This window comes from Bifidobacterium aquikefiri, assembly GCF_002259795.1.
Classification (GTDB): domain Bacteria; phylum Actinomycetota; class Actinomycetes; order Actinomycetales; family Bifidobacteriaceae; genus Bombiscardovia; species Bombiscardovia aquikefiri.
In genome coordinates, this window is sequence record NZ_MWXA01000003.1 from 230686 (window position 1) to 288356 (window position 57671).

The following is a 57671-nucleotide window of genomic DNA, read 5'->3' on the forward strand; positions in this document are numbered from 1 at the left end:
ACAATGCCAAATGGAGCATCCAAGTCCGGATTGCCTTCAAGGAATTGATCCCATTGCAACGCCTGAGCCCCGATTGAAGAGAACCATTCGGGATGGGCCTCCTGCCGGCATGTGTGGAATATGATCTTTGCCCGAGGATTGGCGCTGTTCACCGCTGCAATGACCATGGAATCGTATGGCTTCGCGAACGCTTCGTATTGCTTCGCATCAAAGTAATCTTCACTTGCCATGCCGGTTGATGCCAGGAAAATGCCGTCCAGGCCTGAGCCGCCATCCGCAATCGGTGTCACGAGTGAGGCGGCATATGCAGCAAGCGTTTCCGCTATGTTGCCTATGGCTTTCTTTGCCGCTTCCGGGTGTTCAAAAATCAGTTCGTCACGGCTGGTCGTTGGCTGTGTCCCGGTGCTATTGGCGCCGGGGTACAAGGGCAGCAGTGCCATCTGCATGAGTACGGACAAAGGGTTGAAGATTGTCTGTACAATTGCTCGGTCTGGAAATGCCTCGCGAATTAATCTGGCGGCAGTGAGATGATCTGCAAATTCCGGGGTGGATTTGACATCAAGAACTGACACCTTTTTCAAATCATCAGGGTTGGCAATTGCAGCTTTGATCGGTTTCGGCTCAGGAATTTCAGGATAGTCGAAGTGATCATATATGGATCCCCATGCTTCGGCATAATAGACGGCCCGCGAATTGATCTTGATCCAGTCCCAGTTCCATTTACGATTGAAATCAATGGTCGCCTTGGCGAACTCCTCGGCACCGTATTCGTGACCGATGAAGTGTTGCCAGGCACTGGTGAGAAATGCAGGAACATCTGTTTCTCCCTCGAGCATGGCATGGAACTGTTCTCTTCTCGTAGTGGTCATAATGAAGTAACTCCTTTGTACATGTGCAGCTTTGGATAAGAATGACTGACAGCTGAATGGCAGTGCCATTCAAGAAACCGTGATTGCGTTGATGAATGTCTGCAGTTCCTTGTTCTCCCGGTGGTTTCGGGCATCGTTGAAGGAACCGTATGTGGTTATTTCACCCGCGCTGAAGAACAGGACCTTATCGGCGGCTCTCGCTGCGAAGGACATGTCATGTGTAACGAGAATGATGGCCATGTTTTGCCGTTCCTTGAGTTTGGTAAGCACGGCGAGCACGTCTGCCGCCACCGGAGGGTCGAGTGCGGACGTTATTTCGTCGCACAGCAAGACCTGTGGATTCATCATGAGGGCGCGTGCGATGGCCACTCGTTGCCTTTGCCCTCCCGATAGCGTCGAGGGCATGCTGTCAATGTATTGCTCCATGCCAACCGCTTCGAGTGAACGTTGTGCCTGTGCCCGGATATCTGATTCGGAGAGCTTCAATACCTTGCGTGGTGCCAGTGCGAGATTCTTGTAGACGCTGAGATGTGGCCAGAGTGTATAGCTCTGGAAGATCATTCCAATCTTGCGCCTTTGTTCATCCCACTGGTCCGTTGATTCATCGCCATCGCAGACCAATTCATTGTCGATGGTGATAGTTCCATCATCGAGTTCGGTCAGACCGGCGATTGTACGCAGCAAGGTGCTTTTTCCCGATCCGCTTCGGCCGACAATAACGACAATCTGGCCGCGATAGAAATCGCATGATACGGATTTGAGGATGATGCGACTGCCATATGCCTTGTTGAGTCCCTGTACGGAAACGATGGGTCTTTTACCGTTGCGAACCAGTGTTTCCTGCTGAATCGCATCGTGTTGGTTCAGGGGATGATCGGTCTGGGGAGACTGTGAAGTGGGAGATGATGCTTTGTTTTCATTCATGGGATGGCTTTCGTTGGTACTTTGTGAGTTCAGACATTGTCTCGTTGCATGAGCATGTGACGTTCAAGGGCGTTGACTACCAGCGTTACAGGGAAAGCGATTATAAAATAGAAGAGCGCGGTTACCGTGAATATTTCGAATGGCCGGTAATATTGCTGTGAAGCTGTATTGGCCTGAAACATAAGGTCGGCAACCCCGATTGTCGACACAAGCACGGTGTCCTTGAATGCGCCCACCAGTAACGAAAGTATGGAGGGGAGCTGCTGGCGAAAAGCCTGTGGAAAGATGATATGAATGACCTGATCGAATCGTGAAAGTTGCAAGACATTTGCAGCCTCGATCTGTTCTTCGGGAATTGACTGGAACCCCGACCGGTACGCCTCGGCCATGTATGCAATGAGGTTCAGCCCAATCGTGAGCACAGCCGCGAGGAATCCTGGTAGCTTAATCCCGAAAACCATCGGGAGTGCATAAAAGACCCAGAACAGCTGCAGAAGCAGCGGGGTGCAACGAAATATCTCAATATATGCCTGTGCAAGGTAGCGAATGATGTAAATGCCAGACATGCGTGCCAGCGCTACGGGAATTCCCAGAGAAAGTCCAATACAAACAACGAGCAGGGTGAGAACGATAGAGGTTCTCATACCGCTGAGTAGCAGCGGCATGGCCTTGGAGACGATGCCCCAGTCTGGAATGTAATTCATGATCATTGCTCTCAATCTTGAGACGGATATTGTTAGGTGTGCCCCTGTTACGAGAGTTGATATTTTGCAGGAACCGATGCCTCTACATAACCATTGGTTATTGTGGTGTCGATCTTGACCTTTTCGAAGCTGGCCTGGATCTGACCGGAATTGACTGCATCAGTGATTGCGGCATTCAGCGTTGCAAGTGATGATGAGTCGATGCTGTGTGACACGCCGAAGCCTGAAATTGCGACTGCTATTGGATTCTGAGGAACCAGGATGGCCAGGGAGTCGTTGTTCTGAGCCGCCTGCACGGCAGTATCTGCGGGAAGCAGCACAGCGCAGGCACGGCCAGAGTTGACTGCCTGAATTGCATCTGGGAAACTATCCACGCTCAGCACATTCTTGTCCTTCAACTTCAATGAGGATTCCTGTGCGCTCCCTTGAGGAACGGCTATCGGCTTGGCATTGGTAAGCAGAGCGTCCTCTGTCTTGGCAGTGGTGTTCTTCGGCACCATCAACACGTTGTTCGTTCCGGTCATTGGCGCGGTGAATCCCACCGCGAGAGAACGAGCCAGTGTGATGTCAAGACCAGCTGCAAGATCATAATCACCGGATTGCAGACCGGCAACAATGTTACCCCAGGAGGTGGTGACATATTGGACCTTGACACCTAGTGCCTTGGCAATTGTTTCAGAAGGAATCGTCCAAGGTCCCTCCCATTGCCCCTTGGAATTCTTGCTCAGTGTGGGTGCGGCCTCTGCCATGCCTACCTTGAGCACCCCAGCCTTCTTGACTCGTGCAATCCATGAACCTTGACTGGAATCTGAAGAGCTCGCCTGTGACGCGCCACCACCGGCAAGTTTCGCAGCGGAAAATCCACAGACCAGAGAAATAACGATCACAATGATTATTTCGGTAACCATGCGATTGGTTGCCTTGACTTTACGGTTGCTCGCCATATTGTCCCCTTTTTGTTGTGCGTGTCTGCCACTATAGGGACTGATTCACGAGCACAGGTGCCCGTAAAGCCATAACTTTCTTTGGGTGCGTATAAATCTGCTTCTATCAGGTAACACGTTGAATGATCGTTACATGAGTGAAATCTTTAAGAAAGCAGGTGTTTAACTTGAAGCATATTTTCCAGCTGCAGATGTCTGATGAGGCTCAGCACGATATCCATGTGGCTTTCCGAGCAATTGGCAGCCACATGTTTCGCAATGTACATGCTACTTGCCAATGAAGCGTGGAATGAATCGCTGCATCATGTAGGCACCAACGAGTCCTATTGAACCCATCAACACTGCGGCGGACCAGAGGCCGGACAATGCAGTCATGCCCGAAATGGCAAGTGGACCAACGGCAGAGCCTGAATCCGTAGACATTCTCCATCCGCTGAGGAAACCAGGCATATTCTCCGGTGCATAACGTGATGCCAGATCGGCCCCGAGCGTCATGATAATGCCGCTACCTAGGCCATTGGCTACAGATATCAGGATTGCGATGCAGATATATGTCCATTCAACCGTGGCGAAAGGCATGAGGAGATGCCCAAGGCTTATACCAAGCAACACCGGCACAGCAGCCCAACGGCGTCCGAATCGATCCATGATCTGGCCGGAAGTATAGAAGAGTGAAAGGTCTACGGCACCGGCAACGCCCATGATCAGCGCTATGTGCGGCGCGGAAATATTGAGTTGTACACCCCAGAGCGGCAGAATCACCTGGCGTGATGCGCGCATCATCTGCAGTATGCCGGCCGCTGTACCTATGCGGCATAGGATGCTGAAATATCTGATCACCGGGAAACGCATCAGTGTGACCATCATCGGTGAAGTGCCATATTTGCCCATACCAGGATTGACCGTATGCCCATGCTCAATGATCCCCTGAGATGTCACATGTGAAATGGCGATATGGCCTGCACCCGCAGAATCTGTGTTCTTGGCATGCGCAACACCTCTGCCTCGCTCAGCACGAGCTCTATTGGCAGACAGGAGCTTTTCGGGATCTGGCGTGACCTGCAGCACGACCAGAACACTCAGACAGGCCACAACGTGAATCCAATATACGCTACGTGATCCGGTCAGTGCAATGACTGGTGAAGCGATGAATGGTCCGACGAAATAGCCGATGCGAGTCGTGCCGCCCAGCAGCGACATTGCTCGTGCCCGGTACCAAGGTGGAGTCCATGCGGTAAGAAATGCATGTCGCGCAAGATTGAATGTTGCGGATGCAATGCCAATAACCAGAACACCCGCTGCCAGTACGACCAGATTCGGAGCACGCCAGCAGAAAATTGCCGAGATAATGGCGAGTATTGCAGCGATGCGCATGGCAACGGTCTCGCCCCAAGTATTGACGATGAAGCCGCTGGGCACATCGCCGAGCACCACTCCGATCATCAGGAGCCCAGATATGATTCCGGCCGTTGCAAGGTTGGCTCCCAACGCCTTGGCGGTAAGGGGGACGATGGGGATGAGCGATCCCTCTCCGGTTGCAAATACAATGGCAGGCATATATACGGGCACGAAAAGATGGTGAAGGAAATCCGTCTGCTCCGCATGTGTCTTCTCGTTGGTAGCCTGTGCCATACCGCTCATTGACCTCCTATGTGATCGTTGCCGAAGATTCATGACGCATGCCGTGTAAGTGTCTCCCTGCTGACCCATCGCGCAATGAACCGACATTTCCCGCTGCCTCGCAGTATAGCCGTTGTGCTGTGGCTTTCAACGCGAATGTGATGAAAGCGGACGTGATTCGACATTTGTAAAATGACTTTATATAAGTTACTCTCGAAGTTGCAATGTGACGAGCGATTGAACAATGCAGTTGGTCCCATAGGTGTCGTTCGTCTTGACATTCATACTCAGCGAAGAAGCGGAGCATTCGGTAGAAAGGAATTCCCATGAAGGCATTGGTACTTACAGCGATTCGACGTTTTGAGATTCAGAATCTTTCCACACCCAGCATTGGAGCGAACGATGTGCTGGTGAACACGGCATATGCCGGGGTGTGCGGCACCGATCATGACCTGTATGCAGGTCGTCCGGGATCGGCTCCGGCGAATCCACCGATCGTGCTCGGGCATGAGAACTCAGGAATCGTCGCTGAAGTGGGCAATGCCGTGACCAATGTGAGCAAGGGAGATCGTGTTGCCGTTGATCCGAACATCTATTGCGGGGAATGCACATACTGTCTGACGCAGCGACCGGAGCTGTGTGACCACCTCAGTGCTGTGGGTGTGACGAGAAACGGCGGACTCGCAGAGCAGTTCAGTGCTCCTGCCTCCGTCGTGTATCGACTTCCCGACACGGTGACATTGCAGTCTGCCGCAGCCATCGAACCTTTATCCTGTGCCGTACACGGCGTTGATCTGCTCCGACTGCGGCCCTACCAGAAGGCGCTCGTAATTGGAGACGGATTTATGGGTCAGCTCTTTGCCCAGCTATTGCAGGCCTATGGGGTTCATCGGGTGGATCTGGCGGGCATCTTTGACGACAAGCTCAAGCGCAACCATGAACTGTTCGGTGTCGATCGCACATACAACACGCAGCGAGAAAGCATCCCGGTCGATTCCTATGACGTTGTCGTTGAAGCGGTGGGACTTCCGCAGACGCAGGCAACGGCCGTGAAGGTGGCGGCCAAGGGCGGTCAGGTTCTAATGTTTGGTGTTGGCCCCCAGGAGTCGTCCTTCGAGATGAACACCTATGACATCTACAAGAAGCAGCTGACCATCCAGGGCTCCTTCATTAATCCCTTGACCTTTGCCGATGCCATCGCTTTGATATCTGCCGGAAAGGTCAATGTCGACGGACTCATCAGCCACGTTCTTGACCTCACCCAGGTCCAGGACTTCCTGGACGGCAAGATCAAGGATGTCTCGAAGGCCATTGTCAAGGTCGGCGACACGTTGAAGTAGAGGGCTGGGGTTCACGAAAATCCGGCGGATAGGCGCAATGAGCGAATTCTGCCGGATTTTTGTGCAGATCAGCCATGAGCTTCGCCGCACAGCGCTTTCACATATGGCGATATGAGTCTCAATGCTGCGCCGACGATGCCCTGATTGGGAATGCACAGGCTGCGTTTCAGTGTAAATGAGTCTGCAAACGGGCTATGTGCGAGCACGTTGTGCTTGAGAATCTGCATATCGTCCTCATTGAGGAAGCGAGAAGCCTCACCGCCCAGAATGACATCGCTGGCAATAACCATGCGCATGTTTGTTATGGTCGATGCAATATGGTCGAGCCAGCGGTTAAATTCTCTGAGCCTGGAGACGGAGTCTGTGCGGTCGCGATGATGCTGCGCCTGATGAATGGTTACGAATGCATGTTCCATCGACTCGCCGCGATGCATCAATGTTTCCGGTGAGCAATACGGATCGACGCAGCCTCGATGACCGCAATAGCACAGACGACCGTGGGGAACGAGAGTCATGTGCTCGACGGTGCCGCTGGTGAGTCCCCGGCCGCGATAAAGCGCTCCTCCCATGATGACTGCGCCGCCTATTCTGCGTTCGAGATAGAGAAGAGTGGCATCGTTGATCGTTCGGTCAAACCACAGCTCGGCCATTGCAGAAGCATCCGAATCGTGAATCATTGTGCTCGGGTATCCAATGTCACCTGCGAGTTGTTCGATGGTGACGCCGGTGTCTCCCATGATGTTGCCGAAGGTGATGCGCTGCCCGTCAGCAGAGACCAGCCCCTGTATGGCGAAGGCAACGCCAAGAATCTGGTGTTCATTGGATTGAATCCCATGCGCAAAGTTGGAAATCACTGCATCAATCTCCTGATAGTACGAAGGATCACTCGCATTGAGCGCGATTCCTTGTGTGCTGCTTGCGATGGTTGAGCCGTGCAGATCCACTGCGCAGCATGTGACCTGGTGTCTGCGTATGGATGCTCCTATGGCGATGCGCACCCTGGATGCGAAGGCATAGCGTTGCGCTCGCCTGCCGCCTGTGGAATCATTCAGGCCCGTCATTGCAATGATTCCCGAGTTTTCCAATTCATGAAGATGCTGGGTGATGGTAGGCAGGCTCAATCCAAGCGTTGCCTCAAGTTCTTGCTTCGTCGCAGACCCATGCTCATAGAAGTACCTGGTAACTTGCTGCTGATTGGCTCTTTTCAGCCGCGACATGGAGCTTGAACTCATTGAAGATTCTCCTTGTGTCCAACACGATGGCAGCCCTTGTGCCAAGTTATCATAGATTGCCGTAATTGGGGCTGACGCAGATGATTAGAAAACATTGCATTTAATTGCGAAATTATTTCGAATATCTTTCTTACAATGAATGACGTTTCTGTCGTATTGGAGGACAATTCATGGCATGTTTTCCATTAATATCGCTCGATTTCCTTGCAAAAGAAAGGAAACACGCAAATTACAGAAAATGACTGGAAAAGTTGCGAAAGAATTTCTGGAGTCATATACTTGAGCCGAGCCTAACGAAGGTAGGGAGCCTGAATAGGCAAGCAACTATGGCGTTGCGAATTCGAAGGTCAAGGAGGAGACTTCGCATGAAGAGAAAAAGTGCGGTTATGAAGCTTGGTGCCCTGGCGTGCGTTGCAGTGTTTGCACTGTCCGCATGTGGCGGCAGCAGCAGTTCCGCAACTGGCAAAGACGGTAAACCAACCATCAACGTTCAGGTCATTTTGGATGCACGAGCAGAAAAAATGCAGAAGATGGGTTGGACGAAGCAACTGGCCACCGCCTGCGATTGCAATATCAACTGGATCAACACTGGTAGTGCAGCTTGGTCCAACCAGAAGCAGGCAACGCTCGCATCCGGTGATGTCGCCGATGTAACCCTCGGTGGCTATGGCTCCGGTGATATGAGCACCTATGGAAGCCTGTTCATGAACTTGAAGCCGGAACTCAAGAGCATGCCGAACGTATCAAAGATGTTCAAGGCCGATCCATATTCAGAGGTCGTTTCGACAACCTATGATGGCAAGATCTACGGGACCCCAGTCGTCGCACGCCCTGTGACGGCAAGAACCAGCAATCATATGTTCATCAACAAGACTTGGCTTGACAAGCTTGGACTCAAGGTTCCGACCACATGGGATGAACTCGAAAAGGTACTGATTGCCTTCAAGAACGATGATCCGAACGGCAATGGCAAGGCCGATGAGATCCCCATGGACTTCTATACTCCAGGAACCGATAACTTCTGGCTCTTCCAGCCGAATGTTCTGCTTTCGAGCATGGGGATCGTCGTCCCGAACGGACCGCTTGGTATGTATGTCGACAACGGCAAGGTCAAGAACTATCTAACCGATTCGCGTTACAAGACATTGGTGCAATACATGCACAAGCTCTGGAGTGATGGAGTGATTTCGCCAGAGGCCTTCACGCATGACTGGTCAAAGTTCACCAGCACAGCCAAGGGCAATGGCAAGACAGCGACAGTCGGATTCGAATGGATGTGGACTCCTGCAGGCACATTCGGCGCCGACAACTATGACCAATATGTCACGATTCCTTCACTTGAGCAGAGCGCAAATCAGAAGACCTCCCCAGTGTGGTCGTATAACGGCGATGACCTTGCCTACAAGATCGATCAGGAAGTGGTGTCCTCGAAGCTTACCGATGCCAAGAAGACCGCAGCACTCAAGTTCGTCGATGCCTTCTATTCTGCTGATATGTCCGTTCAGGCACGCTATGGTGCCTTCGGAACCGCTGTCAAGAAGCTCGGAACCAACCATTACAAGATTCTCAACGCCCCCAAGGGTCATGAGGAGGCTGATTGGATGTTCTATCAGGCACTTGGCGATGCTGCTCCAGGTTGGATCAACACCGACATGAAGCTCGATCTTCCTACGCTGGACGCCCAAGTCAAGCCCGTCGATGCCGTGTACGACAAAGACTACAAGAATGTCAACTTCAACAAGGACATTCTCTACCAGAACATGCCTGCCACCAAGGAGCAGAGCGACACGATGGACACGAACACGACGAATTACGCACAGTACGCAATGAGTCAGTTCTCCCAGTGGGTCACGAAGGGTGGCGTTGATTCAGGATGGGATGCCTACGTTGCAAAGCTCAAGCAGAACAAGCTTGAAGAGAACGTTCAGATTGAGCAGAAGGTATATAACTCCTACGTCAAGCGCATGAAGAAGCTGGGTGTGAATCTCAACAATTTCAACGAGTGATCAGGCTTCGAGCAATAAGCAAGCAGTGATGTGAACTTGGGAGCGGAGTGGGTTCAGATCCGCTCCCAAGTTCATGCCACGTCCCATTCGCATATGTCTCAAGACAATGCGCATCTATCAAGAATGAAGTGAAACTATGACTACAAGGCAACGTCATCACGTGCCTGACGCTATACATACCAACGGTGCGCCCATGAACCCCTGGTGGGCGAATGCGGTTGTCTACCAGATTTATCCAAGATCGTTCCAGGATGGCAACGGTGATGGCTATGGGGATCTGAAGGGTATCATCTCTCGGCTTGGCTATCTGGCGGATCTTGGCATCGATGCGATATGGCTCAGTCCCGTGTACCGTTCCCCACAGGACGACAATGGCTATGACATATCTGACTACCGCGACATCGACCCGATGTTTGGCAATCTCGAAGACATGGACCGTCTCATCGAAGGCGCACACGAGCTTGGCATCAAAATCGTGATGGATCTTGTGGTCAACCACACTTCTGACGAACACGCCTGGTTCCAGGCTTCACGAGACAAGAATTCACCGTATGCCGACTGGTATTGGTGGAGGCCAGCTCGTGAAGGATTCATACCAGGGACACCCGGAGCAGAACCGAATCGGTGGGGTGGAAGCTTCGGTGGGTCTGCATGGCAATATGACGAGAAGCGTGGAGAATACTACCTTCACACCTTCTCAAGGAAGCAGCCCGATCTGAACTGGGAGAACCCGAAGGTTCGTTATGCAGTCTACGACATGATGAATTGGTGGCTTGACCGTGGCATCGATGGCTTCCGCATGGACGTGATCACGCTGATTTCGAAGCAAATCGATCAGGAAGGTCGACTGCCTGGAGAAAGTCACGGCACCATTGCCGACCTGCCTGTTGGTGAGGAAGGCTATTCAAGCCCTTGGCCGTTCAGCATGGATGGTCCTCGCCTTGACGAATATCTCAAGGAGATGCGAGCTCACGTCTTCGAGGGAAGAACCGGATATCTTACCGTTGGCGAAGGTCAGGGCATCTCTTCAAAACGCAACGAGTTCATTACCGATCCTGCCAATAAGGAACTGGATATGATATTCCTCTTCGACCATGTTGGCGTCGATCAGCAAGGTTCGAAGTGGGGTATGACGAAGCTTGAACTGCCACGGCTCAAGCGGGCGATGATCGAACAGCAGGATGCCGTGCGTACCAAGGGCTGGGCCAGTCTGTATTTCAACAACCACGATCAGCCGCGTGCCCTTTCACGGTGGGGCGATACCTCCACTCCTGAGCTGCGTGTGAAGTCGGCGAAGGCTCTCGGACTGATGCTGCACATGCATCGTGGAACCCCGTATGTATATCAGGGTGAGGAGATCGGCATGACCAACGCCGGATTCACCAAGCTCGAACAGTACCAGGATCTTGAATCGATCAATGCATTCCATCAGAGGGTCGAGGACGCCAAGGTCCAGGATGCCGGTTCAATGATTGACTCCTTGGCACAGGCGAGTCGCGACAATTCGCGGACGCCGATGCAATGGGACGACAGCACATACGCAGGTTTTACCGATGCCAGTGCCAAGAGCCGACCATGGATCTCAGTCAATCCCAATGCAGCGGAAATCAATGTGCAGGCCGAGAAGAACGATCCGAATTCGGTCTATTCGTTCTATCGCAGGCTTATCGAGTTGCGGCACGATGATGACGCGGTATCGTCCGGAGAATTCATTCCCATCGATATCGATGACGACAACGTGTGTGCCTTCAAGCGAACCCTTGGTTCAAGAAGTTTGCTGTGCGTGGTCAATGTCTCTTCGCAGACCGTTGATGTTCCGACACAGACAGCGCATCTGCTTGGCGACGATTTCAAGCACGAGAGTGTAGTCATTTCCAATATTGATTTTGACGAGTTACGGAAAACCGTGCACGAGGGGCAGCTAGCACCATGGTCTGCTTTTGTGTACCAAATCTAGGATAGGAGAGGTTCCATGGATGCAAACGTGAGCAACATACAGCACGTTGCCAAAAAGAAGACCCAGGCCAAAACCTCGGCGCGGCACGGCACATTGCTCTATAGGAAAGTGGTTGAGCACCTCCACCAATATTGGCAATTGTGGGCATTTACACTGCCCTCCATCGCCTTCGTGGTGCTTTTCGCATACGTTCCCATGTATGGCGTTCAGCTCGCATTCCGTCAGTTTGACTTCACCAAAGGGCTGACGGGTGGCACATGGGTTGGATGGCAATACTTCGAGCAGTTCTTCCGTGACCCGATGTTCGTTGAAATCCTGAGCAATACCTTCAGGATCAGCATGTGGACCTTGGTGATGGGCTTCATCGCCCCCATCGTTCTTGCATTGCTCATCAATCAGATTGGCAGTCCGAAAGTCAAGAGCTTTGTGCAGACCATCACCTATATGCCTCACTTCATTTCGACGGTTGTCATGGTCTCCATCATTCAGATCTTCCTGGCTCCATCGACCGGTCTGCTTGGCCGCTTCCTGGGACGTACCAGCATCATGGGCGATCCGAACGCCTTTGCTCCAATCTATTGGATCTCAGAAGTCTGGCAGCATGCAGGATGGAATTGCATCATCTATCTCGCGGCCTTGTCATCGGTCGATCTTGCCCTGTACGAGGCGGCGCGCATCGATGGCGCAGGACGTCTGCAACTGATCAGATATGTTGATATTCCCACCATAATGCCAACCGTGGGTGTGCTGCTGATCTTGAACATGGGTTCCGTGCTCGGCGTGGGATTCGAAAAGGTCTGGCTGATGCAGAACACTCTGAATATCAATGCTTCCGAAGTCATTTCAACGTATACATACCGCATCGGTCTGTTGAACAATCAGTTCTCGTATTCGACTGCAATAGGTCTCTTCAACTCTCTGGTGAACTTCCTGTTCCTGATCATGGCTAACTTCATAGCCAAGCGGACCAGCGATACGAGCATCTTCTAGGAAAGAAGCGAACATGACATCGTCCATGCAAAATAACGAGCCCATAACTCAGGCAACCACGGTTGCCAATCCAAGCAACAAGAAGGAAATCATAGCCTGGAACCGTCATAGGCATCAGGACAAGACGGCTTCCGACTGGGTTGTCGATGCAATCATCGCTCTGGTCGTCGTCGTGGTGCTTGTCGCAATCATCTATCCGCTGTGGTTTATCATCATCGCTTCGTTTTCATCCCCAACGGCAGTTTCTATCGGTGAAGTGAACTTCTGGCCAAAGGACGTGAGCTTTACCGGATATGCAAAGATCCTTGCCGATACTCGTATCTGGGTGGGTTATAGGAACACGCTGATCTACAGCATCATCGGTACCGCGGTGAACCTTCTGGTGACCATTCCATCCGCCTATGCCCTTTCCCGTAGAGAATTCAAACCTCGCCGCATCATCATGTTCCTCTTCACCTTCACGATGTTCTTCAGTGGCGGCTTGATCCCTAGCTATTTGCTGATGAAGCAGCTTGGCCTGATCAACAGCATGTGGGTGTTTGTGCTTCCAGGTGCGTTCAGCGTCTACAACATGATCATTGCCCGCTCGTTCTTCGAGACCTCGATTCCTGAGGAGCTTCGAGACTCGGCACGAGTCGATGGCGTGTCGTATTTTGGGTTCTTCTTCAAGATAGTGCTGCCATTGTCGGGTGCGATTCTTGCGGTCATCGGCCTGTACTTCTTCGTTGGGCACTGGAATGACTACTTCACGGGTCTTATCTATATCCGAGATGAAGGCAAGTATCCGCTGCAGAATGTGTTGCAGATGATTCTGCTCACCAACCAGACTACCCAGGGTTCTGGCAATGTCGGCATGTCTGCAACCCAGGCTCAGAACTTTGCAGATCAGATCAAGTTCGGCATCATCATCGTGTCGAGTCTTCCTCTGCTGGTGCTCTACCCATTCCTACAGAAGTACTTCAACAAGGGTGTCATGATCGGAGCCGTCAAGGGCTGATTGGTGCAATGGAGACGGTGCGGATCCCGATGAAGCGTGCATGCTCTGGAAAGAGCAAAGGCAGAAAGACATCATCGGGACCCACGTCGTCTCCATTTTTTGTTCCGTATTGATGAATATCATCTGTTGCCTGAACGAGAGTCGCCTTCCATTCAATTGCAAACATGCTCATACAGACATGTCTGTGTTGAATCATGCGATGGTGACTGTCGAAGAGAGTGACGGTCGCGGCAGGGTATTGAGGTGGATCACATTGACTTTTTGTGGGCATGCGACTGTACCATGGTCAGGCTGATCGATGAGATATATGGCAACCTGACAAGTGGACAGATGGCAACGACAGGAAAGAGCTGAAGATGAGAAGAATTTCGCTCGGCTATGAATATTTGGCACGTATCGTCATGATGATTGTGGTTGTGAACATTGCGATCATCGTTCATACGCTGTTCGGGCTTGTCGCTGCAGGATTCTTTCCATCGATTTCCGCTGCATATTCGACCTATCGCCGGTGGATACTGTCGGTTGATGACCGTTCGTGGTCCATCACCAAGACGTGGAAGGTGTTCTTTCATGAGTGGAAATCCGATTTCGTAGGTGCGAATGTTTTTGGCTGGATTCAGTTTGTGGTCTGGGCGGTACTGCTTTGGGAATACTGGTTTGTGCAACAGAATAACCTTGGCCAGATGGGGTTCGCCGTTTCTGGTATTCTGCTCGTGCTGAATATCATCTATATTCTCTTTGTACTTGAGAGCTGGGCGATTCGCTCCCACTTCAACGAGCGGGCTGGCTGGATCATTCGTACCACATTCACCATGATCCTCGTGCGTCCCATCTGCACATTCTTTGTGCTTGTGGTAGTGCTGCTGGTTGGAGTCGCCTATTACAAATGGCCTGGCCTGATGGTTGCCTGTGGCATTTCAATTCCAATTTTTACCACCATGATGTGCATCTATTCCTGGGGCAAACTTCCCAGCATGGATATCCATCAGATTGAGCCGCTGGAGGATGATTTGAAAAAACGGCATCAGACGGACGTCAATGATCAGCAATGATGCAACAATGATTTCGACTACGATTGACGATGAGCAATGATGGTTGATGATGGAGATGTGAATGAGTGCAGATGATGATTCGCGCAATGTAGATGATGAAATGAAGTCGCGGTCTGTTCCGAGCTCCAACGCAAACGGCAATCGACCCAGTACCGCGGATGCTGACCAGGGAGATGCCGGTCATCGCGCAAGGAGTCTGACGGCTTCTTTATCTCCCGAACAGTTGAATGCCGTTGCTGCGCTGGCGAAAAACAATCAATACGAGCATCAGTCGTCTTGGAAAACCCTGAGGGAACTGCCTCTCAAGGAGCGCATGACTTTCTTCGTCGAGCATTTTCTTCTTGCAACCATCGCGATTGTCGTGGCTCTCGCGCTGATCATCACATTCGTTGTGAGTTATGTAACCAAACCTGCCGATCCAGACTTGACGGTGCAGGGATTCGACATGTCGAACTATGCGTCGCAACTGACGACGCTCAGCAATGAATTCGCTTCCTCTGAAGGTTTGAGTGATCAGCATTCGGTTGACATTACAGGCGATATGGATATTTTGACCAATGCCACGTCTGATGACTCTGCAAAATTGCTGGCCATGGTCAGTGCGGGTCAGATCAATGTTGTTTTCGGTAACAAGGCAAATTTCACCTCACTGAATAAGCGCGGCCTGATCACATCCGTCAGGTCTGTGCTCGGTGAATCCGCCATGAAGCAGTATGCCGATGCATGGGTCAATGCGAAGGGCGCACCAACAACGGATCCTGCCAAGGTGGCTGGTCTCGACCTTTCCCATGCCACGAAGTGGAAATCCGCTGGACTTCCCAGCAAGACGTACATTGGTTTCAGCAATGTGCAGAAAAGCAAGAAATACGCCAGGCATTTCATCACTTTCCTTGACTTTGGATAGTTAAGCTTTCAAGGATCACACCGCAGTCGTCGCTGCACGGCGGAGAGTGCAGAAATGACAATGATGACATGCAGCAGACGGAAGTGGTGCTAGGGTATATACTAATTGTTAACAGTTAGCAAATGTCAAAGGTGACTATTCATGACGGTGAAATACTCTGGTCCAGAACTCAAGCCCTTCATTACGGGGATGGCAGACTACGAAATCGGCCCCTTGCATGGAATCATCGCTCACAAAGTTCCCAAAAGATGGAGAACACAAATTCCGGATTCTTCGTTCTGCTGGAACGAGATGTGCTCATCAGGAATACATGTGGATATGATCATACGAGGCCCGGTCAGGTTGGAAGTGGCTGTATATGAACAATTCGGTTGGGATCATGAGTTCGCCATACAACGATCGGATGGGGCTGAAGTTGTCTGCCATACCGTTCCAGTCGTGGATGCGGGAATCTACAAGGATGTGGATGATGCCGGGGGCTGTGCACTGACGAAGGCAACAGCGACTGTTATTGATATATCGCCGATTCGAGAATCAACCCTGACGCACGTCAGTGTAGTTCTTCCTCATCGCGCAATTTCTGAGATAATCGCTGTGACAGCCGATGAAGCAGTGCTGCCAGAAGCGGTCTCCTCTCAAGATATCAATTGGACACATTATGGAAGTTCAATCTCTCAAGGGGTTTCGGTCCACAATCCTGCGAAGCGCTGGACAGAAGTGGTTTCACATCAGTTGGGATTATGTCTCTATGACCTCTCTATTGCAGGAAACGCACAATTGGATGCGCCGGTCGCGCGATCAATCGCTACCAAGGAAGCAGACTTCATCACCTGCTCCATCGGCATCAATCTCGTAAACGCCGATTCGATGCGCGAGAGAAGTTTCGTTCCTGCCCTCCATGGATTTCTCGATGTGATTCGTGATCGTCAGCCAACCACTCCGATCATGCTGATTTCGGCATGTGCATGTCCAATTCATGAGACTGTTCCAGGACCTACATATCTCAATGAGCAGGGGAAATGCGTCGCTGCGCGGCGAGACGTGGAATGTGATGACGGTGCGTTGACTTTGCAAAGAACCCGCGAGCTGATGTCACGGGTTGTTCATGCTCGTCAAGATCCCCATCTTTCCCTGTTGGACGGCCGCTCGTTACTGGGTGATGCCGATACGCAATACCTGGAAGACAATCTACATCCGAATGAGGCAGGAACGAAACTCATTGCGGATAGGGCTGCCTTGGTCTTTCGCAAGTTTCTTAAGCTGTGATCGAGGGTGAAGATCACATCGAAGCTGACTCACCGCTCTATGAATCACACTGTGCTCCATACGAATTGAAGTTTCTCTACGCAGACGAAGGTCAGTATCATGACATACAAAGCTTGCACACTTGGACAGGTCTCTTTGGGCAGTGGTGTCTATGAAGATCGACATCGCAACAACGTCGACTATATCCTCTCGTTACACAATGAGAATCTGCTCCAGAATCATTATATTGAATGTGGAATCAACAGGTATCCGAACCTATTCGGCACTTGGGAGGGTAAAGAAAACTCTCACGGTGAACATCTTCATTGGGGATGGGAAACCCCTGGAAGCGCCGTTCGGGGTCAGTTCCTCGGACACTGGCTTGCAGCAGCGTCGAGAGAGGTGGCTGCAACAGGCAATGCCACCTTGCGCATCAAGGCCCTGAACATCGTTGACGAACTTGCGCTGTGTCAGAAAGAGCACGGTGGAGAGTGGGTGTTTTCGATACCTGAGCTCTACATGGATCATTTGGCGCAAGGTCACCCCAATGGGGTGCCCCAGTATGTGCTTCATAAGACCTTGATGGGGCTTCTCTGCGCCTATAGATATCTTGCCTCAGACAAGGCGCTCGACATTGCTCGACACGCATCGCAGTGGATCATGCGTTGGGCCAGGCAATTCGATGCCGATCGGTGGAATGCCATTCTCGATGTAGAGACTGGTGGCATGCTTGAAGTTTGGGCTGATCTCTATGAGATCACGCACGACGTGAAGTACCGGGAGATGCTCGATCTCTATTGGCATCAGCACCTCTTCGATCCGCTTCTTGCAGGTGAGGATGTTCTCACCAATCGCCATGCGAATACGACCATTCCAGAGGCAATCGGCGCGGCACGTGCCTATGAGGTTACAGGAGCGCAGTGTTGGAAAGATGTTGTCGAAGCATATTGGAAGTGCGCCGTGGAGCGGCGAGGTTTTTTTGCCACGGGCGGATGCAATGCAGGGGAAATCTGGTGCCCTCCCTTTGAATATGCTGCAAGAAGAGGGGATAAGAATCAGGAGCTCTGCACTGTATTCAACATGATGAGGCTTGCTGATGTGCTGTTTCGGTGGACTGGCAGGAGAGAATTTCTGGATTATTATGAGCTCAATTCGATAAATGGGCTCCTTGCTCAGACACATGCACGCACAGGAATGCCATCGTATTACCTTCCGCTCGAAGGTGGTGCAAGAAAGCTATGGGGTTCGCGCCTGCATGATTTTTGGTGCTGCCATGGCACTGCCGTTGAGGCAGGGGCAATGCACGGTGAGGGAATCTATTACTACGATGAAAGCGCTGAGCTGCCCGCCGTCGTGGTTGCAAGATTCGTGAACTCGAAGCTGACCCTTCCCATCGCGAACGGTGAACTTCACATTGCCATGCAAGAAGGGTCAAGCATGCAGGGCGATGCGTTGCACAATGCATCTTCAGCAGGAGCATTGCATAGGCCTCAATCTCTGACGGCATACCTGAAAGTCGAAAACGCGGGCCAAGCCTCGATTATCCTTCGATTGCGGATGCCGTCATGGTGCAGCGGCTCTCCCACAATCAGCGTGGATGGAGTCAGACGCCCGGCTCATGCGGTCAATGGGTTTACCGAACTGGTGATAGCCCCTGGTCGCTGTGAAGTGACTCTCGTGGTGCCAAAGGAACTCAGAGCAGTAGCCATACCGGATGCACCAGAAACAGTTGCATTCCTTGATGGGCCCGTTGTCTTGGCTGGGATCGCCGACAGGGAGACAACGTTATACGGTGATCTCAAGCGCCCCACCTCGATGCTTGCATCCAACAACGAACGACAATGGGGGACATGGATGCATGGATACCGCAGTATTCACCAGCCTCAATCGATGGTGTTCAAACCGCTGTACGAGGTCGACGACGAAGCCTACTGCGTCTACTTTCCAACACAGCCCTGCGCGACATAGCAAGTCAACGTTCAAGTTCAGATATCGATATCAGAGAAAAGGGGAATCAACGATGCATGGAACGGACTCATGGAACTATGATAGCTACGGACCCAACCCCACCATTGATCCGGATGATTTCCGCATCACACGGATCGTCCCTCACCACGATGGTTTCAGCATATCGTGGAGTCCAGCTCTGGGCGAGCGGAAATATATCGTGCGGTGGAACGACATTGAGCACGGCGATGAAGGATCGCTGCTGATTGACTCGACTGCTGCGATCATCACTGGATTGCGTGAGGGGTTCAACTACAGGGTGGTGGTGTCTACGATCGATGGGTCCTTGCAAACCCGGCCTCGTGTGCTTCGGACATCGGACGTTCCAGGAACCGTGATCAATTATCTTCATCCCAAGGATGACAGTTTCAATTTTTCAGGCAGGTTTCTGGCAAGCCCTTCAATCGTTCGCCTGAGTAATGGCAGGCTGCTCGCATCCATGGATGTTTTTTCGTGGCATGGAGGACAAAACCTTACCATGATCTTCAGCTCGGATGATGCAGGGGAGACGTGGGAATACCTTACCGAGCTGTTTCCTTGCTTCTGGGGCGCAATGTTCGTGCATCGCGATGCCTTGTACATGCTTGCAATGACTACGGAATATGGTGATTTGATCATTGGAAGGGCATCAGATGAGGGGCGCAGCTGGTCACAACCCGTGACCTTGTTCAGATCATCCGCGAATGGCGATGTGGGAGGACTTCACAAAGCGCCGCTTCCCATCGTCGAAACCCATGGGTGCCTGGTGACGGCAATAGACTATGGGTCGTGGGAAACGGGAGGTTTTCAGCAGGCCATAGTGTCGGTGCCCTCTGATGCTGATCTGTTGGATCCCGACCAGTGGAATCTGTCGAAGTCCTGCAATCCGAAGGATGCATTGCTTCGCAATGCATCGATTGTCGGTAGCGGGCTTGAAGGCAACGTCGTCGTCGGCAATGACGGCATCATTCATGATATGTTGCGTCTACAACTTGGATCTGAGAGCCAGCATCCATCACGTGCCCTCATGCTTACAGTGGATCCATCGCTGACAAGCCTATCGTTTGAAGGGACTGTGCCATTCAATGGGGGCAATAACTCCAAGTTCTTTGTTCTCTTTGATGCTCAATCCGCTCTATATTGGGCTGTGGGCAATGAAATTGCAGGTGGCGATGCCGATGCCAGAAACATATTGTCACTCAGCTGTTCGAAGGATCTTGCCATGTTCGAGAACGTCCACCGAATAGTCGATCTCAGTCATGGAGATCCTCGCTACGTTGCCGCTCAATATCCCAGTTGCATCATCGATGGCAACGATTTGCTGGTAGTGAGCAGAACAGCCTGGAACGAGGCTGATTCATACCACAATAGTAATTACATCACCTTCCATCGTGTGCAGGATTTTCGACAATATGCGCGATGAATTCTGCCTGGCAAGGCGTTAGGTTCTGGGAAATGAGCGTGCAAGAACCGAGCGGAGTGGCTCCATGATGTGGATTTGCATATGGAGCCTCGCGGGTCGCAAGCATCATGAATTCGGAAATTCCCGTGTGATCCATGAGATGAACAGCTGCATCCATGACTGAACGCATTGCTCCACTGCGCCATGACCATGCCAGGCGGTCTCTGCTGTACCAAGACTCAGACCATGATCGCCACTGGGATATATATGTGCTTCGATAGGCACGCCATGTTCCAGACATGCTTGGACGAAAAGCAACGAATTCTGAACGGGAACGAGTTGATCCGTGATGGTGTGCCATATAAAGGTGCGCGGAGTTTTCTCGTCAACCTGAGATTCGAGACTGAGCCTGTTGAGAAGACTGCCGGTATTGTATGTCTTTCCAAGCAAGGCCTTGAAACTATCCTGATGCCCATATTTTCCTGAGGTGATTACTGGATAGCCAAGCATCATCCCATTCGGTCGAACGAGATCAGGGTCGAATCCATGCTCTTTCAGTTGCTCTGCCGCTGCACCGGTGCCCAGGGTTGCGCTGAGATGGCCTCCTGCTGAGAAACCTGCAACAATCACTTGATTTGGGTTGGTATGCCACTTGGATGCGTTGTTGCGTATGAGGGTTATTGCCGACGCCAGCTCGAGTATGGCATTGGGATACACGGATGGTGATACCGAATAGCGCAATACGAACGCGTTGCATCCGTTGCCTAACATCTTCAGTGCTATCGGTTCTGCCTCTCTGTCGGAAGTAAAGACGTATCCACCACCAGGGACAATGATGACCGCTGGCCTGGTTACTGCGCTATTCATTTCTGGGCTCGTGTCGATGACATACCCATCCAGATATGCCGAGGACCCATCCAGACTCTTCAGATCGTGACGAAATGTAAGCAAGGCCTACCCTTCCCTTCATGTTGTTCCCCAGGTGATGTCACACGAAACGGCGTCAATGCCTCTTATCGTGTGAACGACAATGTGTCCACGCTCTCAGATGAAACTATACAGCGAATCTTCTCCATAGATGACTCATCCACTCCGTCTATAGGCATGCGACATTGCCCTGCAGCGATTCCTAGCAGTCTGAGTGCATACTTGATGTTGCCGATACTCGGCCCCAGCACCCTCACCATGTTCCGAATATGCTGTTGGATAGCCGCAATTCGAGGTTTGTCGCTAAGCATGACGGCATCTCGTAATTCGGACCACGCCATTGGATACACTCCCGAGACTCCTGAAATCACTCCTGCGCCTCCATGTGAAATCGTGTTTGGAAAATCTGCGTCATTGCCGGACCAGATATCAATATGCGGTGCTATGTGATGATATTGTGCAACGCGATCTGAAGCCATGCCAGAAAGCTTGAGACCATCAATCCCTATGTCTGCGAATCGTGAAATTGTCTTGGCGGTTATATCGTTTCCTGTTACGTCTGGATATATATATGCATACAGCCGTCCAGGCGTTCTCTTGCGCAGAAGCTCGTAGTAATGCAAAGTCGATGCTTCTGATATATGAAGATAGTACGGCGTTATGGCGGTGAATCGAGTGGCGCCGACATCCGCCGCCATGTTGAGCAACATGCTGGTCTGCCGCAGAGATGCGGCACCGATGTGGGCGATTACTCGCGAGGTGTCAAAAACATTGAGTGCAGACTGAATGAGGCGGGTTCGTTCATACGGACTGAGCGAAGGGAATTCCGCAGTTGTTCCATTGACAAGAACACCATCGACGTAGGGTAGCAATCTAAGAAGGTAGAGCTCGAATTCATCGATGGCTATGTCTCCATGCGCGTCAAAGATTGCAATGGCTGCTGAAATTATTTGTGAAGTGTGTGATCGCATCATGTCCTCTTCATTGAGAGTTGCACTACAAAACAGAGTTATTAGACAACTGTTAACATTATAATATACCAAAGCTTAAGCCTTCCACGCCAGAGATTGGCTCCCATGCACTGGAAAACATAGATATTCTCACAGATACCACGCCTTTTTATAAAATTGACATGGATTTTCAGGCAGCGTACACTATAAAAATGTCAACAGTTATCAAAGATGTAACTGTGGACACTATTCCAAGGCACAGTCTCATCCCAATGTTTGGCAAGTAATTTCAGTACAGACGAACCAAACGAGATTTATTGATGCAGAGAGAAAGGAATACACATGACACATCGAAGTGTCGCGTGCACAGCACAAAGAGTCATCGCAATGGTGTCGGCATTAGCCGCGCTTGCCGCAGTTGCTTCGTGCGGCGGGAATTCTTCAGAGGCCGGGAGCAATGAGAAACCGGTCATCAAGGTATTGGTCCAATATGACAGCACCAACAGACTGCCAATCGCAAAAAACCAGTGGGTCTCAACTCTGGAATCGAAGTGCAATTGCACCATTCAATGGCAGATTGTTCAACAGAATGCCTGGGCGCAGCAGAAGTCTGCGATTTTGGCATCCGGCGATGTGCCAGATGTCTCGATTCGAGCGTTCAATCCAGACGATGCTGCAAAGTTCCCTTACTTCGAGAATCTCAAACCCTATCTCAAGCAGATGCCCAACGTTGAGGCGTTTTTCAAGGAAAACCCTTCCGCCAAGCGAATGGTTTCTGACATACAGGGGAATTTGGAGGTTCTTCCAGCGGGGATGCCATCAGGGGGATCGAACCAACATTGGATGATCAACAAGACTTGGCTGGATAAGCTAGGTCTTTCGATGCCTACAACGTGGAATGAACTCATTCAGGTGCTGGAAGCATTCAAGACGCAAGATCCAAATGGCAATGGGAAGAACGATGAGATTCCCTTTGATGTTACTGCTTTGGGAACCGATGGTTTTCGGTGGTACACCCCTATGCTGGCGCTCGGATCGACGGGCATCGTGACTCAGGCTCAGGGCGGTCCGTTCCAAGACGGCATATATGTGGAGAAGGGGAAGGTCAAGGAATGGCTGACATCCAATGAGTTCAAACAGACGCTGCAATGGTATGCGAAGCTGTTCAAGGCTGGTTTAATACCTGAAAATGCCTTGACCCAAGATGGTTCGAAATACGGCAGTGCCCTTACAGGCACCAAGGAAGTCGCAACCGTTGGACTGGCATTTGCCTATCAACCCGCGGCATTCGGCACTCATGCCAATGAATATGTTGCAATGCCTGTTCCAAAGGCAACCGCGTCAATGTCCGACAAGGACGTGGTGTGGGACGCTTCTGGCGACTATGGCAAATATGAAAACTATCATCTTGCCGTGAAGAAGGACGACGCTCATATGAGCAACATCCTCAAGATGGTTGATGCCCTCTACAGTCCAAGAATGTCTGTAGAGCAGTATTACGGCGATATACCGTCACTGGTAACTGAAGAGAGCACAAACACGTACAAGATCTCGGATAAAGTCTATTCAGATCCCAATGTGTTCTATAGTCTCGGGCCTTGCTTTGCAGGTTGGTTCCCTGAAAGCCTGAAGATCAAGGGAGATCCGAATATTACTGCTCGTGAGAAGGCAGAGGCTGCGTATGCAAGTGCATACGGCAATTACAAGGTCAATGTCGATTCGATGCCGATATGGGTCAAACTCGATGACACAGACGAAAAGACATTTGACGGCAACAATACACAGATCTTGAATTATGCAATCCCATTAATCGCCAAATGGATGAATGGATCAAGTTCTGATTACGGACAGGCGTGGCAGACCTATGTGTCTCAGGTGAACAAGCTCGGTTTGCAGCAGAACGTCAAGCTGTGGCAAAAATGGTATGACAAATATGAACAACAGAAAGTCTGAAATCATCCGTTTCCACAGTTCGTATTGAGCGGCGTTGAATGAGATGTCTGTCGAGCTGCCCTATGGCAGTGTGCGGATGTCCATGCAGCGCCACGGTCCATGAATTCGTTGGTCAATGAAGTAGATATCCCTCACGGCTTGCTCCGTGTGACCAGCATGTATTGAGATTCCGAACGACGCAGTTTCTGGAGAAGACAATGGGAGAACTCATTCAACGCCTTGTTGATTCCTCGCAATCGAGGATTGTGCACACCTTGGTGAAATCATGGAGATTGCTGGCTATGGCACTGCCTGCAATGTTCTTTGTCGGACTTTTTGCGTATGTGCCAATGTATGGGGTGCAGATTGCATTTAGAGAATATGATCCCCTGTCAGGATTGACAGGCGGAAAATTCATCGGACTTCAGTACTTCAAACAGTTCGTTGAGTCACCTGTGTTCTGGAACATCATTACCAACACCTTCAGAATCAGTCTGGGAACATTGGTGCTTGGGTTCTTTGCCCCTATCATTCTTGCCTTGTTGATCAATCAGCTGGGGAGCCAGAAAGTAAAGGGATTCGTTCAGACCATAACCTATATGCCGCATTTTATCTCGACGGTTGTCATAGTCTCGATGCTGAATATATTCCTTGATCCTCAATCAGGTCTGTTGGGAAAATCCCTGGGAGCCACAAGTGTTCTTGCAATGCCGAATGCATTTGCCCCAGTATATTGGATAAGTGAAATCTGGCAGCATACTGGCTGGAATGCAATCATTTATCTTGCGGCGCTTTCCTCCGTTGACGTTTCTTTGTATGAAGCTGCCAAAATGGATGGTGCCGGCAGATTGCAGCTGATAAGGTACGTCGATTTGCCAACGATCATGCCTACGTGTGTGATTCTGCTGATCATGAATATGGGTAGTGTTCTTTCCGTAGGATTTGAAAAAGTATGGCTCATGCAGAATGCATTGAACCTTCCAGCGTCTGAAGTCATATCGACTTTCACCTATCGAATAGGCATTCAAAGTTTCCAATTCTCGTATGGAACTGCAATTGGGCTGTTCAACACCATGATTAATTTCGTATTTCTGATTATCGCAAATGGAATATCTCGAAAAGTGACGGATACGAGCATTTTCTGAACAGGAGGGAGCTACACATGGATGACAAGCTGATTGAGGGCGGCATTGTTGCACTGCAACCTGAGTCTTCCGGTATCAAGACGAACAGACATGTCCATCAACGACGAACGGCATACGACTGGTGCATAGATGTTCTGCTGATGGTGCTCGTGGCCGTTATCATCGTAGCGGTCGTATACCCATTGTGGTTCGTGGTCATTGCGTCATTTTCAGACCAGACATTGGTTGCCACTGGGAAAGTCACGCTCTTCCCTAGTGGATTCACACTTTCTGGATATGACAAGATTTTCAGCAACGTTCGTGTGTGGAGTGGTTATAAAAATACGCTGATATACAGCGTTGTGGGCACTGCGTTGAATTTGGTGGTCACCATGCCGGCTGCCTTCGCCCTTTCGAGGCGAGAGTTTCCAATGCGTAGAATGGTCATGTTCCTTTTCACCTTTACCATGTATTTTGCAGGGGGTCTGATTCCCAACTATGTGTTGTTCAAACAGCTTCATCTGCTGAATAATATGTGGGTCTTTATTCTGCCTGGCGCAGTAAGCGTGTGGAATCTCATCATTGCCAGATCATTCTTCGAAACTTCAATTCCGGAAGATCTTCATGATGCCGCTCAGCTCGATGGTTTGAACGATTTCTCATATTTCCTGCGAGTCGTGATCCCACTGAGTTCAGCAATTGTTGCTGTCATAGGCTTATATTATTTCGTTGGGCATTGGAACGATTACTTTACCGGCCTCATCTACATTCGAGACGATGCCAAGCAGCCACTGCAAAACATCTTGCAAAGTATTCTGCTTGGCAGTCAGACCCAGACCACCGGGCAGGTCACTGCCGGTGTGGATATTCAGCAGCTGCAACAACTTGCCGATCAGATCAAGTATGGTGTGATCATCATTTCCACCATCCCGCTGCTGGTGCTCTACCCATTTCTGCAGAAGTACTTCAACAAGGGAGTGTTGATTGGGGCGGTGAAGGGGTAACCATCTGTGGCAGCGGCGAAGCCGGCCGTGCCACAGATGCCCGCTATTGCGAGAAGTCTCCTGTGGCCTTGTTGCCGCGTGTGCCGGAGAAGTCCGAGCAGCAGCGAGGCTGCTGGGAGTCTCGGGTCATTGTGGTGGCAGGGCATTGGAGAATGTCGTCATCATTCTATGCAGAGATCCGTTGAGGTGACGTGATATCAGGCGGGATGCCTCGCCTGGCTGGCCATTTTTCAATAGGTTCAGAATGACGATATGGTCGTTGAACGATGGAGTGAGGTCCGCATCCTGCGCATTGGTCAGGTCAAGCATGACTGAGAACAGTGGCTTGATCACTGACCAAAAGGCTGTGACTCTTGAATTGTTGGCGGCAAGGAGAAGTTCCTCGTGAAAATTGAGATCAGCCTGGGCATATGCGTGGGCATCATTCTTTTCCAGCGCCTGCTTCATTCGACCTATGGCATCATCCATCCCCACCCAGGAAATCGACTGTGGATGAGCGGCAACATGATCAACGGCAAGTTTTTCGAAGCACACTCGAACCTCATACATGTCTCTGACATCATTTTCGGATAATCCTGAAACAATGCACCCTTGGCGCTGCCGAAGCAGCAACCCCTCGCTGAGCAAGAGCTGCAATGCATCCCGTATCGGACCACGACTGACGTCATAGTGATCTGCAAGCTCAGTCTCTATGATCCGTGTCCCCTTTGGCATGGTCCCACGAATAATGCTGGAACGCAGGTCTTCTGCGATTTGATTGCCCATGTATTTTATTGCAGCGAGCTTGTGTGCCATTGGTTTTCCTTAGATCAGATCAACAAATCTGCCCTGCCTAGGTGCCATGTATCTGAGCATTTACCATGCATTCATGATGATTCATAGATACTTGACCAGAAAAGACAGTTAACAGTCTACTGTAATCCGATACATGAGGAGAATCGACCCACCAATGAAATTTGCGAGCGAGAGCGAGAGGTTAGAAAATCGGCTCACCGCCGGTGACTGCCAGCACAGTTCCACTTACATATGATGCTTCGGCATTGTTGGCAAGGAATACCATTGCACCTGCCAATTCGGACGGTTGTCCGGCTCTGCCGAGAGGCGTGTGCCTGCCAAAATTCTCGATGCTTTCCTGAGGCATGGTCGAGGTGATCAACGGTGTCCAGATCGGGCCAGGTGCCACGGCATTCACCCGGATTCCCCGGGGGCCGAGCTGCTGTGCGAGATTGGCCGTGAAATTGGTGAGTGCTGCCTTGGTTGCAGCATAGTCGATCAGGTTTGCGGAAGGATTGTAGGCTTGGATCGACGTTACATTGATGATGCTCGATCCCGCGTGCAGATAGGTAAGTGCCTGTTGCGTCACATAGAAGGTTCCCAGAAGATTCGTGGAGAAGATATTTCGCATGTCATCCCCCTTGAGATCAGCGAAGCCGCGAGGGCGTCGTCCTTGCTGAGTGCCGGCATCGTTGACAAGGATATCCAAGCCGCCCAAGGCCTCGGCGGCATCGTCCACGAGTTTGCGCGCCCTTGCCTCGTCGCGTATGTCGGTCTCAAAGATTTCGCATCCGCCCTTGCCATCGATATCGATGATTTCCTGTGTTCTCTGCGCATCCTCGATCTCGGATGAAAGATAGGAAATCGCGACATGCGCACCCTCGCGGGCAAACGCGATGGCCGTCGCCCGCCCAATGCCAGAATCGCCACCGGTAATCAGAGCACGTTTACCTGCCAGACGTTTCAAACCCTTCCAACTGAACTCCCCATGATCCGGTTCCGGTGTCATTGCAGTTGTCATTCCCGGCGCATTCTGTGTCTGCTGAGGAAACTCTTGCTTACTGAGTTGTTCGCCGGTCTTGTTTGTCGACTGAGCGTTTTCGTTTGTATTCGTCCCTGTCATTGCTTTTCCCCCATACATCGTTGTCTGGTATGCCAATGCCTGTCAATGGCAGTGTCGGTTCCGTTGATCATTGCCGGTTACGGCAAACAGGCCGGTATTCGAGATAGGAACATCCACACCACAGTATTATATCTAAGCTTAGAAAATGACATGTGAGAGTTCAAACATATACGCTGATAACAAAGATGTGTCTCACACTTGCGACATGAATCGAAGCACGGTTCTTTCATCTGCGCGGCGCGTTGAATTCAACACTTCAATGGTGCAGCCATGATCAATGTCGGCGAACATAGGCCGATCACGCTATTCTATAAGGCATGGTTTCAAGAATTTCTGGCTCGCAGCAGGCTTTGCATAGGGGCAATCGCGCTGCATTGCTGGATGCCATTCATAAGTTTGGGGCTTTGACCCAGATCGAACTCGCGGAAAAAACCGGGTTGTCAACCGGTTCGGTATCGAATCTTGTTCATCAAATGGTTGATGACAACATTCTTGAGACCGAAGCCACCATTCGCAATGGCAGACGAGCGACCTTGGTAACGTATGCCCGTCAGGATGGTGTCTCGGCAGGATTGTCCATCGACAAGCGTGGTGTGACGATCAACGTCATCAATAATCACAACGAGGTCCTCGCCGAGCATACGCTGCCCTTGCAACTGGGCCATAAGAGCGATGCTGTCATTCAACGTTGCCTGATGCTGATCAGCGAAACGATGGATCGCATAGGCGCTTCGGTCTCTGAACTGCTGAGCATCGGGATTGCAGTGAACGCTCCTGTGAATGCAAGGACGCATGAGATTGCGCTCGCCGGAATCTTGAGAGGCTGGGAGAATGTCAACATTGGCGCGCCCTTTGAGGAGGCCTTTCATGTCCCGACATTTGTGAACAATGATGCGAACATGTCGGCCATTGCCGAGGCAAATGTGGGAGTTGGAGTCGGACACCGTAACTTTATCTATATTCTGGCTGGCGATGGCGTTGGCTCTGGCATAATCATCAATGGGCATCTTTGGACTGGAGTGACCGGTCTGGCTGGTGAGATAGGGCATGTTCAGGTTGACCCTTTGGGGAGCATCTGCAGCTGTGGAAACCGGGGCTGTCTCAACACGGTGGTTGACGAAGACAGACTCGTTTCTCTGCTGAGCGTAACCCATGGAGACATGACACTTGATGATCTTATCGTGGAGGCAGTCGCAGGGGATCCCGGCTGCAGACGAGTCATAGCGGACTCGGCCATTCGTGTCGGCAGTGTCGTTTCCGGACTATGCATCGGAATGGATCCCGAAATTGTTATTGTAGGGGGCAAGCTTTCAATGTCTAACGAGATATTCATAGACCCATTTCAAGAATCCCTGCGTCGTCTGCTGTTTCCTGATGTCGTGGTTCCGATTCAGGTGCTCCAGGCTGATCATCCAGTCACTGGCGGTGCACTGGGAGCTGCCATATTCGCGATGGGGAAAGTCAATTCATTTATCCCCGCAATGTAGCATTATTGGCGGGGATAATTCCGGGCAAGGCAATGCAGCCTTCCACCCGAGACAAGGAGTCATTGCACTGATGAATGTTCATGACACACGATTGTTAATGGAACTTCAAAGCGTGTCCGTACGCTTTGGCATCAACGAGGCGCTGAAGAATATAGATCTGCCTATTCACCAACACGAGATCTGTGCCATCGTGGGAGACAATGGGGCAGGGAAATCGACTTTGGTGAAAGTACTTTCCGGCTATATGCAACCCTCCGGCGGCTCAATAGTGTGGAAGTCGCAGGATGTTTCAATCTCCAATCTTCGTGCGGCGAATGCGCTTGGCATTGCTTCGGTATTTCAGCACCCGGAATTCTGCGAAAATCTTGATGTTGCGGCGAATCTATTTCTCGGCAAGGAAATCAGCAAGGGCCGTTGGAAGGGTTTCATGCGCGATGATTCCGCGATGTATACGCGAGCCAAGGAAGTGCTGAATGAACTGTCCTCTTCGATCAGAGTGGCTTCTTCGATGCAGGAGCTTTCTCTTGGACAGCGTCAAACCGTGGCAATAGCGCAGACACTGCTGACGAGTCCTGAGCTCATTGTGCTGGACGAACCGACCGCAATGCTATCGGTGATTCAGACGGCAGAGGTGCTGAGCTACATGAAGCGTCTGCGTGAACAGGGGTTGAGCATGGTGTTTGTGAGTCATGATCTGCCTGATGTCTTTGCCGTTGCCGATAGAGTCATTGTCATGCGTCTGGGGCGAGTTATGGGTGATCACAAGGTCAAGGATACGAGCTACGAAGAGGTGATTGCTGAAATTTCTGGAGTGATTCAACCCAATGATCTTACATCTGCCGGGGTGAAAGCCGCCAGGAATTCGCAGGTGAATCGGCTGCGAACCCAGCATAAGCTCATTGAGCGAGCTCTCCAGATGAATGAGGAAGCGTGATGGACAGCAGAAACGATGGGTTTTCAAGCTATATGTTCCTGCTTGCAGACATCGGCACCTGTGGTCTGCCATACGAGCAGCATAGGTAACAATACCGATATTCACAATATTATTTTCATGAGCGATTGGGAGGGTTCTCATCATGATGTTTTGGGGGACAGTAGTTGGTAGCGCCGTTGTGTCACTCGTCTTGGGGCTATTTCTGGGCTTCATGCCCTTGAAGAATGACGAGATGACGGAGCAGCAGCAGAAATATTCGCAACTGGTAGGATTGCTGGCATTCGCATTGCTGGTTGGATTGATCATCCTTCATCAGAATGAAGCCTCCTGGGTACTTATTGCGGGATTGGTCATTGGGTTTGTCATTGGCAAGATTCCGCCGATTAGACATCATTTTTCGACTCGATTTGCTCTGTTCGCGCTCACGCCGAAAGAGTCTCGCGGATCGCGGCGGAATCAGCAGACTCCGCGGCGAGAAGGCACGAAGCAATCCACGCAGAGAAGGCGCTGAACCGCATCATGAGGCGATATGTTGCAATATCTGCCTTGCATGTCTTTCATCCGGCAATTGCAGCTGTAGCGTCGCCCCTGACCTTGTTCCCCATATCTGCATCGCGTTGTCGCATGAGCGCAGCACGGTGATGAATGTTGCAGAAAGTTCAGCGGGACTGATGGTTCCAAGCATCTCGCCATTGTGAGTAAGCACAACGCTGGGATAGCCAAGACCTTTGAAGGAATCGAGAATGAGCAGAAAGGGTTCGTGCAGGTGTTGGGGAATGCGGCCGAATTGATCCAGAAAATCCATGGAACAGGTGAATTCGACATTCTGTGTGTCTGCGAGGGTGGATGAGCGCCAACTCATGGGCGGAGTAGATGGCTGATCCGGGGAATGATGGTGCAACATCTGCCAAAAATCACTCATCATAGCGCTCCTTTGCCGTGAGATGTGTGTTGATCGAGGAAAAGCTTTTCCTCGATATGCCTACAACGTAGTACGTATTCGGAAATCCTGCGTTCAAAGCATGCCCGTATAGCTGCCAAAGCTTGCATGGAACCGTGCAGCGAAGCGCAAACATTGGTGTAACCGTGTTGTTGAACTCAGAAAAACTATAGCTTCCCTTGGCTTGGATTTCTAGAACTTTGTTTCTTAACTCAATAATTAAAAAAGTTGCATATTAAATTTGACTAGTGAACACAAGAGGCATATATTATTAACTGATTTCGATGTTCATTCGAAATTGTAAACCCACGTTCTTTCAAGGGAGAAAGAATCATGAAGTTACCAATGAAAATTATGGCCAGTCTGGCCAGCGTGGCAATGCTCGCAGGCTTTGCCGCATGTGGAGTTGGCGGTGCATCGCGTGGCTCGGGGGACAGCAACGCTGCAACAATCAAAAAAGGAGACGTGGTCGGAATTTCAATGCCGACCAAGGCAGATCAACGTTGGAATGTTGATGGCGCGAATCTGAAGAAAGACCTTCAGAATGCCGGGTACAAGGTCGTGTTGTCCTACGCCAATAACAGTCCTTCCCAGCAGTCGACCGATATCAACAACCTGATCTCAGCAGGAGCCAAGGCGATTATCGTGGCGGCTGTCGACGGAACCGCAGTCGGCCCTGCGGTGGCTCAGGCCAAGGCGGCCGGAGACACCGTCATCGCATACGATCGTCTGATCATGAACACCGACGCCGTGAACTATTACGTCACATTCAATCTTGAGATGACAGGAACGCTCGAGGCCAACTACATTATCGACAAGTTGAATCTGAAGAATGGTGGTTGCAAGGATACCCCTTGCAACATAGAAATGTTTGCAGGTTCCGATGACGATAACAATGCACCATACTTCTTCAAGGGGGCATGGGATCTCCTGCAGCCGTACTTCAAGTCCGGTCAGCTGAAGGATCCTTCGAACCACGGTGGTGGCATCACGGCCTCGTTCAAGAACTCGGATTGGAAAAAGATCTCCGTTCACGCATGGGATCAGAACACAGCACAGTCTCAGATGGACGCGATCATGACTCAGGCGTATGCACATGGCGAGAAGCTTTCTGCAGTGTTGAGCCCATACGATGCAATCTCTCAGGGCATCATCAACTCCATCAAGAATCACCGGCCAGACATGGTGCCCGGCACCAGCACCTGGCCGATCATCACTGGTCAGGACGGCATGGATATTGCCATTCACAACATCTATTGGGGCATGCAGGGTCAGACTGTCTTCAAGAATGTTGCGTTGCTTGCCAAGCAGACCACAAAGATCATCACGACGCTTGCTGCAGGCAAGAAGCCCGGCAATTTCAGTGGAAAGATGGATAATGGCAAGATCAAGGTTCCTACTTATTACGAGAAGTCTCAGCAGCTGACAAAGGCCAATCTCCACACTGAGGTTGAAGTTGGTTTCATCACTGAATCTCAATATCAGAAAGATATACAGAAGTAGGATTTCTGAGGCCATCGAGCCGTTGGGGGTTCGAAAGGCGCAACTACTTGTGTATTCGAACATGCGCAGAGTGCTTCGATTTACGAATCGGAGCACCGCGTAGAAGGAGCAAGGCATGACAAAGTCAGACGTGATTCTCAAGATGAATCACATCACAAAATCCTTTGGCCCGGTCAAAGCCCTGAGAGAAGTGAATCTCGAAGTGGCGCGAGGTGAGATCCATGCTATATGTGGTGAGAACGGTGCAGGAAAATCAACGCTGATGAATGTGCTTTCGGGGGTGTATCCTCACGGCTCATATTCAGGTGAAATCATGTTCAACGGCCAAGAATGCAAATTCCGCAAGATTCTTGACTCAGAAGCACAGGGGATCGTGGTGATCCAGCAGGAACTCGCCTTGAGCCCGTTCCTCTCTATTGCAGAGAACATCTATGTTGGCAACGAGCAGCAGCATGCAGGTGTTATCGATTGGGAGGAAACCCGTTCGAAGGCATCCAAGATCCTCAAGCTCGTGGGACTCGACGAGAACCCGAATACCAAGGTCATGGATATTGGCGTTGGAAAGCAACAGCTCGTAGAGATTGCCAAGGCCTTATCGAAGCATGTGACGCTGCTGGTGCTTGATGAGCCCACCGCAGCATTGAACGATGAGGATTCCGCCCATCTGTTGCAATTGGTACGTGATTTGAGAGACAAGCAGGGTGTCACTTCAATCATCATCTCGCACAAGCTCAACGAGATTGCAGCCATCGCCGATGATGTCACGATAATTCGTGATGGTTCCACGGTCGGTTGGATGGCGGTATCGCCTGAAACTCCTCTGGACCAGGAGGAACTCGTACGAAAGATGGTTGGTCGAGAGCTGAACAATCTCTATCCCGAGCATGAACCGCATATCGGCAAGGACATCTTCGAAGTGCGTGACTGGACCGTCCATCATCCGCTCGATCGCGAGCGTCTGGTGGTCAATCATGCGAATTTTCATGCCAGGTCTGGAGAAATCGTCGGCTTTGCCGGTTTGATGGGTGCGGGTCGAACGGAAATGGCCATGAGTATCTTTGGCCATGCTTATGGATCCGGTATTTCTGGAGAGGTCTATGTCGAAGGCAAGAAGGTCAATACATCTTCGGTAAGCAGGGCAATCCATGCAGGATTGGCCTATGCAACCGAGGACCGTAAGGTCTTTGGGCTCAACCTCTTGCAGAACATACGAGAAAATGCATCGCTCGCATCCTTGCTCAAGCACAGTACCTTCGGTGTCATGGATGGGAGTGCCGAAAGGCTTGCGGTTGAAAAATACCGCAAGGAATTCCATATCAAGACTTCGACGATTGAAGAAAAAGTATCCAACCTCTCTGGTGGCAATCAGCAAAAGGTGGTGCTGGCGAAGTGGGTTATCTCCGATCCTGACATTCTGATCCTGGATGAGCCCACCCGAGGCATCGACGTTGGTGCAAAATATGAAATTTATGAAATTATCGACGAACTCGCCAATCAGGGCAAGGCCGTCATCGTAATCTCGTCCGAATTGCCTGAGCTCATCGGTATCTGCGACCGCATTTACACCATGAGCCAGGGAGTGATTACCGATGATGTGGATCGGAAGGGATTCACACAGGAATACCTGATGAAGCGGATGACCGAAGATAGAAAAAACATGGCAAAGGTGGTAATTAAATGAGTGTCGTAGCAGAAACACCTCAGGAGGCGAAGGGCAAGAAATCAGCCGGTGTTCTGGCGCCTATCACGTCGAATCTGCGGCAATATGGCATGGTCGGGGCTCTTATTGTCATTGTCGCTGTATTCGAAGTGCTCACGGGCGGTGTCCTTCTTCAACCGAACAGCTTTGTGTCTTTGATTCAGCAGAATGCATACGTGATCATACTTGCAGTCGGTATGGTGATGGTCATCATTGCAACGCATATCGATCTGTCGGTTGGCTCCTTGGTCGGCTTCATCGGTGGATGCGCTGCACTGCTGATGCAGAATGCGAACATGAACTGGTTCCTGGCGATCATCGTTGCACTGATCATCGGTCTGGCAGTTGGTGTGTGGCAAGGTTTCTGGGTTGCCGTTGTCGGTATTCCAGGCTTCATCACCACGCTTGCCGGTATGTTGATCTTCCGTGGCTTGGCCACAACGATGATTAATGCATCGATTCCCATCAACTCAGTGCCCTTCGACGCCATCGCCGCTGATTATCTGCCGAATATCCTTGGATTTTGGGGGCCGTTCGATGGTTTGAGCATCGTGGTCGGCATCGCGGCAATTGTCTTCTACGCGTGGAGCAGCATGCGCAAGCGGGCGAAGATCGTTCGCGTGGGTCTGGTACCGGAGGCCATATCGCTGACATACATCAAGATTGGCATCGCGGCAGTCGTCATTGCCTTCATCACCTATTTGCTGGCTTCTTCCGGAAGCTCGAGTGAGGGCGGCATTCCCATCATTCTGGTTATTGTTGCCGCGCTAGTGTTCATCTATAACTTCATTCTGACCCGCACCGTGTTTGGACGTCACGTCTATGCGGCTGGTGGCAACAGGCGAGCAGCCATTCTCTCGGGTATCAATACCAAGCGCGTGGATTTCTCACTGTTCGTGCACATGGGATTCCTGTCTGCCGTGGCCGCCATCGCGATGCTTTCGAGACTTTCCTCGGCATCGGCATCGACCGGTACCAGCTTCGAAATGGACGCAATCGCAGCCTGCTTCGTTGGTGGGACCGCAGTCACCGGCGGCATTGGGACCATTCCTGGGGTTGTGATTGGTGCCGTCGTCATGGGTGTCATCAACCAGGGTCTCTCGATCATGGGCGTTGATTCGGCAATCGTCCAGACCATCAAGGGTCTTGTGCTGCTGCTTGCCGTTGCAGTCGACATCATGTCGAAACGCAACAGGAAGTAAGCGTTCGAAACGGCGAAAATATCGTATATTCCAACGCTCATGTTGGGGCAAGGTTGGTGATGAGAATGAGTGCAAAATCCAAGTCAAGACTGTCGATGCTCACTGCCGGAGCATGTCTGATCTGGCTGATTCAGGCGGTGTATCAAGCGGTTCAGCAGCATCAGGTGATGTATTGGCCGAATGTTGTCTTCTACATCACGATGGTACTGGCCGTTGCTGGATCGTTGTATTCGTCGCTTCGCGACTGGTCTGGAGACGACAAGCAGCGCGAAGACACTTCTGGCGGGAAATAACTGCCGGCACCACGCCTGACTTGACATTTCTTGATGGCTTGCCTTAAATGAGTCTGATAATTCAATGCAGTTTGTGGTCTGGGGTGCTTGAAAAAGCTGAGATACACCCATGGAACCTGAAGCAGCCAGTACTGCCGTAGGGAGACCATTTCAGTGTCGCGTTGGCAACAGCGTGTGTGAAAGTCCACGTATGATTCGAGAATTCTCGCATCATACAGTGGACTTTTGCTTTGTCTGATGTGGTTTGATTTCGTTCGTGGGCTTGATGGAATACCTGAGTCTCGTCAAGTTTTTTCCAGCATCGTGTGAATCACGAACTACACAGCTCGGCGATGTCAAACATCGCTGCGCATCACTGCAAAAGGGGAAACCGTGTCATTTTCACAGTCGTTAATTCAGGAAGCCCAGCCATTGCTTGAGGCCAACGAACAGTGCCAGTTCATTCAGGATGTAGTTCACGATACGCTCTCGCCCGAGGCGATGAACTATTACATTCAGCAGGACTTGCACTACACCGATGCTGAAACCTATGTGCAGACGCAGTTGATTGCAAGGAGCAGGGCGGTCGCAGACCAACAGCTCTTTACTGGACAATTGAATTCGCATCTCCACACAGTCAATGCTCTGTATGAAAGCATGACCAAGACGCTTGGTGTCGATTGGTCGCAGCAGCGTGGCCAAGCCATGCAACCAGTGACCTACTTCTATCGTGAACATCTGCTGTCGCAAACCCGTGATGGCGATGTGCTCGATATGCTGACGCCGTTCCAGGCAGGGATCTGGATGTATGTCGAGCTCGGCAAATATTTGGGCTCAACCGGTCAAGTCAAGCCCGGCAATAATTTCCATCAGTGGGTAATTGACGTACAGGAGCCATCGTTGGCCGGTCCTGATGGCATATCGGCCAAGTTCTTCGCCGTGATGGATAGGGATGCTGAGCATGCAAGCGAGGAACAGCTCAAGCGCGCTCGCGAGAATTTCCACCGCAGTTGTCTCTTCGAATGGTATTTCTGGGAAGCCGCTGCCAGACAGCTCACCTGGGACGACTTTGAAAGCCATGTGTTTGAGGGGAGTGGTTTGCAGGGGATTGGGTTGAAGTAATGTGAGAAACATCGGGTCTTAGTGTTGATGCGCTTCGAATCGGTGGAGGTCCGGCCTTTTAGGTTGTAGAATTTGGGCACTTTTGTGCGATTGACGCTTTCGTTTTTCGCTGTTTTTCCTGCTGCTTCGATTTTTGTGGCCTGTTTCTGAGATATCTCGAGTATTCGTTCTGGCTGTTGTTGGTATGAAGCCATTCTTGAAGCGTCGAATGCCTTAGTTCTCACCACCCGGCAACAAAAATCATATCGTGGTACCGTGTTCAGCTAACGATGGCGGGATATGCACCTGCCGGGTGTACAAGTTGCGCTTTCAGAGTCACTTTTTTGCACGTTGTGCTTTGCAAGTCGCTTTTCGGCCGATATTGCCCAAAAACCGACTTGCAATGCACAGCGTGCACAGCGATAGCGGTGGTGCACGCTGAAGAGACTGTATTCTGTTGTCGTAAAGCTGCGTCATGGAATACTGTGTGCCACATCAAGAAAGCGAATACACAATGAGTGCTGATTTCGAAAATCTGAAATGCGAAAGTGATTTTGAAAGGCAGCTCATTGAATGCCTTGCAAGCATGAGAAGCAGCACAACAAATATCAGCGATGTGCATCGTGGCAGCTACCTGAACAAGGCCATGAGCTGGCAATACCTGCCAAAGGTAAAGACGACCGAGCAGCTGTGGGCTAACTTCAAGGCAATCTTGGAGCAGCACAATCAGAACACACTCGATCAGCCTTTGAGCAAGGCAGAGTTTAAGCAAGTGAAGAATGCGATCAACGCTTTGCAAACTCCTTATGAAGCCGGCCAATTCCTCTATGGTCTCAATGGCGTTTCACAGATTGAAATCGATCTTGATGATGGACGGCACGTGTTTCTGACCGTCTTCGATCAGAAGCAGATTGGTGCGGGAGATACCATCTATCAGGTCGTGAATCAGATTGAACGGCAACCTGTGATTGCAGGCAAACCGAAGCGCGTTTTTGACACCACACTGCTCATCAATGGCCTTCCGACCATCCAGATCGAAGAGAAATTCGGCGCGCATGACATTGACGAAGCGCTGAATCAGATGCGCCAATATGCCGATGAGCACCAGTATCACGACATTTTCTCAACCTTGCAGATATTGGTTGCAATCACGCCGCATAACGTGAAATATATGGCGAACACCACCACCGACCAATTCAACACGGACTTCGCCTTCAACTGGCAGCGTGAGCATGATCATAAACCTGTGCATGATTGGCGCGAATTTGCAGATTCGATGCTGTCGATCCCCATGGCTCATCAGATGGCAACAAATTACATGATTTTGGACGGCACACAGAACAAGCAGACGCTCAAGGTCATGCGGCCATACCAGGTGTATGCAACGCGCAGAGTCATCGACAAGCTCAAGCATGTCGATTACGAATTCGGTCAGAACAAAGTAGGATACATCTGGCATACCACCGGCTCAGGCAAGACAATTACAAGCTTCAAGACGGCTTGGCTTGCGAGCAGACTGCCAAATGTGGACAAGGTCGTGTTTGTGGTTGATCGAATTGCCCTGACGAAGCAGACCATGCAGAATTACAAGGCATATGATCCAGATTCGAGCGAAGAATCCTTGGGAAGCGTGCTGGATGCGAGCAATACGAGCGATCTGAGTCGAAAGCTCAAGACCAAGGACAACAGCATCATCATCACCTCAGTGCAGAAGCTCGACACCCTGGTGAAACGGAAAAGCTTCAAGGCGCCAGACAAGAACATTGTGTTCATCGTCGATGAAGCCCATCGCTCCACTGGTGGCGACTCGTTCAAGAACATTCAGAGTGTTTTCAAACATTCTGCCTGGGTTGGTTACACCGGCACTCCGATGTTCGAAGATTCAACGAATGGCACCTTGACCGAGCAGGTGTTTGGCAAGCTTCTTCACTCCTACACGATTCGTGAGGCAATCGCAGATCATAACGTGCTTGGGTTCAAGGTTGATTTTGAAACCACCATCGACGATAAGGAGATGAGAGAGCATTATCTGCGAGACTTCTTTAGATCGAAGTTTCCATCATGGTCGGATGAAGACATTCAGGCGAAAATCAACAACCTGACTCAGGACGACATGGACGATACCGTTGAAAGCAGTTTCTATGACGAGAACGAGGATCATGTGCGGCTCGTCGTTGAAGACATCTTTGCGAAGTGGCAGAACCGATCGAACGAGGGCAAATACAACGCCTTGCTCACCACGCATGTTGGTGGGAATGGAGCGAGCACGCCAATGGCGATGATGTATTTCAACGAGTTCCAGCGCGTCAATGCAGAACATGCAAAGAACGGCAGTCTGACGCTCAAGGTTGCTGTGACTTTCAGCTCCAACACATCAAACAACGGCACGATGCTTGAGACGAATCGTGGCTTATTCACTGCCATGCAAGCTTATAACCAGGAGTTCGGCACGTCATTCGACATGTCAGATGTTGGCGGGTACACGCAGGATGTGATTTCCAGGCTTGACAGAACCGCGAACGATGGCCAGTTCCTTGACATAGTAATCGTTGTAGATCAACTGTTGACCGGCTTTGATGCGCCTGAACTCAATACCCTCTATGTTGACCGGACGCTTAAGAATGCCAACCTGATTCAGGCTTATTCACGCACGAACCGCATTGCTGACATGCAGGACAAGCCTTTCGGACGCATCATCAACTATCGCTGGCCTGCACAGAACGAAAAGCTGATGAACAAGGCGCTCGCCATCTATGCAAATAACGATTCCGCGAATATTTCCGACGAAAAGCTTAAGGAGCTGAACGAAGAGACTGGAGTCATCGCGAAATCCTTCGACAAGGAGTTAAGAAACGTTCAAGGTAAGGTTGAGAAGCTGCGCAGCCTGACCAGCGACTTCTCTGTGCTGCCGCCTTCTGAGAAGCAGCAGGAGTTCATGGCTCAGTTGTTGCGTGAATACAATGCCGGAGTGGCGAAGCTGAAGCAATATACGCCGGAGCAACGGGCTGCCGACTCAGATGGTGCGGATGGTTCCGATGATGCCAACAGCACAGATGACACGAATGAATCGGAAGTGAAAGGTTTCGATTACAGCAATCCTGACAAACTGGTAAGGGCACTAGGCATGACTTCCGATGAGGAAGCGCTACTCACCACGGTTTTTGCCAACCAACTTCGGGAGAATCTGGCACAAAAGAAGCATGTGCCATACACCCAGATTCAGCTACGCATGACACATGTGAAAGACGTGAAGGTGAATTACGACTGTTTGACCGAGCTGGTTCAGAATCTGTTGAATCAGGTTCATGAAGGCAAGCATGAGGATGCGCAAGAAACCCATGAGAAGATTCGTCAATTTGCCCACGGCTTGGATAATCGCAGTCATGCCAAGGAGATCATGAACGCAGCTGAGGCGATCTCGAGTGGTTTGTTCCCACCGGACAGCATCGGGTTTGAGTATCCTGCGCAGCTCAAAGACAGTGACGACATTATTCGTCAGGCAAACGAGTTGAGTCTTGACCGCATGCTGTTGGACTTCCGCGTGAAATGGGGAATAACCGACATCATCACCAGCGCACAGATGCAAGAATTGTTCGCGCACCACCATTACGGCAAACAGGACTTGGACGATGCCGGTCAAATCACCGACATCCTCACCAAGGCATGCGATCGCAACCAATACACGGCGCTCGCCCATGATGAATCAATCCAGGCACTCAGCAAAATCAAATACCGCAACCAACTCCGCGCCGCAATCAATGCCCTAGCAGATACCCAGGTGGTTGGATGAGTGGCTGGAAGAACAGCGATGAACGATGGCGAAATTGGGCAACTGTCAACTATCGGTTGACAGCTCAACAGTGGGATTTTGCGGCTGAGATGTTTGTCAATCTGATGCCGAGTGGAAACATCATTTACGATAGTGATGGACAATGTGCAGTGGTATGCAACCATCAGTTGCGAACCACTTTGGAATTGGAAAATACAGGCACATGGCTATGAGTGGAAGCGTCGAGCAGGTGAAAGAAGAGAACAATGACAGGCAATGATGTACGAGTGCCCAAGCTCCGCTTTCCTGGGTTCACTGAGCTGTGGAAGCGCAGAAAAATTGGCGATTATTATTTTTTTAAAAATGGTTTGAATAAAGGCAAAGAATATTTTGGACAAGGTACCCCAATAGTTAACTTTGTGGATGTGTTCCACAATAGAGGGTTGACAGCGCTGGAGCTAAAAGGAAGAGTTCGGCTTTCTGATAAGGAAATAAAGAATTTTGAAGTTGGAAAAGGAGATTTATTCTTTACTAGAACATCTGAAACTATTGATGAGATTGGATATCCTTCGGTAATGCTTGATGTCCCTACCGACACCGTTTTCAGCGGATTTGTTCTTCGTGGCAGAGCTTTGAATGACGATCCTTTAACGAACGTATTCAAAAGGTATGTGTTTTTTACGCAGTCATTTCGCAAGGAAATGATAAACAAAAGTTCAATGACTACTCGAGCTTTGACCTCTGGAACCGCATTGAGAGCAATGAACTTTAACTTTCCCTCAGATAAAAAAGAGCAAAGCCAGATTGGAATTTTTTTTGGAACAATCGATTCTTTGATAGAGAAACAAGAACGGAAGATTGCTGATGTGAAGAAGCTCAAAGAGGGTTTGCTTCAGAAAATGTTTCCGAAGAATGGCGAGCTTCTTCCAGAGATTCGTTTTCCCGGGTTTTACAGAACGTGGCAGAAAGAAGAATTTTCAGATTTGCTAAAGCGCCGAACTATTTTTTCCTCAAATGATTCTCAGAATCCACGTGTTGAGTATGAGGATATTATTTCTGGAGAAGGGCGTTTGAATAAGAATCTAGATAATAAATTGAGTGATAAAAATGGCTTGTACTTTCAAAAAAACGATATTATTTTTGGGAAGCTTCGTCCATATTTACAAAACTGGTTGTTATCTGATTTTGAAGGAGTGGCTGTTGGGGACTGGTGGGTGTTGCACCCGATACAGATAAATGCCAGATATGCTTATTCGTTCATTCAGACAGCAATGTTCAGAGAGGTGTCGAATATAACAACCGGAACGAAGATGCCTAGGTCTGACTGGAAGTTGGTATCTACGATGAAAGTTCCTTTTCCAAGTCCAGAAGAACAAGCAAAAATCGGGGAATTCTTCGCATCGATCGATCGCCTCATAACCCTCAACGAATGCAAGTTGGAGCATCTGCAGCAGCTCAAGAAGGCGTTGTTGCAGCAGATGTTTGTGTGACTGGAAGGAACCGATATGACATACAAGACACTTTCGCAGGCTTATGCCGACGATGTTCTGGTTCGTCTCGCATACAATTCCAGCGCGATTGAGGGAAACACGATTTCTCTGTCAGAAACCGTGTCGATCATTCTGGAAAACACGATTTCGACCAGCTCTGGGCATTCGATACGCGAATTCTATGAGATTGAGAACCATAAGCAAGCATTTGCATACATGCAGGACCTGCTCGAATCGAAGGAAATGCTTTCCATTCAGATCGTGCAACGATTCCATGCGTTGCTGCTTGAGCGTTTGCAACATGACAACGGTCAATTCAAGCAGCATGCCAATGCGATTGTTGGCGCTGAATTTCAGACCGCTAGCCCTGCTCAAACCCCGCAGCTTATGCAGCAGTGGGTCAGCAACGCCACATATAGGCTTGAATCAGCGCAGGATCCAGAAGCTTTCTGCATGGCTTTGGCAGAATTGCATATCGAGTTTGAACGCATTCACCCATTTTCTGACGGGAACGGGCGAACGGGCCGCTTGGTGCTGCTCTATCTGGCACTGCTCTATATGGGCGCGGCAATCCTGGTGAACACCGAGCGGCGAGCCGAATACATACGTCTCCTAGCCGAGCAGAATGCACAAGGCTTAGGGCAGATGTGCCTCGAATCATTGAAATATGAACAATCACGAGCAAAGAAATTTTAGGTACAAGGGAAAATCTCATGGCAAACCATACGACACTGCAAACGGTAACCAGTCAACTTTGGGCAATGGCGAACGAGCTTCGCGGAACTATGGATGCGTCTGAATACAAGAACTACATTCTTGCATTCATGTTCTATCGCTATCTGTCTGAGAATCAAGAAAAATATCTGGTCAGCAACAACGTCATTGACATTGCAACAGGCCAGTCTGTCAACGAGGCATATGCTGCCGAAGCACAAGGCGATGATTTGGCAGATTATCTGACCGATATCTCTTCAAGTCTCGGCTATGCCATCGCACCGGCGGATACATGGCAGTCGTTGATGGACAAAATCGACAACAGTCTCGTGATTCCCAGCGACTATCAGACCCTATTTGACAATTTCAATAAGAATTCCGAGCTCAACAAAGATGCAGTACGGGATTTTCGGGGAGTTTTCAACGACATCAATCTTGGAGATTCACGGCTCGGTTCGTCCACCAATGAGCGTGCAAAGTCTCTGAACAGAATCGTCAAACTTATCGATAGCATCGAATACAAGGACGAACAAGGTCGAGACATTCTTGGAGACATCTATATCTATCTGATTGGCAAGTTCGCCGCATCTGCGGGCAAGAAGGGCGGCGAGTTCTATACGCCTCACGAAGTGTCGATGATTCTGGCGAAGCTGGTCACGAATGGCGTCAAGAAGTCAGACGGAACCTTCTCCCTGTATGATCCAGCCTGCGGTTCGGGCTCTCTGCTGTTGACCGTGCAGGATGAGCTTCCAGGTGGAGACCGGCAGGGTGCGGTGAAGTTCTACGGGCAGGAGCTCAACACCACGACATACAACCTTGCGCGCATGAATCTGATGATGCACGGTGTGGATTACAACAACATGAACCTATCCAACGCAAATACGCTGGAAACTGACTGGCCTGACGGCCCCGACCCAGCAACTGGCAAGGACCAGCCGCGATCCTTCGATGCTGTCGTTGCCAATCCGCCATATTCTGCACATTGGGACAATGATCCCGCGAAGCTCAAGGATTCTCGCTTCAGCCCCTTCGGTGTGCTCGCTCCTAAGTCAAAGGCCGATTATGCCTTCATTCTTCATGGCCTGTATCACCTGAATAATACCGGCACGATGGCAATCGTTCTGCCTCATGGCGTGCTGTTCAGGGGAGCAGCGGAAGGCAAGATTCGCAAGGCGCTCATCAAGTCGCAAGGCTCGCACGCCCAAGGTAACTATCTTGACGCGGTTATTGGTCTGCCCGCGAACCTGTTCTACGGCACAAGCATTCCCACCTGTATTCTGGTGTTCAAGAAGAATCGCAGAACCAACGATATTCTCTTCATCGACGCAAGCAAGGACTTCGTCAAAGGCAAGAACCAAAACACGCTCAGCAGCGAAAATATCGACAAGATCATTGAAACGTATCGCAATCGCACCGACATTGACAAATACGCCCATGTCGCCACGTTCAAGGAAATCGAAGACAATGAATTCAACCTCAACATTCCGCGCTACGTGGATACCTTCGAGGAAGAGCCTCCCATCGACATCGACGAAGTGAACAGGCAACTCAAGCAGGACAACGCCGAGATCGCAGAGTTGGAGGCAAAGATCAACGAGCAGCTGCGAATTCTCGGAGGTGAGGTGTGAGAAGGCGTTGTCTTCACAGGACAAGTAAGACAAGAAGCTGAGCCGTCGGATGGCTCCTTGTAAGTAGACATGTCATTCGCTCAACTTGTGTGAGCTGTATATATACTGACATTGAAGGACATCCTCTTAGTTGATAGGAAAACTCATGAGTGATCTGATGGGCCATAGTAATTCCAATGATGAAATGCTTGCCATTGTTTTGAACAAAGCTGTTCAAATGCCGGGCATGAAGGTTGACCGCGAAGCTTTTCTGCGTAAACAGTTCAAGTCAGAATCGCATGAAATGATAACGGCAATTGTTGAAAAAGGGCCCATTGAGGCCAATTTTTCAAGAGATAAGCTCCGCATAAAGGCGAGAAGAATATTTCTTGACCGCACTCTTACCTCAGCGGGATTGTCATTCGCTGCGGGGCTTCCCGGTGGATTCGCAGCGGGTATAACTATTCCTGCAGACACGCTTCAATTCTTTACGATGGCCCTGCGGGCAGCTCAAGAGGTGGCGTATCTTTATGGCGAGGATGATTTTTGGAATGGCGAGATTTCTGACGATGAACAGGTGACTGGCCAGTTGATTTTGTATTGCGGTGTAATGTTTGGTGCTTCTGGAGCTTCATCTGCTGTAAGAGTTGTTTCTTCACAGCTGGCCAAAGCTGCGCTTAAACAATTGCCTCAAAGAGCGCTCACCAAGGGTGTCATATATCCAATGGTCAAATCTGTTGCGAAATTACTGACTGTTCAGATGACGAAAGGTATTTTTGCAAAAGGAGTCTCAAAGGCGATACCTGTCGTAGGTGGGATTGTGTCCGGAAGCATTACTCTGGTGACAATGCGACCGATGGGATTGCGTCTGATAAATGTGTTGGATCATTCACACTTTGCTTATTCAGATGAACAACTCGAGAACGACTTGAGTATCTTGAACAATGTTGGAAGGTCAAGTAGTGCTTCGGGGCGCGATATTCCAGATGTAGTGGTTGGCGAAATCGTTTAGCTATAGCCTTGCTTTCTATCGCAGCGGGCGGGCTTGCCCATGCAGAAAATTCCCACGCAAATCTGACTTTTTAACAGCAAATATGAGCAGTATCTTGTCTCAACTAAACTTCGAGCTCCGCTTTTGAACAGTTTTTATTAGTTTATTCATCGTGGGTATTCTTTTTCTAGATCACTTATCGTATTTAGGAGATGTTTTGTCATGGGCGATAATTATCAATGGGAAACTTTCTATACGGATTTGGCGCAGAAGCTACTCGAGTATCGAGATCGCAGGAGTGAACTTTTCGACGTGATACGTGGATTGGCCAAAGACCAGCCGTTGATGAACTATTTCCATTTTGAGCGTGAAGATTGGTGGGGTTCTCAAGATCATCAGATTGATCCATTTTCTGTGATGGCGGCAATGAACAGAGGGACTACCGATGAGAACAGGACTGCCATTGCGAAACTCTATGCGAAGGCCTTTGATATTACATCCACAGTTCCCACAGAATTCGTTGGTATTCCAGTACTCGACAATAGAAAATCATTTTTTGCCGGTGTAAACGAGATGTGGGAATTGTTTATTATCGCCATGAACGTTCCACAAGATGGGCAACTGCCATCCAACTTTGAAGATTCTTTCAATTCGGTCATTTCCTTAAGTGGCAACGGTATTGGCATGGTTTCGATGGCATTGTTCTGGGTTCGTCCGCATGTCTTCATGCCTCTTGAAACCACGTCTCGCGGATATATTGCCAAGCATTATGACATCGATACAACAGGAATTCGGAAAGCCTCCCAATATGTGCAATTCTTGTCTGATTTTCGAGACAAGATAGTTACTCAAACCCCAGAATTAGGCTTTCCGGAACTATCTCAGAAAGCATGGGTGGAATTCAATCAGCATGATGCCTCGCCGTCTCAAGGCAACGTTGCAACGACGACTCCGAAGAAAAACCTAGAAGATGCTGCTGATGTGCCGAACAACAATACCGACAAGACGCCCACTGAAACGGAAATGGGAAAGAACATCATTCTCTATGGCACGCCTGGCACAGGAAAAACATACAGCACCATGCAATATGCGGTTGCAATCATAGAGCACAAAGATATTTCAGTAATTCAACAGGAGCAATACTCCGATGTTTTTGCTCGTTATAGAAGGTATAAAGAAGCCGGACTTATAGCATTTACAACTTTCCATCAATCCATGGGCTATGAGGAGTTTATCGAGGGAATTCGCCCAGTTTTGGATGATGATGAAACTGGAGAATCTCATTCAGAAATATCTCACGAAATTCATGACGGCATATTCAAAGAGTTCTGCAACAAGGCTGGAGCTCCAATTTCCAAGAGTGGCAATGATGATCTTGGTTTGAATAAGAATCCGCGCGTGTGGAAGGTGTCGCTCGAAAATACAGGAGATAATGGAACAAGAACAGAATGCTTGGCAAATGGGCATATCAGAATTGCTTGGGACGAATACGGAGAATCTGTATCTGATGAAATTGATTTTCCCCGAGGCGGAAAAGTGGTTCTGAACACTTTCTATAACCGCATGCAGATTGGCGATATCATATTTTCTTGCTTCTCAAGCCGAACCATTGATGCGATTGGTGTAATCACTGGCGATCCAGAATGGCATGACGAGTATGACAAATTCAAACGACTTCGAACCGTCAGATGGCTCGCGACCGGTTTACACGAAGACATTGTCGGCATCAATAATGATAAGGCAATGACTCTTTCGACCGTATATGCACTCTCCGTTACGGTCACTGATGCCATATCGTTACTCAAGAGAGTGAAACCGGGATCGGTGAGACAGGATATTGGCAATCAAGATCGGGTATTTATCATTGACGAGATCAACAGAGGAAATATTTCAAAAATCTTTGGTGAACTCATTACGCTCATCGAGACGAACAAACGAATCGGTGCTCGGGAGGAGAGCAGGGCTGTCCTTCCATATTCTGGCGATAATTTCGGTGTGCCCAATAATGTGTACATTATTGGAACGATGAACACGGCAGACCGTTCAATTGCGCTTATCGACACAGCTTTGCGCCGTAGGTTTGATTTTATCGAGATGGTCCCTCAATCAAGTGTTTTGCATCATACGACGATTGGGATCATTGATCTCTCGAAGCTGCTGGATACTCTGAACGCCAGAATTACAGCTCTACTTGACCGTGAACATACCATCGGCCAAGCTTATTTTCTTCCGCTCGTTGATCGACCGAGCATGAAGCAATTGGGAAACATCATGGAATTCAAGATCATGCCACTATTACAGGAGTATTTCTATGATGATTACCATAAAATTCAGCTCATACTTGGTGATAACCAGAAGAACAATGATGAGGATCGCTTCGTGCAATTTGTCGAAGCTGTGACTTCACTCTTTGGTTCAGATGAGAACGAAACAGCAGACTATTACACAATAAACCGACAAGCATTTACACGAGCTGAAGCCTATGCATACCTTTCATAAAACCTACACGATACGAGAATATGAGGGTTTTGCGCGACAGAAGACACTTGGAAAATACCAGGCTTTGCCCAGCGCAACCTTTGACGCGCTAGAGCAGCTGGTGATCGCTTCTGGAAGTGAGCGCGCCGACGATGCTCTTGCACTATTCTCATTAAGTGCGAAAAAAGGTTTAGGAACGGTGATCACTGCACAGAATTATGCAGGAATCGTGGCTTTATCAACGGGAGATGTCATCGAAATATTGCCCAAAATAGCGGGTAAAGGTATTCCAACACAGGATTCAAGGCATGTCTTTCTTGAGATGTTGAAAACAGTCGAAACCGAGAAATTCAAAAGTTTGGGCAATGCCCATCTGGATATCGATTCGCTTCCGCTGCTGGATGTATTCATTATGATGTTTCTTAGCGCAGTTTCCAAGATCGTCAAGCAGGGTGTGCGACGGTCATACGAGCCGATTGAAGATAATCAGAATTTCTATAGGGGAAGACTACTGGTATCTGCAAATATTGCTCAAAATCTGTGGAGGCGTGACCGGTTCTTTCTGAGACATGATGAATTTACCTTGAATGTTCCAGAGAACAGGCTCGTGAAAACAACGATGAGATTTGTTATGGGTCTGACCCAGAGTCAACGCATCCAGAAGCAAGGAGCACAGCTGCTCACATATTTTTCTGGAGTCGAGTTTTCGAAGAATATTGGAACCGATTTTCAGCATTGTCATGGTGACCGTACCATGCATGGTTATCAGACCGTGCTCTGTTGGTGCAAGGTTATCTTGTGCGGCCAATCCTTTACACCTATTTCTGGCGAAAATGTGGCTCTCTCCTTGCTGTTCCCCCTTGACAAGCTCTTTGAGAGCTATGTTGCCCGAATTGCTCAACGTGTACTCGCCCCTGTTGCACTGTTGCGCGTTCAAGACCATCGGCTCAGCCTTTTTACTCAGCCTTGTAGAAGCTTCATTCTCAGACCCGATCTCGTCGTTGAATGGGAAGGCGGCACGGCGATTCTGGATACGAAATGGAAAATTCTCGCTCAATCTTCGAGAAATCACGGTATTGCAGAGTCAGATATGTATCAAATGTTTGCGTATGCCAAGAAATATAATGCTCGAAGTGTAACGCTGCTCTACCCTCAGTCGGATTGGATCGACGAGCAAGGTTTATCATATGTGGGCGAAGATGATGTCGCCATCAAGGTCAGAGCCATTGACATGATGGAGGCACGGAACAGTATCAAACATATTCTTGAAAGTTCTATGTCGGATCCGGCGTAGTGCCTCCAGCGAGCTCTGCTCTGCCGTATCGGAGAGACTTGTTCAGCCATGCAACGCTTGGAATGGCAGCGGTGTCTGCCCTTTCTGCGGCTTCAGAGTTGTTGATGCACAGGGCAACGAATGAACGGCATTCGAAGTGACGAATGATTCACCAGAGGAGTCTGCTACTTGCTGAGCTCCCAGCTGCTCAATGTTGTTCACCCCTTTCCCATTCCCGACGGCGCTGAAGATGCTCACTTGGAATGCGGCTTTGGATAGATCCTCGTGTTGCAATGCCTCGGCTGGAATGGTCAGCACAATGTCGCGTTGCTGGCGAACACTCAACGATGCGCGTGCGATGCGTGTTCCATCGGCTGTGAACAGACCGGTTGCACCAATTGCCCCGCTGTGTTCCCGTGGATTCGCGATGGCGACGTACTGCCAGGCTCCGGCCGTGGTGATGCCTGTGCCTTGAACACCTGGCGCTGCTGCGGTTGACGCGGGAGCATTGCTGCGAATATAGATATGCAAGAGTTGAAGGCTCATGCCTTCCAAGGCCCAGGGGTTAAGAATCTGACCTTCAATGCTGGTGACGAAGCGAATGTAATTTCCATCCTCAAATACCCTTAACGAACTGAGATCGAATGAGCCGGGCGTATATGTCTCAGCAGTGGGGAACGCTTGTTGCCGGTCTGCCACATCGGTCTGATCTCTCAAGGTACTGGCAGAAATCGAACCGACCAATCTTCCATATCCATCATTGGGCAGAGACTGCCGAGTTGCAAAGCTCAGAGGATTGTTCAATGAAGCGATACCTTGGCCAATGACCGTGAGATCACGTCCCTCGGTCACACTGACCGTGGTGATATCGGGAGATATCTCGATATCGAAGGTACTGCCTTGATAATGCAGACCAGTTACGGTGAGATTCGATAGCGAACTCGGCAGGATGGGATTCACCGTCACGCCGTTCATCCTCCACCGCAGTCCGGTGTATCCGTAATAGAATTCCTGCAGGAATCCGCCAGCTCCGGTCAAGAAGGTGAACGCACTGCCGCCGCCGCGCTCCTCGGTGAACTGGTTGAATGGCCCTCGCATGAATCCGGTTGAACTGCGTTTGGTGTACCACATCGCTTCATCTGCACGGCCGATTTCTGCCGCGACAATCGAATGTATGGCATCGGTCATCGAAGGACTGGCATCTTCGTTTACCTTGGTTGAGTAGTAGTCAAGATTATTGGCAGTTCGCTCCAGAGACTGCTCGTTCTCCCAAGGGTAGCTGAGCATGACGGCATCGGCCTGTTTGATGCCAATGCCGTCATAGTTCGCATATTCTTTGGTGACATTGCGCACAGAATCTTCCGGAATGGCAAAGTTGCCACTGCGTTTGCGCCACTCGGGATTGGCGGTCTCGCCGACAATCGCTGCAGCCTGGCATGCGATTTCCAACACTTTGGATGCGGCCAGATTGGTATAGGCGGAGTCGTCTCGACCAATTTCACCGTTGCTGGACCATTCGTCAGGAGGAGTCACATCATCGATGTGATACTGATGATCAACGCCTAAGTATGAGCGTGCAATCCAGAAGTCGGCCGAGCCGGCAATGATTCCGTAACCAGTATTGATCAGCCAATCGGTATCTCCGGATGTCTCATAATATTGCCAGCATGCGAGTGCAATATCCGCCGTGATGTGAATTTCGTGGCCACCGAAGAACAGCGCTGTCGTCTGTTCCTTGCCATTCAGGCCGCCTTCCCAGGGGAAGCGCAGAGCACTTCCATTGCCGTAGCCATGCTGCCCATAGCTTTGTGTCGCTGGATTCCACTCAGAGATATGTAGCGCATTGAATTTGGCCCCATCACTGTCTCCCAGACGATTCGCCCGATATTGCAGCACGGCCTTGGCAATACCGGGATCCTGTGCCAACAACGATGGCCACATCCAGGTTTCGCTATCCCAGAACACATGGCCGGCGTAACTGTCTGAAGACAATCCCGCTGGTGACGGGGACCAGGGACGTTCCCCGACGCTTGCTAGCAGATAGAATCTGCTGGCTCGAACCTCACTTTGGAGTAGATCGTCGCCCGAGATAAGAATGTCGCCTTGCCACAGCGCAGCCCATGCTTTATCACTATCGCTTCGAGCGGAGAGGAAACCGAGGGCGGCAGCCTCGGTTGCAATTGATGCCGCCGCTGCACGTGTGCGTTCAATCGAGTTCGTTGGAACATCCTGATTCGTTGCCAGACCTACGAATTTCGTGAATTCATAGGTCTTCCCGACTTCCACCGCGATGCTCAGATGCTGTTCGACAGCATTTGTCATGTCATCGGCAGGGATCATGGAGTTGTCCGACTGCCTGAGGATCCCTGGACCATCGAGTTGCGAAACGAACGATGCCTGCTGATGAGTGCCGTCAAGCGTGGTCGTCAGGGCAATCTGTCTGGATGAGGGGTCTGCCCATCTGTCGAATGATGCGTTGCTGGCCGCCTGTGGGTCGAGCACATCCGTAACGGTCACGGTCCTCTCGTCACTGTTCCAGGCAATGGGCGTGAGCGTGAGGTGAACGAGGCCGAGCTGGTCGTTGGCCCGACTTGGCAACACCGTGTAGTCCACGTCAATCACGTTCCCGGACGGTGATGTCCATCGTGCACTGGTGGTTATGGTGCCGTTCTTCATATGCAGTGTTTGACGATAGCCACTGAGGTTATGGCTGGCTGGCGAGTCGGCGCTTTTCGCTGCAATCTGGTGGTTGGACTCACCTGTCGCGTGCGCATTGTCGTGGGACTCAAAGGCATCATCAAATGTCCCAGAGGCATCGGCCACCTTCAATCCTGTCCATGCCGGGCCACCCACGCGCCATTGATTGCTGTCGCTGGTGGCAGTGTAGAAACCCTGTATCTGGAATGATGTCGGAACGTGCGATTTGCTGAAACCCTGGCCCTGAGCGGGGATTCTCGCGGCAAAATAGCCATTGCCGGTATATGTCGGATAATACTGACCATTGAACGGGTTAGTCGCCGAAATTGTCCATGAGTCATTCGAATTGCTGCAATCCACAGTTGCTCCCTGATTGTCCATATAAAAGCGCACCCGCAACCTGCCTTGGCCTTGAGGCGCCTTTGTCCCCTATATGTAGTGACCGTTGTTCGTTCAATCGGCCACGCTTATGTTTTCCTTCAATTGGTAAAATATAGCGTCAGGTATCGAGACTGCACAATCGTAGCGCGGTTGTTCTCTCAGCCAACGATCTGGGCTGTCGATAGAATGGCGGCGTGCATATCTTACTTCCACCTTCTGAGGGCAAATCCTTTCCAGAAACTGGGCCTGTGATGGAGCTTCAGAAACTATCGTTTCCGGAGCTTGCTGATGCAAGGCATCGTGTGCTCGAAGCCTTGATTGAAGTATCGAATAGGGATGATGCCGCAGAGATTCTCAAGGTGGGCAAGCGTGTCATACCCGAAGTTGTGGCTCAGCGAGACATTCTCAATATGCCCTGTGCTCCGGCTCGAAAGGTGTACAACGGTGTGCTGTATCAGGCCGCTCAATTACGAAACAGTGATGATGTGCTGATTTTCTCAGCGTTATTCGGCATTACCTCAGCTGACGATCTCATCCCTGCGTATCGTCTGTCGATGAATACCTCATTGCCAGGGATTGGCAGTCTGAAGTCATTCTGGAGGCGTGAATTGGCGAAGGTTGCCTCGATCAGCACAGGTTCCGATAGGAAACGTCACGTTTGTGCAACATCAGACACAGATGAGACCCTGAATACCACGGTTGACATGCGTTCGGGTGCGTATCAGGTCACGACACCTCTCGGCCAGTCGTGGGACCTGAGTGTTGTGGATTCGCGCGACAAGGTCATCACTCATGCGGCAAAGCACTACCGGGGTCTGCTGACACGGGCGCTGCTTGATGCTCAGCAGACCGCGCAGCCAGAGCGCAGAGATACTCCTGCTGGAACTAGTGATATCACAGCGAGCCTCGATGTGGCACAGGTGGCGCGCACACTGGGTCATATCGAAGTCACTCATGATGGGCTGCATCATCACATCACTTTGAAACTGGGGGAGGGCTGAAGCCCGCGTAAGAGCTTCATGCAGAACCATGACATGTCTTCCACACGTTTTCGGCACGTGTAGGTGCGCGTATCATGATGTCAAGGTTGCCAACAAGAGATTTAGGAAGGCGGCACTGCCAATGCACCAACACCACCAAGGTGATACCGCCACTGGTCAGGAATTGAATGATGTGGCCGGTATCGGCGCTTCTCAAACGAGGAAATCTCCTTGGATCACATGGCGCCGTTTTTCTGTGATTTTCGTGGTGAGCTTGGTCATGGCAATTCTCGCAACGATCTTCACTGTGTATTGGATAGTGAGATCAGTGCCCTCACCCTCGCAGGTTGACTCGGTCACTTTTGCCAGTCTATCCGCTCTTCCTTTTGACTATGACAATGCCGAACAATCTGACGGTATCCCCAGATTTACAACGAATAATCCACGTACAATTGCCAATGTGATTGCCGTGCAACAGGAAATCACGGACTGGAAATCAACTCCGAGATACTTCTCTTTGTTCAGAGAGAGCAATCCAACCGGTGAAGACGCTGATGTGGAAAGTGAAATCGAAAACCAAACCACCAGCTTCAATCTGTCATACTCCATGAAGGGAAACCAACTGTCACATTCGCATGCATACGATCTCTACCCCAAGTATCTGCATCGCAGCAGGGCTTTTCGGAAGTTGATCAACGATCCGGGATATCGCGAGGCGATCAGCGTCGGTCATGTGCTTGGATACGACAATGTGAAGGTCGCCGAAGTATGTTCCGATGGTATTTACGCCCAGAACCAATACAGTCTCGATGACACGGAAGCGCAGCAGTTTGCCCGAGTGGTAGACGAGGATTATCTGCACATTCCGAAGCAGTCGATTGCCTCTGATGGATACATTGTCAACGCTGACAAGTCGGTAGAGAAGAACATTTTTCCGATTGCCATAAGTGCATCCTCCTTGAAGGATAAGGATGACATCGTCGGCAATGGAAATACCATATTCATCCAGATAACATCCAGATATACGCGCACTATTGCATGGCTCAAATCCCATAATCTCTATGACAAGTGGACAGAGGCAGCGAAGCATCTCTGAATTGTGGGAACGTTTGTGCAATATTGACCTTAGGTCACCTGCCTTAGTTCACCTGAAAGTGTTCTTTGACGCCGTCGATGGCCAGGGTATCGCAATGCGAATGCGTACGGCGAGGACACTTGATGAATCATACGGAGCAACCATATGGAGCAATCACCTCCGAATTCGCGCTTCACGAAACACAGGACTCTGCAACTGCGTGTGTACGCCGTGCTCGCCAGGAGACGGATTCGAAATTTCTGGCGCAATCCGCTCAGTTTTCGCCGCTCAGGCAGATAGAGGTGCAATGGCCGATGTGTTGACTGCATGGGTTGCTTTCAGGGTTGTGTTACTGATTCGCTGTGTGATAGGTCCGGCTGCATTTCCATAGCAGGGTTGATCCGATGGTGGTGATGACTGCAAGGATGCTGATTGACCAGAATCCTGGCAGCGCTGATAGCAATGGACCTCCTATGATGCCGGCTATGGTTGAGCCGAGGTACATGAGTACGTTCGCCAGTGCGGAGACGGTGCCTCTTGCGGTGGTGGTCAGAGATTGCATAAGACTCATGAATACCGGGAACAGCATGCCTCCGATGAAGAAGGTGCATGTGAGTATCGTGACGGGAAAAGCTAGAACCGCGCCCAGAGGGAGGAGCAGGTATGCAATCGTGTATCCGCCCATGGAGAGGAAGAGCGCTCGCCATTGTCCGATGCGGGCGACGATTTGCGGTCCGATCAGAGCGCCCAAAGTGTTACCTGCACCGAGCACGATCATGATCATGCCAATGCCCTGTGTACTCAGCTGGAAGTCTTTGGAGAACCATGAGGCAATGAATGACATCACAGCGAAATTGCCTGTTTGAAAGACTAGATATGCGGCGAAGCGTGGAAGTGCATGCCGGGTATGAAGCAAGCTCGTGTACTGCTGCAATGGACGTTTTTGCTGTGCTGTTGGCTTGACATTGGGGAACCATATGGCCACGGCGATAGTCGCCAACAGCGAGGCTGCTCCGACCACGAGGAAGGGATCGGAGGGTGACTGAGAGGCCAGAAAGCTACCAACGGGCACTCCTGCGATTTGTGCGACGGTTAGGCCAAGGGTTGGTGCTGCCATCGATTTGATGATCTCGTTCTCGGCAACGAGTTGTGGAATTGATGCCCAGACCTGTGGCGAACCAATGGCTGCCATCACACCTGCGAGGAGACATAAGACGATCATGGAGGGGAACGACCAGGCGATTCCACATGTCGCAGTGGCAAGGGAGAATCCGAGCATGCCGACGATGAGTACGTGCTTACGATCGAAATGATCCGACACGGGACCTGAGAAAATTGCCGTGACGCAGTAGCCGATGGCGTAGGCGGATATCATCCATCCAGCTTGACCACTGGGATTGTGGAACCTTTGGGTGAGCAGGGGAAGTAGGAGTGCCACAAGAAAGGTGTCGGTGCCGATCAGAAACTGTATGGCGAAGGTGAGTATGTTCAGTCGTTTCATATGATGTGTTCTTTCGCAATTATTGTGTCCTGGGATGTCAGACACTCCGGTATGCTAAACCTTGACATCAGTGTGAAAGTCAAATCGGAGGCATCAGATGCGTATTGGCAGTTTTGCGCAGCAGGCGGGTCTTACCACCAGACAGGTTCGTTATTACAGCGACAAGGATCTCCTACCCGCGATGAAGTCGCCTAATGGGTACCGAGAGTACGATCCCGATCAGATTCCTCGGGCCAAGAGGGTACATTGCCTGCTCGCAGCGGGAATACCGAGTGAACAGCTGAGTAGGATCAGTGACTGTTTGGATAGCGAAGGTCCGATTGCATGCAAGGAGTTGCAAGCTGCAATGAGAGTTCAGGTTGATTCGCTTGAACAACGAATACGACAACTGGAAACCGCAAGAGACACGCTCAAGAGGAAAATCCGCTGAAGAGGCTTTCCTGATGGCTTGCCCAATCAGCCATAGGCTCATTACGCCAATCAGCTCCCGCATAAACCTGGAAAAAATGCCGTGTCGGGCTTTGAACTTACTCTTCCCGATGTAAAGAGAAATCAAAAAGCCCGGAATCATTGAGATTGCCGGGCTTATCAGTAGCGGGGTCAGGATTTGAACCTGAGACCTCTGGGTTATGAGCCCAGCGAGCTACCGAACTGCTCCACCCCGCGACGGCTGCTTTTCAGCAGCGTTCACCAAGTTTATTCAATAATTGGGATTTGTCAAATAGGTGAGTTCTTTGTTCGTAATAGTAAGGAAGGTGAAAGTGCTGAGGAACTTCAGTTGAAGGGCAACGCGCCATTTTGGCTCTCGGCACTTTCCACATCGAGCACGGGTTGCAATAATAGGGGATATGCCAATAAATATTCCGAGTGGTCTTCCCGCAAGGGCAATCCTAGATTCAGAGCGCATCTTCGCGCTTGAGAAGCCAGAGGCGGAAGCGCAGAACGTGCGTCCGCTACGTCTTGTCGTCTTGAATCTGATGCCCAAGAAGATTGAAACGGAAACACAGCTGCTTCGACTCATTTCCAAATCCCCACTCCAGGTCGATGTTGATTTCATGAAAACCTCCACCCATGAGGCAACCCACACCAGCCATGATCATCTGGTGAAATTCTATGAGACCCTCGATGTACTTGAGAACAATTGCTACGACGGTCTCGTCGTTACCGGCGCACCGGTGGAGCACCTTCCTTTCGAGGATGTCGATTACTGGGACGAGTTCAAGACCATCCTCGATTGGGCAAGTTCACACGTATTCTCAACGATGTATCTATGCTGGGGTGCGATGGGCGCTCTGAATTATAGGTATGGCATCCGCAAGCATATTCTTGAGCAGAAAATTTTTGGAGTCTTTCCGCAATTTTTGCAAGATGAGTATTGCTTCATTACGAATGGCTTTGACGAAATGGCTCTCCAACCACATTCACGACTTGCTTCGATGGACGAGGATGACATTGCCAGGAATCCAGAATTGCAAGTGCTTACCTGGGGTCCTCAATCAGGACCGGGCTTGCTTGCAACCAAGGATTTCTCTGAAGTCTTTGCACTTGGGCACTGGGAATACGGCAAATAC

General features: G+C 50.3%; 46 protein-coding genes, 1 tRNA gene and 1 riboswitch (2 of these 48 only partly in view). Of the genes, 32 read left to right on the forward strand and 15 right to left on the reverse strand.

The features are described 5' to 3' along the window. From BAQU_RS02660 to BAQU_RS02680, 5 genes are all read right to left on the reverse strand, one after another. Positions 1-869, reverse strand: partial view of a uroporphyrinogen decarboxylase family protein gene (locus tag BAQU_RS02660; protein ID WP_094692504.1) — the 5' portion only. 181 nt of this gene lie to the left of the window's left edge; 869 of the gene's 1050 nt are visible here — the first part of the coding sequence; its start codon is at positions 867-869; its stop codon lies beyond the left edge, outside the window. Between the two features lie 69 nt (positions 870-938). Next, positions 939-1793 (reverse strand): amino acid ABC transporter ATP-binding protein, encoded by an 855-nt coding sequence (locus BAQU_RS02665; RefSeq protein ID WP_094692505.1) that lies wholly within the window; start codon positions 1791-1793, stop codon positions 939-941. A 29-nt stretch (positions 1794-1822) separates the two neighbouring features. Then, entirely contained in the window at positions 1823-2503 is a 681-nt protein-coding gene (locus BAQU_RS02670) for an amino acid ABC transporter permease (RefSeq protein ID WP_094692506.1), read from the reverse strand. 41 nt (positions 2504-2544) lie between these two features. Next, positions 2545-3441 carry a substrate-binding periplasmic protein gene (locus tag BAQU_RS02675; RefSeq protein WP_094692507.1) on the reverse strand — a complete coding sequence of 299 codons (897 nt, stop codon included), beginning with the start codon at positions 3439-3441 and terminating at the stop codon, positions 2545-2547. A 267-nt stretch (positions 3442-3708) separates the two neighbouring features. Beyond that, positions 3709-5082 carry an MFS transporter gene (locus BAQU_RS02680; protein WP_158215617.1) on the reverse strand — a complete coding sequence of 458 codons (1374 nt, stop codon included), beginning with the start codon at positions 5080-5082 and terminating at the stop codon, positions 3709-3711. Between the two features lie 305 nt (positions 5083-5387). Between BAQU_RS02680 and BAQU_RS02685 the strand changes: the two genes are divergently transcribed. Beyond that, on the forward strand, positions 5388-6401 hold the full coding sequence (locus BAQU_RS02685; RefSeq protein ID WP_094692509.1) for a zinc-dependent alcohol dehydrogenase family protein: 1014 nt from the start codon (positions 5388-5390) through the stop codon (positions 6399-6401). Between the two features lie 68 nt (positions 6402-6469). On the opposite strand, the gene BAQU_RS02690 is transcribed toward BAQU_RS02685, so the two are convergent. After that, a complete protein-coding gene (locus BAQU_RS02690) occupies positions 6470-7633 on the reverse strand; it encodes an ROK family transcriptional regulator (protein ID WP_094692510.1) in 1164 nt (387 codons plus the stop codon). Between the two features lie 365 nt (positions 7634-7998). On the opposite strand from BAQU_RS02690, the gene BAQU_RS02695 reads away from it, so the two are divergent. From BAQU_RS02695 to BAQU_RS02710, 4 genes are all read left to right on the forward strand, one after another. Then, positions 7999-9639, forward strand: coding sequence for a type 2 periplasmic-binding domain-containing protein (locus BAQU_RS02695; RefSeq protein WP_094692511.1), 1641 nt, complete (start codon positions 7999-8001; stop codon positions 9637-9639). 136 nt (positions 9640-9775) lie between these two features. Beyond that, positions 9776-11596: an alpha-glucosidase gene (locus BAQU_RS02700; protein ID WP_094692512.1), complete on the forward strand. Its 1821-nt coding sequence runs from the start codon at positions 9776-9778 to the stop codon at positions 11594-11596. A 15-nt stretch (positions 11597-11611) separates the two neighbouring features. Continuing rightward, on the forward strand, positions 11612-12586 hold the full coding sequence (locus BAQU_RS02705; RefSeq protein ID WP_094692513.1) for an ABC transporter permease: 975 nt from the start codon (positions 11612-11614) through the stop codon (positions 12584-12586). A 13-nt stretch (positions 12587-12599) separates the two neighbouring features. Then, positions 12600-13583: a carbohydrate ABC transporter permease gene (locus BAQU_RS02710; protein WP_094692514.1), complete on the forward strand. Its 984-nt coding sequence runs from the start codon at positions 12600-12602 to the stop codon at positions 13581-13583. Here BAQU_RS02710 and BAQU_RS10405 read toward each other — a convergent pair. Then, the gene (locus BAQU_RS10405) at positions 13573-13755 is read right to left on the reverse strand and encodes a hypothetical protein (RefSeq protein WP_094692515.1); all 183 of its coding nucleotides are present in this window, start codon (positions 13753-13755) and stop codon (positions 13573-13575) included. The genes BAQU_RS02710 and BAQU_RS10405 overlap by 11 nt on opposite strands. A 184-nt stretch (positions 13756-13939) precedes the next feature. Here BAQU_RS10405 and BAQU_RS02720 point away from each other — a divergent pair, with 184 nt between their 5' ends. The 5 genes from BAQU_RS02720 (at position 13940) to BAQU_RS02740 (ending at position 20193) form a co-directional block, all read left to right on the forward strand. Next, a complete protein-coding gene (locus BAQU_RS02720) occupies positions 13940-14635 on the forward strand; it encodes a YesL family protein (protein WP_094692516.1) in 696 nt (231 codons plus the stop codon). A 61-nt stretch (positions 14636-14696) separates the two neighbouring features. Next, entirely contained in the window at positions 14697-15539 is an 843-nt protein-coding gene (locus BAQU_RS02725; RefSeq protein ID WP_094692517.1) for a hypothetical protein, read from the forward strand. A 141-nt stretch (positions 15540-15680) separates the two neighbouring features. Continuing rightward, the gene (locus BAQU_RS02730) at positions 15681-16805 is read left to right on the forward strand and encodes a GDSL-type esterase/lipase family protein (protein WP_094692518.1); all 1125 of its coding nucleotides are present in this window, start codon (positions 15681-15683) and stop codon (positions 16803-16805) included. A 99-nt stretch (positions 16806-16904) separates the two neighbouring features. Beyond that, positions 16905-18752, forward strand: a complete 1848-nt coding sequence (locus tag BAQU_RS02735) for a beta-L-arabinofuranosidase domain-containing protein (protein ID WP_094692519.1) — start codon at positions 16905-16907, stop codon at positions 18750-18752. Positions 18753-18804: 52 nt separating this feature from the next. Continuing rightward, positions 18805-20193 (forward strand): hypothetical protein, encoded by a 1389-nt coding sequence (locus BAQU_RS02740; RefSeq protein WP_094692520.1) that lies wholly within the window; start codon positions 18805-18807, stop codon positions 20191-20193. A gap of 105 nt (positions 20194-20298) precedes the next feature. Here the strand turns inward: BAQU_RS02740 and BAQU_RS02745 are convergent, their stop codons facing one another. Then, entirely contained in the window at positions 20299-21123 is an 825-nt protein-coding gene (locus BAQU_RS02745; protein ID WP_094692521.1) for an alpha/beta hydrolase, read from the reverse strand. 62 nt (positions 21124-21185) lie between these two features. Then, positions 21186-22073 carry a dihydrodipicolinate synthase family protein gene (locus tag BAQU_RS02750; RefSeq protein ID WP_094692522.1) on the reverse strand — a complete coding sequence of 296 codons (888 nt, stop codon included), beginning with the start codon at positions 22071-22073 and terminating at the stop codon, positions 21186-21188. A gap of 363 nt (positions 22074-22436) precedes the next feature. Between BAQU_RS02750 and BAQU_RS02755 the strand changes: the two genes are divergently transcribed. The 3 genes from BAQU_RS02755 to BAQU_RS02765 all read left to right on the forward strand — a co-directional run bounded on the left by BAQU_RS02755 (position 22437) and on the right by BAQU_RS02765 (position 26109). Next, entirely contained in the window at positions 22437-24002 is a 1566-nt protein-coding gene (locus BAQU_RS02755; RefSeq protein ID WP_158215618.1) for a type 2 periplasmic-binding domain-containing protein, read from the forward strand. A 197-nt stretch (positions 24003-24199) separates the two neighbouring features. Further along, positions 24200-25126, forward strand: a complete 927-nt coding sequence (locus tag BAQU_RS02760; RefSeq protein ID WP_094692524.1) for an ABC transporter permease — start codon at positions 24200-24202, stop codon at positions 25124-25126. Positions 25127-25143: 17 nt separating this feature from the next. Continuing rightward, on the forward strand, positions 25144-26109 hold the full coding sequence (locus BAQU_RS02765) for a carbohydrate ABC transporter permease (RefSeq protein ID WP_094692525.1): 966 nt from the start codon (positions 25144-25146) through the stop codon (positions 26107-26109). A 126-nt stretch (positions 26110-26235) separates the two neighbouring features. Here the strand turns inward: BAQU_RS02765 and BAQU_RS02770 are convergent, their stop codons facing one another. Together BAQU_RS02770 and BAQU_RS02775 are read right to left on the reverse strand one after the other, a co-directional pair. After that, complete coding sequence (locus BAQU_RS02770) at positions 26236-26904, reverse strand: GntR family transcriptional regulator (protein WP_094692526.1); 669 nt, start codon at positions 26902-26904, stop codon at positions 26236-26238. Between the two features lie 181 nt (positions 26905-27085). Next, the gene (locus BAQU_RS02775; RefSeq protein WP_094692527.1) at positions 27086-28006 is read right to left on the reverse strand and encodes an SDR family oxidoreductase; all 921 of its coding nucleotides are present in this window, start codon (positions 28004-28006) and stop codon (positions 27086-27088) included. 317 nt (positions 28007-28323) lie between these two features. Here BAQU_RS02775 and BAQU_RS02780 point away from each other — a divergent pair, with 317 nt between their 5' ends. From BAQU_RS02780 to BAQU_RS02790, 3 genes are all read left to right on the forward strand, one after another. After that, positions 28324-29493 (forward strand): ROK family transcriptional regulator, encoded by a 1170-nt coding sequence (locus BAQU_RS02780; protein ID WP_094692528.1) that lies wholly within the window; start codon positions 28324-28326, stop codon positions 29491-29493. 70 nt (positions 29494-29563) lie between these two features. After that, positions 29564-30427, forward strand: a complete 864-nt coding sequence (locus BAQU_RS02785) for an ATP-binding cassette domain-containing protein (protein WP_094692529.1) — start codon at positions 29564-29566, stop codon at positions 30425-30427. Between the two features lie 232 nt (positions 30428-30659). After that, positions 30660-30938, forward strand: a complete 279-nt coding sequence (locus BAQU_RS02790; RefSeq protein WP_211277093.1) for a hypothetical protein — start codon at positions 30660-30662, stop codon at positions 30936-30938. Positions 30939-30944: 6 nt separating this feature from the next. On the opposite strand, the gene BAQU_RS02795 is transcribed toward BAQU_RS02790, so the two are convergent. Then, entirely contained in the window at positions 30945-31352 is a 408-nt protein-coding gene (locus BAQU_RS02795; protein WP_094692531.1) for a hypothetical protein, read from the reverse strand. A gap of 348 nt (positions 31353-31700) precedes the next feature. Between BAQU_RS02795 and BAQU_RS02800 the strand changes: the two genes are divergently transcribed. The 12 genes from BAQU_RS02800 to BAQU_RS02860 all read left to right on the forward strand — a co-directional run bounded on the left by BAQU_RS02800 (position 31701) and on the right by BAQU_RS02860 (position 49487). Continuing rightward, on the forward strand, positions 31701-32870 hold the full coding sequence (locus BAQU_RS02800; RefSeq protein WP_094692532.1) for a substrate-binding domain-containing protein: 1170 nt from the start codon (positions 31701-31703) through the stop codon (positions 32868-32870). Between the two features lie 115 nt (positions 32871-32985). Next, complete coding sequence (locus BAQU_RS02805; protein WP_169713252.1) at positions 32986-34551, forward strand: sugar ABC transporter ATP-binding protein; 1566 nt, start codon at positions 32986-32988, stop codon at positions 34549-34551. After that, complete coding sequence (gene mmsB / locus BAQU_RS02810) at positions 34548-35771, forward strand: multiple monosaccharide ABC transporter permease (RefSeq protein ID WP_094692533.1); 1224 nt, start codon at positions 34548-34550, stop codon at positions 35769-35771. The genes BAQU_RS02805 and mmsB overlap by 4 nt, the downstream gene beginning before the upstream one ends. Before the next feature lie 65 nt (positions 35772-35836). Next, positions 35837-36064 (forward strand): hypothetical protein, encoded by a 228-nt coding sequence (locus tag BAQU_RS02815; RefSeq protein ID WP_143241955.1) that lies wholly within the window; start codon positions 35837-35839, stop codon positions 36062-36064. Between the two features lie 69 nt (positions 36065-36133). After that, positions 36134-36224: riboswitch (TPP riboswitch) on the forward strand. A gap of 212 nt (positions 36225-36436) precedes the next feature. Further along, positions 36437-37165: a TenA family protein gene (locus tag BAQU_RS02820; RefSeq protein ID WP_094692535.1), complete on the forward strand. Its 729-nt coding sequence runs from the start codon at positions 36437-36439 to the stop codon at positions 37163-37165. A 565-nt stretch (positions 37166-37730) separates the two neighbouring features. Beyond that, positions 37731-40934, forward strand: coding sequence for a type I restriction endonuclease subunit R (locus tag BAQU_RS02825; protein WP_244568405.1), 3204 nt, complete (start codon positions 37731-37733; stop codon positions 40932-40934). A 245-nt stretch (positions 40935-41179) separates the two neighbouring features. Further along, positions 41180-42403 carry a restriction endonuclease subunit S gene (locus BAQU_RS02835; RefSeq protein ID WP_094692537.1) on the forward strand — a complete coding sequence of 408 codons (1224 nt, stop codon included), beginning with the start codon at positions 41180-41182 and terminating at the stop codon, positions 42401-42403. A gap of 15 nt (positions 42404-42418) precedes the next feature. Next, a complete protein-coding gene (locus tag BAQU_RS02840; RefSeq protein WP_094692538.1) occupies positions 42419-43099 on the forward strand; it encodes a Fic family protein in 681 nt (226 codons plus the stop codon). Between the two features lie 17 nt (positions 43100-43116). Then, positions 43117-44745: a type I restriction-modification system subunit M gene (locus BAQU_RS02845; RefSeq protein ID WP_094692539.1), complete on the forward strand. Its 1629-nt coding sequence runs from the start codon at positions 43117-43119 to the stop codon at positions 44743-44745. Between the two features lie 145 nt (positions 44746-44890). Beyond that, positions 44891-45736, forward strand: coding sequence for a hypothetical protein (locus BAQU_RS02850; RefSeq protein ID WP_094692540.1), 846 nt, complete (start codon positions 44891-44893; stop codon positions 45734-45736). A 201-nt stretch (positions 45737-45937) separates the two neighbouring features. After that, positions 45938-48214 carry an AAA family ATPase gene (locus BAQU_RS10585; RefSeq protein ID WP_094692541.1) on the forward strand — a complete coding sequence of 759 codons (2277 nt, stop codon included), beginning with the start codon at positions 45938-45940 and terminating at the stop codon, positions 48212-48214. Next, positions 48198-49487: an McrC family protein gene (locus tag BAQU_RS02860; protein ID WP_094692542.1), complete on the forward strand. Its 1290-nt coding sequence runs from the start codon at positions 48198-48200 to the stop codon at positions 49485-49487. Before BAQU_RS10585 ends, BAQU_RS02860 begins: the two co-directional genes overlap by 17 nt. Positions 49488-49529: 42 nt before the next feature. On the opposite strand, the gene BAQU_RS02865 is transcribed toward BAQU_RS02860, so the two are convergent. Next, positions 49530-52523: a glucodextranase DOMON-like domain-containing protein gene (locus BAQU_RS02865; protein ID WP_158215619.1), complete on the reverse strand. Its 2994-nt coding sequence runs from the start codon at positions 52521-52523 to the stop codon at positions 49530-49532. A 215-nt stretch (positions 52524-52738) separates the two neighbouring features. Here BAQU_RS02865 and BAQU_RS02870 point away from each other — a divergent pair, with 215 nt between their 5' ends. After that, positions 52739-53545 (forward strand): YaaA family protein, encoded by an 807-nt coding sequence (locus BAQU_RS02870; RefSeq protein WP_094692544.1) that lies wholly within the window; start codon positions 52739-52741, stop codon positions 53543-53545. Between the two features lie 121 nt (positions 53546-53666). Then, positions 53667-54620: a hypothetical protein gene (locus BAQU_RS02875; protein WP_094692545.1), complete on the forward strand. Its 954-nt coding sequence runs from the start codon at positions 53667-53669 to the stop codon at positions 54618-54620. A 328-nt stretch (positions 54621-54948) separates the two neighbouring features. On the opposite strand, the gene BAQU_RS02885 is transcribed toward BAQU_RS02875, so the two are convergent. Then, complete coding sequence (locus BAQU_RS02885; protein WP_094692547.1) at positions 54949-56100, reverse strand: MFS transporter; 1152 nt, start codon at positions 56098-56100, stop codon at positions 54949-54951. Positions 56101-56197: 97 nt separating this feature from the next. Here BAQU_RS02885 and BAQU_RS02890 point away from each other — a divergent pair, with 97 nt between their 5' ends. Further along, the gene (locus BAQU_RS02890; protein ID WP_094692548.1) at positions 56198-56530 is read left to right on the forward strand and encodes a MerR family transcriptional regulator; all 333 of its coding nucleotides are present in this window, start codon (positions 56198-56200) and stop codon (positions 56528-56530) included. A gap of 162 nt (positions 56531-56692) precedes the next feature. On the opposite strand, the gene BAQU_RS02895 is transcribed toward BAQU_RS02890, so the two are convergent. Next, a tRNA-Met gene (locus BAQU_RS02895) sits at positions 56693-56766 on the reverse strand. 182 nt (positions 56767-56948) lie between these two features. Between BAQU_RS02895 and BAQU_RS02900 the strand changes: the two genes are divergently transcribed. Further along, on the forward strand, positions 56949-57671 hold the 5' portion of the coding sequence (locus BAQU_RS02900; RefSeq protein ID WP_094692549.1) for a homoserine O-succinyltransferase. It continues 297 nt past the right edge of the window; only the first 723 of its 1020 coding nucleotides appear in the window; it begins with the start codon at positions 56949-56951; its stop codon lies beyond the right edge, outside the window.

Coding starts and splice junctions, on each gene's coding strand:
- BAQU_RS02840 (WP_094692538.1), top strand. CDS start 42,419: ATGACATACAAGACACTTTCGCAGGCTTATGCCGACGATGTTCTGGTT.
- BAQU_RS02750 (WP_094692522.1), bottom strand. CDS start 22,073: ATGATGCGATCACACACTTCACAAATAATTTCAGCAGCCATTGCAATC.
- BAQU_RS02675 (WP_094692507.1), bottom strand. CDS start 3,441: ATGGCGAGCAACCGTAAAGTCAAGGCAACCAATCGCATGGTTACCGAA.
- BAQU_RS02860 (WP_094692542.1), top strand. CDS start 48,198: ATGCATACCTTTCATAAAACCTACACGATACGAGAATATGAGGGTTTT.
- BAQU_RS02795 (WP_094692531.1), bottom strand. CDS start 31,352: ATGATGAGTGATTTTTGGCAGATGTTGCACCATCATTCCCCGGATCAG.
- BAQU_RS02805 (WP_169713252.1), top strand. CDS start 32,986: ATGACAAAGTCAGACGTGATTCTCAAGATGAATCACATCACAAAATCC.
- BAQU_RS02755 (WP_158215618.1), top strand. CDS start 22,437: ATGGTGTCGGCATTAGCCGCGCTTGCCGCAGTTGCTTCGTGCGGCGGG.
- BAQU_RS02800 (WP_094692532.1), top strand. CDS start 31,701: ATGAAGTTACCAATGAAAATTATGGCCAGTCTGGCCAGCGTGGCAATG.
- BAQU_RS02740 (WP_094692520.1), top strand. CDS start 18,805: ATGCATGGAACGGACTCATGGAACTATGATAGCTACGGACCCAACCCC.
- BAQU_RS02695 (WP_094692511.1), top strand. CDS start 7,999: ATGAAGAGAAAAAGTGCGGTTATGAAGCTTGGTGCCCTGGCGTGCGTT.
- BAQU_RS10585 (WP_094692541.1), top strand. CDS start 45,938: ATGGGCGATAATTATCAATGGGAAACTTTCTATACGGATTTGGCGCAG.
- BAQU_RS02770 (WP_094692526.1), bottom strand. CDS start 26,904: ATGGCACACAAGCTCGCTGCAATAAAATACATGGGCAATCAAATCGCA.
- BAQU_RS02875 (WP_094692545.1), top strand. CDS start 53,667: ATGCACCAACACCACCAAGGTGATACCGCCACTGGTCAGGAATTGAAT.
- BAQU_RS02850 (WP_094692540.1), top strand. CDS start 44,891: ATGAGTGATCTGATGGGCCATAGTAATTCCAATGATGAAATGCTTGCC.
- BAQU_RS10405 (WP_094692515.1), bottom strand. CDS start 13,755: ATGAGCATGTTTGCAATTGAATGGAAGGCGACTCTCGTTCAGGCAACA.
- BAQU_RS02665 (WP_094692505.1), bottom strand. CDS start 1,793: ATGAATGAAAACAAAGCATCATCTCCCACTTCACAGTCTCCCCAGACC.
- BAQU_RS02705 (WP_094692513.1), top strand. CDS start 11,612: ATGGATGCAAACGTGAGCAACATACAGCACGTTGCCAAAAAGAAGACC.
- BAQU_RS02815 (WP_143241955.1), top strand. CDS start 35,837: ATGAGTGCAAAATCCAAGTCAAGACTGTCGATGCTCACTGCCGGAGCA.
- BAQU_RS02670 (WP_094692506.1), bottom strand. CDS start 2,503: ATGATCATGAATTACATTCCAGACTGGGGCATCGTCTCCAAGGCCATG.
- BAQU_RS02735 (WP_094692519.1), top strand. CDS start 16,905: ATGACATACAAAGCTTGCACACTTGGACAGGTCTCTTTGGGCAGTGGT.
- BAQU_RS02680 (WP_158215617.1), bottom strand. CDS start 5,082: ATGAGCGGTATGGCACAGGCTACCAACGAGAAGACACATGCGGAGCAG.
- BAQU_RS02835 (WP_094692537.1), top strand. CDS start 41,180: ATGACAGGCAATGATGTACGAGTGCCCAAGCTCCGCTTTCCTGGGTTC.
- BAQU_RS02845 (WP_094692539.1), top strand. CDS start 43,117: ATGGCAAACCATACGACACTGCAAACGGTAACCAGTCAACTTTGGGCA.
- BAQU_RS02785 (WP_094692529.1), top strand. CDS start 29,564: ATGAATGTTCATGACACACGATTGTTAATGGAACTTCAAAGCGTGTCC.
- mmsB (WP_094692533.1), top strand. CDS start 34,548: ATGAGTGTCGTAGCAGAAACACCTCAGGAGGCGAAGGGCAAGAAATCA.
- BAQU_RS02790 (WP_211277093.1), top strand. CDS start 30,660: ATGACGGAGCAGCAGCAGAAATATTCGCAACTGGTAGGATTGCTGGCA.
- BAQU_RS02890 (WP_094692548.1), top strand. CDS start 56,198: ATGCGTATTGGCAGTTTTGCGCAGCAGGCGGGTCTTACCACCAGACAG.
- BAQU_RS02725 (WP_094692517.1), top strand. CDS start 14,697: ATGAGTGCAGATGATGATTCGCGCAATGTAGATGATGAAATGAAGTCG.
- BAQU_RS02730 (WP_094692518.1), top strand. CDS start 15,681: ATGACGGTGAAATACTCTGGTCCAGAACTCAAGCCCTTCATTACGGGG.
- BAQU_RS02760 (WP_094692524.1), top strand. CDS start 24,200: ATGGGAGAACTCATTCAACGCCTTGTTGATTCCTCGCAATCGAGGATT.
- BAQU_RS02690 (WP_094692510.1), bottom strand. CDS start 7,633: ATGAGTTCAAGCTCCATGTCGCGGCTGAAAAGAGCCAATCAGCAGCAA.
- BAQU_RS02885 (WP_094692547.1), bottom strand. CDS start 56,100: ATGAAACGACTGAACATACTCACCTTCGCCATACAGTTTCTGATCGGC.
- BAQU_RS02825 (WP_244568405.1), top strand. CDS start 37,731: ATGAGAAGCAGCACAACAAATATCAGCGATGTGCATCGTGGCAGCTAC.
- BAQU_RS02775 (WP_094692527.1), bottom strand. CDS start 28,006: ATGACAGGGACGAATACAAACGAAAACGCTCAGTCGACAAACAAGACC.
- BAQU_RS02780 (WP_094692528.1), top strand. CDS start 28,324: ATGGTTTCAAGAATTTCTGGCTCGCAGCAGGCTTTGCATAGGGGCAAT.
- BAQU_RS02700 (WP_094692512.1), top strand. CDS start 9,776: ATGACTACAAGGCAACGTCATCACGTGCCTGACGCTATACATACCAAC.
- BAQU_RS02685 (WP_094692509.1), top strand. CDS start 5,388: ATGAAGGCATTGGTACTTACAGCGATTCGACGTTTTGAGATTCAGAAT.
- BAQU_RS02720 (WP_094692516.1), top strand. CDS start 13,940: ATGAGAAGAATTTCGCTCGGCTATGAATATTTGGCACGTATCGTCATG.
- BAQU_RS02710 (WP_094692514.1), top strand. CDS start 12,600: ATGACATCGTCCATGCAAAATAACGAGCCCATAACTCAGGCAACCACG.
- BAQU_RS02765 (WP_094692525.1), top strand. CDS start 25,144: ATGGATGACAAGCTGATTGAGGGCGGCATTGTTGCACTGCAACCTGAG.